The sequence below is a fragment of the Stenotrophomonas sp. ZAC14D2_NAIMI4_6 genome (assembly GCF_003086875.1).
Classification (GTDB): Bacteria; Pseudomonadota; Gammaproteobacteria; order Xanthomonadales; family Xanthomonadaceae; genus Stenotrophomonas.
On record NZ_CP025996.1, the window covers coordinates 1975895 to 2033565 of the forward strand.

Below are 57671 nucleotides of genomic sequence, written 5' to 3' on the forward strand. Positions count from 1 at the left end.
GGTGATCGATTTCCTGGTCAAGCCGATCCGCCCGCGTGAACTGCGCGCGCGCTGCTACAACCTGCTGCAGCTGCGCCAGCAGAGCGAGAACGTGAAGCAACGTGCCCTGTCGCTGGAGCAGCGCCTGCTGGCCAGCATGCACGAGGTGGAAGAGCGCGAGCGGGAAACCCTTTCCCGGCTGGCGCGGGCGATCGAGTTCCGTGATGCCGGCACCAGTGCCTATCTTGAGCGCATGGCGCGCGTGGCCGGGCTGATTGCCGAGCAGCTGGGCCTGCCCGAAGACGAAGTGAAGCTGATCGAGATGGCCGCGCCCCTGCACGACATGGGCAAGATCGCCATTCCCGATGCGGTGCTGCTCAAGCAGGGCAAGCTGACCGATGACGAGCTGGCGATCATGCGCCGGCACCCGCGTATCGGCCACGAACTGCTGAGCGGCAGCCAGAACCGCTTCATCCAGGTGGGTGCGCTGATCGCGCTGCGCCACCACGAGCGCTACGACGGCAGCGGCTATCCCGACGGCCTGGTGGGCGACGCGATTCCGCTGGAGGCGCGCATCGTGGCCGTGGCCGATGTGTTCGACGCGCTGATTTCGCCGCGCCCGTACAAAGAGGCGTGGACCTTCGAAGCGACCCTGGCCTATCTGTACGCCCAGCGCGGGCGCCTGTTCGACCCGCGCTGCGTGGACGCGCTGCTGCGCGGGCGCAATCAGCTGGAACAGATCTGCGCCGAGCACTCCACCGCCTCGGCGCGGCCGGGGATGGGCACGTGAAGCGGCTGCTGTCGCGGCTGCGCCAGCGCCTGTCGAACCGGCAGGACAGCGAGCATGGGCAGCAGATCGTCCGCATCGTGCTGATCAGCTTGATCCTGGGCTACGTGCTGCTGCCCAGCGTGCGTTTCGACCTGCCGCATGACCAGTACGTGGGCGTGCTGGCCATCGTGCTGACCGGTCTGAGCCTGTCGCTGCTGGCGTTCGGCTGGTTGCTGTGGCGGCCTGGCCGCTCCGACCCGCGCCGCGTGCTGGGCATGTTGGCCGACTATGGGTTGATCGCCGCTGGCATGATCCAGATGGGCGAGCCGCTGTCGTGGGTCTACATCGTGGTGATGTGGGTAACCGTCGGTAACGGCATGCGCTTTGGCAATACCTATCTTTACGTGGCCGTGGCGATGGCCATGGTCAGCTTCGGCGCCACCGCGCTGCTGACCCCGTACTGGCAGCAGAACCTGCGCCTGGCCATTGGCCTGTGGCTGGGCCTGGCGGCGGTACCGCTGTATTTTTCGACGCTGCTGCGTCAGTTGACCCATGCGATGGCCGAAGCGCGCCGGGCCAGTGAGGCCAAGAGCCGCTTCCTGGCCAACATGAGTCACGAATTCCGCACCCCACTCAATGGATTGAATGGCATGACCGAAGTGTTGGCGACCACGCGCCTGGATGAAGAACAGCGCGAGTGCCTGAATACCATCCAGGCCTCTTCCCGCAGCCTGCTGGCGCTGGTGGAGGAAGTGCTGGACATCTCGGCCATCGAGGCCGGCAAGCTGCGCGTGGTGGCCGAGGATTTCGTGCTGTCCGACGTGATCCAGGCGATCGGGCTGATCCTGTTGCCGCAGGCCAAGGCCAAGCGGTTGGATTACCGGGTGAAGGTGGCCGCGACCGTGCCGCAGACCCTGCGGGGCGACGTGGGCCACCTGCGGCAGATCCTGCTGAACCTGGCCGGCAACGCGGTGAAGTTCACCGACCAGGGCCGGGTGGAGATCCGGGTGAACGTGGTGCACGCCGACACCCACGGTGCGGTGCGCCTGCGCTTTGACATCATCGATACCGGCATTGGCGTGCCGGTGGCCATGCGCCCGCGCCTGTTCGAGGCCTTCGAGCAGGCCGACGTGAGCATGGCCCGCCGCCACGAAGGTACCGGCCTGGGCACCACCATCGCCAAGGGTCTGGTCGAGGCCATGGACGGGCAGATCGGCTACCTGGACAACCCGCCGCAGGGCAGTCACTTCTGGGTGGAACTGCCGTTCGCGCCGCCGCAGCCGGTCGAGCCGGGCCTGGTGCCCAGCGTGGCCGCCGGCGAGGACATCGGCCCGGGCGGCAACGTGATCGCCTTCGCCGATCCGTTCCTGCGCCACCGTGCGCGCGTGCGCAGCATGCAGATCCTGGTGGCCGACGACCACGAAGCCAATCGCATGGTGCTGCAGCGCCTGCTGCAGAAGGCCGGCCACCGGGTGATGTGCGTGGACGGCGGCGAAGCGGTGCTCGATGCGCTGGCCGAGAGCGAATTCGATGCGGCCATCGTCGACCTGCACATGCCCGGCATGAGTGGCCTGGACATGCTGAAGGAACTGCGGGTGATGCAATCCGGTGGCGGCCCGCGCACGCCGGTGATGGTGCTCAGTGCCGATGTCACCCCCGAAGCGATCCAGCGCTGCACACAGGCCGGCGCACATGCCTTCCTGGCCAAGCCCGTGGTGGCCGCGCGCCTGCTGGATACGCTGGCGGAGATCGCCAACAACGCGAACCTGAAGAATGCCGCGCCGCTGGTGGTGCGTGCGCCGGTACAGCTCGATGGCGTGCTCGATACCGGTGTGCTGGACGAACTGGCATCACTGGGCATGGGCGATGGCTTCGAGCGTGAGTTCATCCGCCAATGCCTGGAAGATGCCGAGGCCTGCCTGCGCAAGGCAGAGGCCGATGGCGAAGCCGGCCGCTGGGGCCAGTTCCGCGAGCAGTCGCATGCGATCAAGGGTGTGTCCGGCAACCTGGGGCTGGTGCGCGCGGCCAACCGTGCCGGTGAGCTGATGCGCATGGCCGATTGGCAGTTGAAGGCCGAATGGCAGGCGCGACTGTCGGTGCTGCAGGGGGCGATCAAGGAAGGCCGGCAGGCGCTGGACGCACGCGCCGAACGCAAGGCGCGCGGCGCGGCCGACGACGCGCCGTAGCGTCGAGCCTCAGCTCCGTAGAGTCGAGCTTGCTCGACTGCCGTCGATAGTCGAGCAAGCTCGACTCTACGGGGTAGCGATCGCGCGAAAAAAAGCCCGGTGGCCAGCCGGGCTCCAAGCCAGCAGGGGGAGGGCTGGAATCAGGCTGCATCCATCGACGCACGACGCGTCTGCGCCTTGATCAAGCGATCCATCGTGCGCAGCGAGCGATCACCCAGTGCCAGCGCTGAATCCACCCAGACCTTGGTGATTTCCAGCAGCTCGTCGTAGCTCACCGCCTGGGCCAGGTTGCGTGCGGCGTTCATGGCCAGGTACGACTGCGGCAGGCGCTGCTGGTGGCGGATCATCTCCTGCACGGCGGCACGGCCTTCGCCCTTCTTCACCAGCACGTCCACCACCCCCAGCGCATGCATTTCCTCGGCACTGTAGATGCGGCCGTCCAGGATGATCTTCTCGGCCAGCTGCGGGGCCACGCGGCGGCACAGGAACGAGTACGCGCCCATGCCCGGGAACAGCCCGAACAGCACTTCGGGCAGGCCCATGCCGCTGCCTTCCTCGGCCACGATGGTGTGGCAGGCCAGGGCCATTTCCAGGCCGCCGCCCAGGGCATCACCCTGGATCAGCGCGATCGAGCGCACATCGCCGCCAAAGCCGGTGTGCAGGTGGTGCACGCCTTCCACGCAGCGTTGGGCGTAGGTCAGCAGCAGGTCGCGGTTGCCTTCGCGGATCAGGCGGGTGAACAGGTCCAGATCACCGCCCAGGTTGTAGGCGATGGCGTCGGAGGCCAGCACGAAGTGCCGCAGTTGGCCGCTGTGACGCTGCGCCGGGCTGCGGGTGATGGCGTTCATGTAGCTCCACATTTCGTCCAGCATGTCCTTACGGCAGCACGGGCGGATGCCCGTGGACGCATCGGCATGCATGAACAGCCAGTGGGCAGCGCCGTCGTCGCTGTCTTCGGTACGGATGGTGGCAAACGGTGAACCGCTGGTCGGCAGTTTTTCGATGGTGCTCATGGAAGGGTCCTCGGCAGGCGGCCCGCGTGAAAACGTGGTGGCCGGCGGGCCGAACGGTCCACACACGACGCGATGCTACAACGGGTGCAGCCTTTCACATGCGAAAAGGCCCGGGGCGTTTCCGACCCGGGCCTTGCGGCGTTGAAACCTGTGGAAAGCCTTACGTGGCGGGCGTATCGCGCAGCTCGCGGCGCAGGATCTTGCCGACGTTGGTCTTCGGCAGCTCTTTTCGGAATTCTACGATTCTGGGGTGCTTGTAGCCGGTCAGGTTGGCCCGGGCGTGTTCCTTGACCATTTCGGCGGTCAGGTTCGGGTCCTTCTTCACGATCACGACCTTCACCACTTCGCCGGACTTTTCGTCCGGAACGCCCACGGCGGCCACTTCCAGCACGCCTGGCATCATCGCGATCACGTCTTCCACTTCGTTGGGGTACACGTTGAAGCCGGACACCAGGATCATGTCTTTCTTGCGGTCGACGATGTAGAAGAAGCCCTGCTCATCCATGCGCGCCATGTCACCGGTGTGCAGCCAGCCGTCGGCGTCGATGGCCTGGCGGGTTTCGTCCGGGCGCTGCCAGTAGCCCTTCATCACCTGCGGGCCCTTGATGCACAGCTCGCCCACTTCGCCCAGCGGCAGGGTGTTGCTGTTGTCGTCCTTGATGCAGGCATCGGTGGACGGAATCGGCAGGCCGATGGCGCCGTTGTATTCCTTCAGGTCCAGCGGGTTGATGCACGCGGCCGGCGAGGTTTCGGTCAGGCCATAGGCCTCCACCAGGGTCACCCCGGTCACCTTCTTCCAGCGCTCGGCCACCGCACGCTGCACGGCCATGCCGCCGCCCAGGGTGACCTTCAGCGATGAGAAGTCCACGGTGTCGAAGCCGGGGGTGTTCAGCAGACCGTTGAACAGCGTGTTGACGCCGGTGATGGCGGTGAAGCGCACCGACTTGAGCTCCTTGACGAAGCCCTTCATGTCGCGCGGGTTGGTGATCAGGTGGTTGCAGCCACCGAACTTCATGAAGACCAGGCCGTTCGCGGTCAATGCGAAGATGTGGTACAGCGGCAGGGCGGTGATGATCCATTCCTTGCCCGGCTCGATGCCCGATGCGCCGATCCAGGCCGAGGCCTGCTGCATGTTGGCGATCAGGTTGCGGTTGGTCAGCATGGCGCCCTTGGCCACGCCGGTGGTGCCGCCGGTGTACTGCAGGAATGCCACATCGTCGTGGCCGATCTCGACCTTGGGCAGGGTGTGGCGGCTGCCCAGCTTGAGCGCCTGCTTGAAGCGGATGGCGCCCTTCAGATGGTAGTTGGGCACCATCTTCTTGACGTACTTCAGCACGAAATTGACGATCGCACCCTTGGCGCCGAGCAGGTCGCCCAGGCCGGTGGTGATGACCTGCTTGACCTGGGTTTCGGCGATGACCTGCTGCACGGTGTCGCCGAAGTTGTCCACGACCACCAGCGCGGTGACACCGGCATCGACCAGCTGATGCTTCAGCTCGCGGGCGGTGTACAGCGGGTTGACGTTGACCACGGTGAGGCCGGCGCGCAGCACGCCGAAGGTCGCGATGGGGTACTGCAGGCAGTTGGGCATCATCAGGGCAACGCGGTCGCCCTTTTTCAGCTTCAGTTCGCCCAGCAGGTAGGCCGCGAACTGCTCGACCAGGGCATCGGTTTCACCGTAGGTGAGCACCTTGCCAAAACTGGAGTAGGCGGGGCGGTCGCGGAACTTCGCCACGGAGGCGTCGAAGACCGAAGCTACCGAATGGAACTCGTTGACGTCGATTTCGGCGGGAACGCCTTTCGGATAGCTCTGCAGCCAGGGACGATCCAGACTCATATTCCCCCTCCAGGAATCGTTGTGATGGGTGCGGCGCGGACAGTATCCGCCAGAACCGCTCGCAGCAGCATACCGTTCCGTAGGGAAAACGCGAAGAGGGCGTGACGGTTAGTGCGCCGGTGGCTGGGAGATGCCGACCTTGGTCGGCACGATGGTGTGGCGCGTGCCCACCAAGGTGGGCACCTACCGGGCGTTGGTATGGGTTGGCGCGTGCCCACCAAGGTGGGCACCTACCGGGCGTTGGGTGGGATGGCGCGTGCCCACCAAGGTGGGCACCTACCGGGCGCACGGGCGTGGCATTCGCGTCAGCGCTGGCGGCGTACCGGGGCGCCGTTGGCCTGGTAGTACGGGGCCGTGCTGCGGGCCAGCGCGGGGCGGCCGCGGATCACGTCGGCCAGCTTCTCGGCCATCATGATGGTCGGGGCGTTGAGGTTGCCGGTCACCACCTGCGGCATGATCGAGGCATCGACGATGCGCAGGCCGTCCAGGCCATGCACGCGGCCCTGGCCATCGACCACCGCCATCGGGTCGTCGGCGTGGCCCATCTTGTTGGTGCACGAGGGGTGGTAGGCGGTCTCGGCATGCTCGCGCACGAAGCCATCGATCTGCGCATCGGTCTGCAGCTCGCGCCCGGGCGAAATCTCGCGGCCGCTGTAGGGGGCCAGCGCCGGCTGCGCGAAGATCTCGCGGGTGATGCGGATGGCAGCGCGGAATTCGCGCCAGTCCTGCTCGTGCGACATGTAGTTGAACAGGATGCTGGGATGTTCGCGCGGGTCCTTGGAACGCACGTGGATGCGGCCGCGGCTGGGCGAACGCATCGAGCCCACGTGCATCTGGAAGCTGTGCGCCTTGATCGGGTTGGAGCCGTTGTAATTGATGGCCACTGGCAGGAAGTGGTACTGCAGGTTCGGCCAGTCGAATTCGGCATCGCTGCGGATGAAGCCGCCGGCCTCGAACTGGTTGCTGGCACCGATGCCGGTGCCGAGGAACAACCACTCCGCGCCGATGGCCGGCTGGTTGTACAGCTTCAGCGCCGGCGCCAGCGATACCGGCTTCTTGCATTCGTACTGCAGGTACATTTCCAGATGGTCCTGCAGGTTGGCGCCGACGCCGGGCAGGTGGTGCACCAGGTCGATGTCCAGGCTGCGCAGCAGGTCGGCCGGGCCCACGCCCGAGCGCTGCAGGATCTGCGGCGAAGCAATGGCGCCGCCGCAGAGCAGCACCTCGCGGCGGGCGGTGGCGCGCTGCGGCTGGTCGTTGTACAGCCACTGCACGCCCACCGCGCGCTTGCCCGAGAACAGGATGCGGTCGGTCAGCGCGTGGGTGACGATGGTCAGGTTCGGGCGCGGCTTGGCCAGGTCCAGGTAGCCACGCGCAGTGCTGGAGCGGCGGCCCTTCGCGGTGACCGTGCGGTCCATCGGGCCGAAGCCTTCCTGCTGGTAGCCGTTCAGATCATCGGTGCGCGGGTAGCCGGCCTGCACGCCGGCTTCGATCATGGCGGCGAACAGTTCGTTGTTGCCGGCCTTGGGCGTGGTGACCTGCAGCGGGCCCTGGTCGCCGTGGTAGTCGTTGGCCCCGATGTCGCGGGTTTCGGCCTTGCGGAAGTAGGGCAGGCAGTCCAGGTAGGTCCAGTCTTCCAGGCCCGGCATGCTGGCCCAGTTGTCATAGTCCATCGCGTTGCCGCGGATGTAGCACATGCCGTTGATCAGCGAGGAACCGCCCAGGCCCTTGCCGCGGCCGCAGTCCATGCGCCGGTTGTTCATGAAGGGCTCCGGGTCGGTCTTGTAGGCCCAGTTGTAGCGCTTGCCCTGCAGCGGGTAGGCCAGTGCGGCCGGCATCTGCGTGCGGAAATCGAGCCGGTAGTCGGGGCCGCCGGCTTCCAGCAGCAGAACGCGCACATCGGCGTCTTCGGTCAGGCGGGTGGCCAGCACGTTGCCGGCCGAACCGGCGCCGATGATGATGTAGTCGTACTCGTGGGTGGTGCTCATGGTTGTCTCCTGCGGTCGGGGCGCGCTGCTCAGAACACGCTGGCGAAGTCGCCCAGTTCCACCTGGACCGATTTGATGCGGGTGTAGTGGCCCAGCGTGGACAGGCCGTTCTCGCGGCCCACGCCGGATTCCTTGTAGCCGCCCACCGGCATTTCGGCCGGCGATTCGCCCCAGGTGTTGATCCAGCAGATGCCGGCCTGCAGGCGGTGGATGATGCGGTGGGCGCGGCTGATATCGCCGCTGACCACGCCGGCGGCCAGGCCGAACGGGGTGTCGTTGGCGCGCCGCACCGCTTCGTCTTCATCGTCGTAGGCCAGGATGCTCATCACTGGCCCGAAGATTTCCTCGCGCACGATCTTCATGTCGTCGCGGCAGTCGGAAAACACGGTGGGCTGCACGTACGCGCCCTCGGCCAGCGCACCCTCGGTGGCGCGGCCGCCACCGGTCAGCAGGCGGGCGCCTTCGGCCTTGCCGCTGTCGATGTAGCGCAGCACGTTGTCCATGTGCGGGAAGCTGACCATCGGCCCGAAGTTGGTGTCCTGGGCGGTCGGGTCGCCCATGCGGATGCGCTGCACGCGCTGCACCACCGCCGCCTCGAAGGCTGCCAGCATGGCGCGCGGCACGAACACGCGGGTGCCGTTGGTGCAGACCTGGCCGGAGCTGAAGAAGTTGGCCATCACCGCGATATCGGCGGCACGGTCCAGGTTGGCGTCCTGACAGATCAGCAGCGGCGACTTGCCGCCCAGTTCCATGGTCACTTCTTTCAGTGACGAGGACGCAGCGGCCGCCATCACCTTCTTGCCGGTGGTCACGCCGCCGGTGAAGGAGATCTTCTCGATCACCGGGTGTTCGGTCAGCCAGTTGCCGATCTCGCCACCGGGGCCCTGCAGCACGTTGAACACACCGTCGGGCACGCCGGCTTCGGTGTAAATCTCGGCCAGCTTCAGCGCGGTCAGCGGGGTCACTTCGGAGGGCTTGAACACCATCGCGTTGCCCGCGGCCAATGCCGGGGCCGATTTCCACAGCGCGATCTGGATCGGGTAGTTCCAGGCGCCGATGCCGGCCACCACGCCCAGCGGTTCGCGGCGGGTGTAGAAGAAGCTCGATTCGCGCAACGGCAGCTGGATGCCTTCGATGGCCGTGGCCAGGCCGGCGTAGTACTCCAGCACGTCGGCGCCGGTGACGATGTCCACGGTGGTGGTTTCGGCCAGCGCCTTGCCGGTATCCAGGGTTTCCAGATGGGCAAGCTCGTCATTGCGTTCGCGCAGGATCTCGACCGCGCGGCGCAGGATGCGCGAGCGTTCCATGGCGGTCATCGCGGCCCACGCCTGCTGGCCTTCGCTGGCGCTGCGTACGGCGCGCTCCACATCGGCCTGGCTGGCAATCTGCACCTCGGCCAGCACCTGGCCGTTGGCCGGGTTCACGGTCTGGAAGGTCTTGCCGCTGGTGGCGTCGACCCGGCGGCCATGGATGTAGAGCTGTTGAACGGGCAGGGTGGGCATGGGGGTACTCCTTGGAAGGGGCAGGGTCCTGCAGCGCTTATAGCGCGTTGGCCTGCAACTGGAAGTCGATGTAGGCGTAGGCGATGTGACGGGCGTTGTCGCCGTCGATCTGGCCGCCGACCAGGCTGCCGCGCAGCCACAGGCCGTCGATGAGTGCGGCAAGGCCGCGGGCGGCCTGGCGCGCGGGTTCGGCCGGCAGGCTGCGGTGGAACTGGTAGGCCAGGTTGGAATACAGGCGCTGGTCGTTGATGCGCTGCAGTCGGGCCAGTTCGGGCTGGTGCATGCTGGCTGCCCAGAAGGTCAGCCAGACGCGCATGGCCGGCCCGCTGGTCTGGCTGGGGTCGAAGTTCGCATCCACCAGTGCGCGCAGTTGTGAGCGCGGATCTGTGGCGGCCTGCCCGCGGTGCTGGGCGAAGGCATCCTTGAGCTGGCTCAGGATCTGCCGCATGGCGGCGTTGAGCAGGCCGGCCTTGTCGCCGAAGTAGTGGGCGACGATGCCGGTGGACAGGCCTGCCTTGCGCGCGATGGTGGCTACGGTGGCGTCGGCCAGGCCGATCTCGTGGATGACCTGGAAGGTGGCGTCGATCAGCTGTTGGCGGCGCAGGGGTTCGATGCCTTTCTTGGGCATGGGCCGGGTGGCGTAGGGGGAAAGGCGACCAGTATGCGGGTTATTGATTGAACGTCCAATCAATAAAAAGTGAAGGCCGCGTCATCGCGCGGTCTGGTGGCGTCGAGCTTGCTCGACGAGCCTTTGGGATCGGGGTCTGAGCCCTTTCCCCTGTAAAGGGATCCGACCCCTGGCGAGGGCTTTGGTAGCGTCGAGCTTGCTCGACGAGCTTTTGGGGTCGGGGTCAGAGCCCTTTCCCCTGGAAAGGGATCCGACCCCTGGCGAGGGCTTTGGTAGCGTCGAGCTTGCTCGACGAGCTTTTGGGGTCGGGGTCAGAGCCCTTTCCTTCGGAAAGGGATCCGACCCCTTGGCGGGGGCTTTGGAAGCGTCGAGCTTGCTCGACGAGCCGTTGGGATGGGAGTCAGAGCCCTTTCCTTCGGAAAGGGATCCGACCCCTTGGGTCACAGGCGCAATGCGGCTTCCAGCAGGGGCGTGGCCCAGGCCGGGGTGGCGGCAAGCTGTGCCAGATCGTCCGGCTGCGGGAAATGCACCTGGCCATCTTCCATCTGCAGTAGCAGCCGGGGGTCGGGCACGGCTTCGCCGGGGGCGGCTTCGGCGCTGTTGTCGTAGACCTGCAGCTGGGCCAGCACCGGCATCAGCCGGATCAGGTTCTGCTGCGCCAGTGGCCAGCGGCGTCGGATGTCGGCTTCGTTGATCGGGTGCCCGCCCGAGCGCACGCGGGCCTGGACCCGGGCGATGTGCTGTTCCGGGCTGGACAGGCCGCAGAACCACATCAGCACATCGTGGCTGTGGCTGGCTTCATGCAGCAGGGCGGCGATTGAATTGCCGCCCAGGGTGGTTTCAAAGGCGTGGTTGCGGCGCCGGTCCAGCGCATCGCGGATGCGGTTGACGCCTTCCTGCCAGGCCTGGGCATTGGCCTCGGCCTGCGACAGCCCGGTGATGCCGCGCAGATCGCGGGCGAAGGTGTCGGGGTTGAACCAGTTCAGCCCGGCCTCGCGCAGCACATGGCCGCCCACCGAACTCTTGCCGGCGCCATTGACGCCGGCAAGGACGTACAGGAATGGCCGCGCCATCAGTGGCCGGTGCCGGCCTTGACCTGCCCGCCAAGGCGGGCGGGGCGGCGCAGCAGGTCGCGTGCGCTGCTGCCGGCCTGGGCCTGCTGCAGTACCGCCAGGCGCTGGTCGAAGCCGGCACGCAGTTCAGCCAGGCCCGGGGCCTGGTCGCGCAGCTCCTCAAGCGAGGCTTCCAGCGCCTCCACGCGCGCCTGCAGGGCGCGGTACTGCTCGATGGAGACGATGACCGCCTGCGGTTCGTTATGGTTGGTGACCACCACCATGCGCTGGTCGCGGACCTCCTGCATGACCTTGCGCCAGTGTTCCTTCACCGACGAGGCGGTGGTGTGGGTCAGCTCGTTGATGGGGTCGAAGCGGACGGGCAGGTGAAGCATGGCGGGCTCCAGAAGGGGTGACCTGTGGCGCCAGCCTACACCGGATGTGGACGAATTTCATGAATGATGAAAAACATCATAAATATGAAAATTAGAGGCAGCTATTTCATCCCATTCCTAAAGACGCCATACGCCGCCGTACTGCACCATCACAGGCCGTTCCGTGAGGGAGAGTGCGATGCGCATTGTCGTGAGTTGCCTGCTGTTCTGTAGTTCCGCCGTGGCCATGGCGCAGACGCCGCCACCGATGCAGCAATTGGATTATCCGGTGCTGGCGATCGGCGACACCGGCCAATTCCGGGTACAGGTGCCGGCCTACGCCGGCGGCCAGGGCCGGGTGTCGTACGCGGCCCGCGCGCTGATGCCGGGCAGCAGCGAGGACCGGGGCTACCGGTTCGTGGCCGTGCACTGCGAAGATCCCGGGTTCACCCCGGTCGTGCACTACGAGAATCGTGGGGTGGTGTGTTCGCGCATTGGCCAGGCGCCGCACCCGGCGTTCGAGATGGTGGTGACGGTGGTCAATACCGGCGCCGCTGAGGGCGAGACCGTGATGGAAGAGGGGCTGCGCGGGCTGGTGTACGACGTGGGGCCGACGGCGGCCCCGTGGCGGATCTATGGCGTGCGGCCGTAGCGGCTGACGCCCTGGTGGGTGCCAACCTTGGTTGGCACTCCATGCCCCGGTAGGTGCCAACCTTGGTTGGCACGCCATGCCTTGGTAGGTGCCAACCTTGGTTGGCACGTTGGGATCAGTCGAGCATGGCTCGACTCTACAGAGGGCGGCCCGTTGCCTTGGTAGGTGCCAACCTTGGTTGGCACGTTGGGATCAGTCGAGCATGGCTCGACTCTACAGAGGGCGGCCCGTTGCCTTGGTAGGTGCCAACCTTGGTTGGCACGTTGGGATCAGTCGAGCAAGCTCGACTCTACAGAAGTGCGGACATTACCGGCTGGCGAGCTGGCGCAGCACGTACTGCAGCAGGCCGCCGTGGCGGAAGTACTCAACCTCCTTCGGGGTCAGCAGCATCACCGACACTTCGAAGGTCTTCTGGGTGCCGTCTGCCTTGGTTGCGGTAACGGTGGCGCGCTTGCTTGCGCCATCCTGCAGGCCGGTGATGTCGATCACTTCCGAACCGTCCAGGCCCAGCGATTGTGCGTTCTCGCCGTTGCGGAACTGCAGCGGCAGCACGCCCATGCCCACCAGGTTGGAACGGTGGATACGTTCGAAGCTTTCGGCAACCACGGCCTTCACCCCCAGCAGCAGGGTGCCCTTGGCCGCCCAGTCGCGCGACGAGCCGGTGCCGTATTCCTTGCCGGCCAGCACCACCAGCGGCACCTTGTCGGCCTTGTACTTCATCGCCGCATCGTAGATGGCCAGCTTTTCCGGCTGGCCGCCAGCGGCGGGATAGTACAGGGTGTTGCCACCTTCTTCGCCACCGAACATCAGGTTCTTGATGCGGATGTTGGCGAAGGTGCCGCGCACCATCACATCGTCGTTGCCGCGGCGGCTGCCGTAGCTGTTGAAGTCGGCCGGCTGTACACCGCGTTCCTGCAGGAAGCGGCCGGCAGGCGAATCCTTCTTGATGTTGCCGGCCGGGGAGATGTGGTCGGTGGTGATCGAATCGCCGAACAGGCCCATCACGCGTGCGCCGTGCACGTCGTCGATGCTGCCGGTCTGCATGGTCATGCCATCGAAGTAGGGCGGGTTCTTGATGTAGGTGGAAGCATCGCTCCACTCGTACAGATTGCCGTCCGGCGAGGCGATGGTGTTCCAGCGGCTGTCGCCCTTGAACACGTCGGCGTAGTTCTGCTTGAACATGTCCGGGCCCAGGGTGGCGGCGATGACATCGCCGATTTCCTTGTTGCTGGGCCAGATGTCGCGCAGGTACACCGGCTGGCCATCGCTGCCGGTGCCCAGCGGTTCGGTGGTCAGGTCGATGTCGGTGGTGCCGGCGATTGCATAGGCCACCACCAGCGGCGGGCTGGCCAGGTAGTTCATCTTTACTTCGGGGTGCACGCGGCCTTCGAAGTTGCGGTTGCCCGACAGCACCGAGGTGACCGCCAGGTCGCCCGCGGCGATACCGGCGCTGACTTCGGTCGGCAGCGGGCCGGAATTGCCGATGCAGGTGGTGCAGCCATAGCCGACCACGTAGAAGCCGATCTTCTCCAGCTCCTTCAGCACGCCGGCCTTTTCCAGGTAATCGGTAACCACGCGCGAGCCCGGGCCGAGCGAGGTCTTCACCCACGGCTGGCGGTTCAGGCCCTTGGCCGCCGCGTTGCGCGCCAGCAGGCCGGCACCGATCATCACCGCCGGGTTGGACGTGTTGGTGCAGGAGGTGATGGCGGCGATGACCACCGCGCCATCCTTCAGCCGCACCTTGCGGCCTTCGATCTCGATGTCGGCCTGGCCCTTGGCCAGTTGCTCGTTGCCCACCGCCGTACCGCCGCCTTCATTGGTGAAGTTGGCGATGGCCGCGTCCTTGCGGTCGCGGTTGGCGGTCAGGCCGACCAGGGCTTCGCGGTAGTTCTTCTGCACGTCTTCCAGCAGCACGCGGTCCTGCGGGCGCTTGGGGCCGGCCAGCGACGGCTTCACCGTGCCCATGTCCAGTTCCAGCGTGGTGCTGTACTGCGCCGGCGCGCTGCCCGGTTCGTGCCACAGGCCCTGCGCCTTGGCATAGGCTTCGACCAGGTTGATCTGTTCTTCGCTGCGGCCGGACAGGCGCAGGTAGTTCAGCGATTCGTGATCGATCGGGAAGATGCCGCAGGTGGCGCCGTATTCGGGGGCCATGTTGCCGATGGTGGCACGGTCGGCCAGCGGCAGGTGCTGCAGGCCGTCACCGAAGAATTCGACGAACTTGCCGACCACGCCCAGCTTGCGCAGCATCTGGGTGACGGTCAGCACCAGGTCGGTGGCGGTAGCGCCTTCGGGCAGCTTGCCGGTCAGCTTGAAGCCGACCACCTGCGGAATCAGCATGGACGAGGGCTGGCCGAGCATGGCCGCCTCGGCTTCGATGCCGCCCACGCCCCAGCCGAGCACGCCGATGCCATTGATCATGGTGGTGTGGCTGTCGGTACCGAACACGGTATCGGGGTAGGCCACGTCCTTACCGTCCTTCTGCGCGGTCATCACCACGCGGGCCAGGTTTTCCAGGTTCACCTGGTGGACGATGCCGGTGTTGGGCGGCACCACCTTGAAGTTGTCGAACGCCTTCTGGCCCCAGCGCAGGAAGCCGTAGCGTTCCTGGTTGCGCTGGAATTCGATCTTGCCGTTCAAGTCCAGCGCGTCGGGCTTGCCGAACACATCCACCTGCACCGAGTGGTCGATGACCAGTTCGGAGGGGATCTGCGGGTTGATCTGTTCCGGCTTGCCGCCCAGCTTGACCACCGCGTCGCGCATGGCGGCCAGGTCGACCACGCAGGGCACGCCGGTGAAGTCCTGCAGCACCACGCGTGCGGGCATGAAGGCGATTTCGGTGTCCGGCTCGGCGCTGGGCTGCCAGCGGGCGACCGCTTCGATGTGCTCAGGCCCAACGGTGGCGCCACCATCCTCGTGCCGGAGCAGGTTCTCCAGCAGGATCTTCATCGAATAGGGCAGGTGGGAGATGTCGAAGCGCTGGCCCAGCTTGGGCAGGCTGAAGTAATCGTAGGCCTTGCCGCCAACATCGAGCTGGCTGCGGGTGGAGAACGAATCGCTCATGCGGATGACTCCTCTTGCGGATGGCTTGCTCTGGCCCGTGCGTATACGGGCCTGCTTGCGGTCGCCGCGGGCCTGCTGGCCCCGGTGCACTCCAGTATGAACGCATTCACCTGGGCGCGGGCCGGCCTGCGGCATCGGGTCCAGACTACAGCGGCAGGTGTATGGCGTATGTCATGAATGTGGCGGATCCTTTGCGGCTGTAGGGGCCGGGGCGGGCCCGGCCGGGTTCGGGGTGGAAGTATGCCCGGCAAAGTATGTATAATTTGTGCATACCGAAGAGGGCCTACCGATGGAAGCCACTGTTGCAGAGCGCGGACAGATCACCCTGCCCAAGGCGGTGCGTGATGCCCTGGGCCTGACCAAGGGCACCCAGTTGAAGGTGGAGCTGGACGGCAGCCGTATCATCCTGCGCAAGAGCGTGGACGATGCGATCTCCCGCGCCCGCGGCAAGTTCGCGCTGGACGGCTTCGAGTCGGCCGAATCGGCGGTACGCGCGGTGCGCGACGAGGAATAAGGCGTGATGATTGCCGTCGATTCACCGGTGCTGGTGGAACTGCTGAGCAACGGCCCGCAGGCCGATGCGGTGGAAGCGATCCTGCGGCAGAGCCTGGTCGGTGGCCGCGTGGTGGTCTGCGGTGCCACCCTGGCCGAAGTCTGCGCATCGCTGCGCGGCGGCGCCGAAGTGCTTGAAGCGCTGGAAGAAATGGGCGTGCACTTCAACCCGATGGAAGCCAAGTCGGCCCTGCGCGCCGGCGAGATGCACCGCCGCCACCGCCAGCGCAGCGGCAGCCGCCGCAGCCTGGACGAATTCATGGTCGGCGCCCACGCATTGCTGCAATGCGACGGCCTGATCACCTGGAACGACACGTTTTACCGCGACTACTTCAAGGGCCTGAAGCTGATCGTGCCGCAAGCCTGAGCCCACTTTGTTTTTTCAACCTACGCATTACCCGGGAGTTGTCATGTTGGAAGCCTACCGCCACCACGTCGCCGAGCGCGCTGCGCTTGGCATCCCGCCGCTGCCGCTGAGCGCGCAGCAGACGGCCGATGTCATCGAACTGCTGAAGAACCCGCCGCAGGGCGAGGCCGAGTTCCTGCTCGACCTGCTGACCCACCGCGTGCCGGCCGGCGTGGATGACGCTGCCAAGGTCAAGGCCTCGTACCTGGCCGCCATCGCGCTGGGCAGCGAGCAGAACCCGCTGATCAGCCGCGAGCGTGCCACCGAACTGCTGGGCACCATGCTGGGCGGTTACAACGTGGCCCCGCTGGTGCAGCTGCTGGACGACGCCAGCGTTGGCACCATCGCCGCTGACGGCCTGAAGAAGACCCTGCTGGTCTTCGATGCCTTCCACGATGTGCAGGAAAAGGCCAAGGCTGGCAATGCCAACGCGCAGTCCGTGCTGCAGAGCTGGGCCGATGCCGAGTGGTTCACCAACAACCCGGAAGTGCCGCAGAGCCTGACCGTCACCGTGTTCAAGGTGCCGGGCGAAACCAACACCGACGACCTGTCGCCGGCGCCGGATGCAACCACCCGCCCGGACATTCCGATGCACGCCCTGGCGATGCTGAAGAACAAGCGCGACGACGCGCCGTTCACCCCGGAAGAAGACGGCAAGCGCGGTCCGATCCAGCAGATCCTGGACCTGAAGGACAAGGGCCACCTGGTTGCCTACGTGGGCGACGTGGTCGGTACCGGTTCTTCGCGCAAGTCGGCCACCAACAGCGTGCTGTGGTGGACCGGCGATGACATTCCGTTCATCCCGAACAAGCGCGCCGGTGGCGTCTGCCTGGGTTCGAAGATCGCCCCGATCTTCTACAACACCATGGAAGATGCCGGCGCACTGCCGATCGAGCTGGACGTGTCGAAGATGGAGCACGGCGATGTGGTCGAGCTGCGTCCGTACGAAGGCAAGGCGCTGAAGAACGGCGAAGTGATCGCCGAATTCCAGGTCAAGTCCGAAGTACTGTTCGACGAAGTGCGCGCCGGTGGCCGCATTCCGCTGATCATCGGCCGCGGCCTGACCGGCAAGGCGCGTGAAGCGCTGGGCCTGGCCCCGACCGATCTGTTCCGCCTGCCGGTGCAGCCGGCCGACACCGGCAAGGGCTTCTCGCTGGCACAGAAGATGGTCGGCCGCGCCTGTGGCCTGCCGGAAGGCCAGGGCATGCGCCCGGGCACCTACTGCGAACCGAAGATGACCTCGGTCGGCTCGCAGGACACCACCGGCCCGATGACCCGCGACGAGCTGAAGGACCTGGCCTGCCTGGGCTTCTCGGCCGACCTGGTGATGCAGTCGTTCTGCCACACCGCCGCTTACCCGAAGCCGGTGGACGTGAAGACCCACCACACCCTGCCGGAGTTCATCTCCACCCGTGGCGGCATCTCGCTGCGCCCGGGCGACGGCGTGATCCACAGCTGGCTGAACCGCATGCTGCTGCCGGACACCGTCGGTACCGGTGGTGACTCGCACACCCGTTTCCCGGTGGGCATTTCGTTCCCGGCCGGTTCGGGCCTGGTCGCCTTCGCCGCCGCCACCGGCGTGATGCCGCTGGACATGCCGGAGTCGGTGCTGGTGCGCTTCAAGGGCCAGATGCAGCCGGGCGTGACCCTGCGTGACCTGGTCAATGCCATTCCGCTCTACGCCATCAAGTCGGGCCTGCTGACCGTGGCCAAGGCCGGCAAGAAGAACATCTTCTCCGGTCGCATCCTGGAAATCGAAGGTTTGCCGGAACTGAAGGTCGAACAGGCCTTCGAACTGTCCGATGCGTCGGCCGAACGTTCGGCTGCCGGTTGCTCGGTGCGCCTGAACAAGGAACCGATCATCGAGTACCTGACCAGCAACATCACCCTGCTGAAGTGGATGATTGCCGAGGGTTACCAGGATCCGCGTTCGCTGCAGCGCCGTATCGAAAAGATGGAAGCGTGGCTGGCCAACCCGGAGCTGCTGGAGCCGGATGCCGACGCCGAATACGCTGCCGTCATCGAGATCGACCTGGCCGACATCCACGAGCCGATCGTGGCCTGCCCGAACGACCCGGACGACGTGAAGACCCTGTCCGAAGTGGCCGGCGCCAAGATCGACGAAGTGTTCATCGGTTCGTGCATGACCAACATCGGTCACTTCCGCGCCGCGGCCAAGCTGCTGGACGGCAAGCGTGATCTGCCGACCCGCCTGTGGGTGGCCCCGCCGACCAAGATGGATGCTTCGGAGCTGACCAAGGAAGGCGTGTACGGCACCTTCGGCGCCACCGGCGCACGCATGGAGATGCCGGGCTGCTCGCTGTGCATGGGCAACCAGGCGCAGATCCGCGAAGGTTCCACCGCGATGTCGACCTCGACCCGCAACTTCCCGAACCGTCTGGGCCGCAACACCAACGTGTACCTGGGTTCGGCCGAACTGGCCGCGATCTGCTCGCGTCTGGGTCGCATCCCGACCAAGGAAGAGTACATGGCCGATATTGGCGTGATCGCCAAGAGCGGTGCGGAAATCTACCGCTACATGAACTTCGACCAGATCGAGGAGTACCAGGACGTGGCCAAGACGGTCGCTGCCTGATCCTGCTGATCGGTTGATGCGGTAAACGAAGAACCCCCGGTGCGAGCCGGGGGTTTTTTGTGCGCGGAGCCCGTTACTGCCTGGTCCAGTCTGCGTTGCCTTGCAGCCGACGGCCGCCGATCAGCACGTTGCCGCGCTTTCCAGATACGTCCATTTCAAACCATGGCAGTCCGTCGCGGCGGAGCGGACGCACATAGGCCTGGCGGCGGGCGCGGTCGAATTCGATGTAATAGCGGCGCTGCACGTTGGGAGGCTGCGGAATCGACAGGCCTTTCCAGCTGACCTCGACCGCGCCGGGATCCTCACGGCCGATCAGCATCAGCGTAAAGACCACGTCCCCCTGACCGGCCTCGAAGTAGAACAGATCGCCGCTGGCGTTGGCCGGTACCAGGGGCAGTGACAATAGTGCGGCGGCCAGCGCGGCCTTCCAGTTCCTTCTGATCATGCGCGGCATTCCTTGTGCAGTGCTGACATCAAAGCACACTGTGGAGCCTGGTCGATGCTTGGCGACTTGTTGGCTCGATGGGGCAGCCGAGCGTGGGCAAGGGCGCCCCACGCGGCTTCAGCGATAGCGGAATGGCCAGGCGTCAGGGCCATCGCTGCTGCGTTCGGCGCACACCTCGCGGAAGACCTGCAGGAAGGCCTGCTGCGGCCGCGTCGGGTGCCAGTCGGCTCGGGTGGTCAGGCCGATGCGGCGGCGCAGGGCCTGACCGGCCAGGCCCAGGTCGGCCAGCAGGCCAGTCTGGCGTTCGATCAGGAACTGGTCGCGTGACATCAGGGTCAGCCAGTCGTCTTCCAGCAGCAGCCCGCGGGTGATCACCAGCGAGCCACATTCAATGCGCAGCACTGGCGGTTCGTGGCCGTTGTCGCGGAACATCCGTTCCCAGCGTGCGCGCACCGGTGCGCCGGTGGCCGGGATCACCCAGGGGTAGTCGAGCAGCTGCGCAAAGCGCCACGGCTGCTGTGCCGCCAGCGGATGACCGGCGCGGCCCACGATCACCGGATCATCGTCGAACAGGCCTTCCTGCACCACGTCGGGCACCGCGCTGAGATCGCGCATGGCGCCCACCAGCAGGTCCAGGCTGCCTTGGCGCAGGTCGGACAGCAGTTCCGAGAACGGGCCTTCCACCACGTTCACGGTGGCGTCCGGCCAGGCCCGGGCGAAGCGTGCCAGTGCCTGTGGCAGCAGCAGTGCGCGGGCCAGCGGCATCACCCCGATGGCCAGGCGCCCGCCATGCTGGTCGCGCAGGGCGGCCAGCTCGTCCACGCCGGTGGCCAGTTCGGACAGCGCCAGCCGCACCCAGCGCAGCAGGCGTGTGGCGGCCGGCGTGGCCAGCAATGCCTTGCCGCGCCGCTGCAGCAGTGGCACCTCGATCACCGCTTCCAGATCGCGCACGGCGCGATGCATGGCCGGTTGCGAGACACCGGCGCGCGCTGCAGCCAGGGTGAAGCTGCCGGCGCTGTCGACCGCAGTGAGTGCGCGCAGCTGGCTGAGGGTCAGCCGGCGCTCTACCGCGGCCAGTGCCGGAAGCCGTGCGGCGCGACGGGCGGCGCGCACGCCGCGGGCCAGGTAGGCCAGGGCACGCTCGATGCGTGGCACCAGCAGCACCGTGGCCTCGGTGGCGACCATGCCGCCGGGCTGCCGGTCGAACAGCGCTGCATCCAGTTGCCGCTCCAGCCGTGCGATGGCCTGGGTGAGCGCCGGCTGGGACAGATTGATGTGCGGCGCCGCCGCGCTGATGCCGCCGTGGGTGTGCACCGCCAGCAGCGCGTGCAGATGCTTCAGGTTCAGCTCGGGCAGCGCGTTCATGGCACAACTATAACCAGATTGAATGACATGGACGAAAAACGATCTTGAGGGGCTGTGGGCCGCGGAACAGACTGCGCCATCGCCAACGAAGGATGGATGGATGTCCCGCGTCATCACCCGCATCGAGCGCGCCGCACCGGCGCTGATCCAGTCACTGGCCGAGGCCGGCGTGGCCACCGTGCACGAGGCGCAGGGCCGCAGCGGCCTGCTGCACCCGCGGCTGCGCCCGATCTACAGCGGCGCGCGCATTGCGGGCAGCGCAGTGACCGTGTCGGTGCCGCCGGGCGACAACTGGATGATGCATGTGGCCATCGAGCAGCTTGGCGAGGGCGACATCCTGGTGGTGGCGCCGACCAGCGACTGCAGTGATGGCTACTTCGGCGATCTGCTGGCCACCTCGGCACAGGCGCGCGGTTGCCGCGGCCTGGTGATCGATGCCGGGGTGCGCGATGTGCGTGAGCTGACCGCGATGGGCTTCCCGGTCTGGAGCCGCGCGATCCATGCGCAGGGCACGGTGAAGGAAACGCTGGGTTCGGTGAACGTGCCGCTGGTCTGTGGTGGCGCCCTGGTGAATGCGGGTGACGTGGTGATCGCCGACGACGATGGGGTCTGCATCGTGCCGCGTGCCGAGGCGGCACGGGTGGCTGCCGAGGCGCAGGCCCGCGAAGCACGCGAGGCCGACAAGCGCGAGCGCCTGGCCCGTGGCGAACTGGGCCTGGACATCTACGCGATGCGTGAGCGCCTGGCAGCCAAGGGCCTGCGCTATGAGTAAGGGCGTGCGCGCGATGTGGATGCGCGGTGGCACGTCCAAGGGCGGGTTCTTCCTGGCCCAGGACCTGCCGGCCGACGGCGCCGCGCGCGATGCCTTCCTGCTGCGCGCCTATGGTTCGCCTGACGTGCGGCAGATCGATGGCATGGGCGGCGGCGACCCGCTCACCTCGAAGGTGGCGGTCGTATCGCCCTCGCAGCGCGAGGATGCCGATGTTGATTACCTGTTCCTGCAGGTCTTCGTGGACCAGGCGCTGGTAAGCGACGCGCAGAACTGCGGCAACATGCTGGCCGGCGTGGGCCCGTTCGCGATTGAACGCGGGCTGGTGCCGGCACGCGATGGCGTGACCGGGGTGCGCATCTTCATGGCCAACACCGGCACCCTGGCCACCGCCAGCGTGCAGACACCCGCCGGCCGGGTGAGCTATGCCGGTGACGCGCGCATCGACGGCGTGCCGGGTACTGCCGCGCCGGTGCCGCTGGCGTTCGAGGACACGGCCGGTTCCAGCTGCGGCGCGCTGCTGCCGACCGGCAACCCGGTGGATGTGATTGACGGCGTGCAGGTGACCCTGATCGACAACGGCATGCCCTGCGTGGTGCTGCGGGCCTCCGATCTGGGCATCAGCGGGCATGAGGACCGCGCCACGCTGGATGCCGACGACGCACTGAAAGCGCGGCTGGAGGCGATCCGTCTGCAGGCCGGGCCGAAGATGAATCTGGGCGAGGTGGCCGAAAAATCGGTGCCGAAGATGATGCTGGTGGCCGCGCCGGCCGACGGCGGCGCAATCTGCGTGCGCTCGTTCATTCCGCACCGCTGCCACGCCTCCATCGGCGTGCTGGGGGCGGTGACCGTGGCCACGGCCTGCCTGTTGCCGGAATCACCGGCCCAAGCCCTGGCCCGCCTGCCGGGTGGGCAGGTGCAGACGCTGGCGGTGGAGCACCCCAGCGGGGCCACCACCTGCGTGATTGAACTGGACGAGGACGGCCAGGTGGCCCGCGCGGCCATGCTGCGCACCGCACGGAAGCTGTTCGACGGCGAACTGTTCGACTGAACAGGCACCGCCTTTCTATTCTCTGCGACCTGGGAGGGTTGTTATGACCGTGGTAGGGAAGCGGCCGGGCCGCTTTGGAATATTGGGCCAGTTGTGGTTCCAGGTGTTGGCTGGCACCGTGATCGGCGTTCTGCTGGGCTGGCTGCAGCCGGACCTGGGCTCGGCGATGAAGCCGCTGGGTGATGGCTTCATCAAGCTGATCCGGATGATGATCGGACCGATCATCTTCGTCACCGTGGTGCACGGCATTGCCGGCATGCGCGACATGCGCAGCGTGGGCCGCCTGGCGCTGAAGTCGCTGATCTACTTCGAGGTGATCACCATCCTGGCGCTGATCGTCGGTCTGGTGGCGGTGGATCTGTGGCAGCCCGGCACCGGCATGAACATCGATGCGGCGACCATCGACATGGCCAGCATCCAGGGCTACGTGCACACTGCCCACGACCAGTCGATCGTGGCCTACATCATGGCCATCATTCCCAACACGCTGGTCAGTGCCTTCACTGAAGCGCATGTGCTGCAGGTGCTGTTCGTGGCGGTGCTGTTCGGCGTGGCACTGGCCGCCGTCGGTGAACGCGGCAAGCCGGTGATGGACGTGATCGAGAGTGCCTCCGGCGCGCTGTTCAAGATCATCGGCTACATCATGTATGTGGCGCCCATCGGTGCGTTCGGCGCCATCGCTTTCACCGTGGGCCAGTTCGGTGCCGCCTCGCTGCTGTCGCTGGGCGAGCTGATCATCGAGTTCTTCGTGGTCTGCGGGCTGTTCACCGTACTCGTGCTGGGCACGGTGTGCTGGTGGACCGGGGCCAGCCTGTGGCGCCTGCTGGGCTACCTGCGCGACGAGATCATCATCGTGGCGGCCACCACCAGCACCGAGACCGTGCTGCCGCGCCTGATCGAGAAGATGAAAAAGCTGGGCTGCGAGGAGGGGGTGGTCGGTTTCGTGATTCCCGCCGGCTACTCGTTCAACCTGGATGGCACCTGCCTGTACCTGACCACGGTGGCGATCTTCCTGGCCCAGGCCACCAACACCGAACTGACCGTGTGGCACCAGCTGGGGCTGATCGCCGTGCTGCTGCTGACGTCCAAGGGCGCGGCCGGCGTGGCCGGCGCGGCATTCGTGGTGCTGGCCGCCACCCTGGGCACCACCGGCACCATTCCGGTGGCCAGCATTGCCCTGATCCTGGGCATCCACCGCATCCTGGCCGAAGGGCTGACCTTCGTGAACCTGATCGGCAACGCGATTGCGGTGCTGGTGATCGCCAAGTGGGAAGGCAAGCTGGATGAAAAGACCATGGCGGGGCAGATCGGCACCCGCCGCACGCGCCAGCGTCTGCTGGGCGCACAGCCTGCCTGAGGCCATGGCCTGAGCCCTGACGGCCACCGCGCGTGGCCTCCATCGAATGCAACAACCTGGCGCCGGCGGCGCCGGGAAGGGAGAGAACATGTCGCAGTTCCTGCGCACCCCGCTGTACCTGCTGCTGGCCAGTGTGCTGGCCGCGCCGGCCTTCGCCGCTGAACGCAGCGTGCCCGAGGGCATCGACCTGACCCTGGACCTGGTCGGCAACGTGGCCCACAACCCGGTGGGCGGTGTTGAACAGGGCACCGAAGGCTCGTACTGGGTGATGGCCCAGTCGAAGTTCGACCTGGACACACTCTTCGGCGTGCACGGTACCGAGGTTGACGCCCAATGGGCGTGGTTCGCCGGGCGCAACCTGGCACGCGAGAAGATCGGCAACTCGATCAGCGCGCAGCAGACCTGGCGGCCCGTGGCCGGCGGCCGCCTGACCCGCCTGACCGTCCGCCACCGCTTCGACAACGGCCTGAGCATCACCGCCGGGCGCGCGCCGGTGAACAGCTACTTCAACAACTCGCCGCTCAACTGTGTGTTCATGAGCAATGCGATGTGCCTCACCCCGTACGGTGCGATCACCGACCTGGGCATCACCGCCTATCCGAATTCTTCGTGGGCGGGCATCGTGCGCTACGACGTGGATGATCGCTGGTACGCCCAGGCCGGCGTGTTCGATTACAACAATACGCTGAACGAGGCCGGCAAGAACGGCCTGGATTTCTCGGTAGGCGAGGGCACCGGCACGATCAGTGCCTACGAAGTGGGCTACCAGACCAGCTTCGCCAACGATCGCCTGCCGCGCACGTACCGGCTGGGCATGTACCGCAACAGCGATGGTGGCAAGAGCCCGTACTTCGATGCCAACGGCAACTCGGCGGCGCTGACCGGCAAGCCCACCGCGGCGCAGGAGGGCGCGCGCATGGGGTGGTACGCGATGGGTGACCAGACCGTCTGGCGCGGCGCGGGCAAGCGCAACCTGGCCGTGTTCGGGCGGGTGTACGTGAACACCGGAAACGAGGCGCCGGTGGATCATTTCGTGTCGGCCGGCTTCGTCAAGACCGGCACGTTTGCCGGGCGCGACCAGGACACCCTGGCCCTGTTCGTTTCCAACACGCATTTCAGCGACGAGCAGATCGGCTTCTTGCGCGACCGCCGCAGCCGCCATGGTGGGACCGGCGCTCCGCATGCCGACGAGATCATCACCGAGCTCAGCTACGGCTGGGCGGTGAAGAAAGGCATCCGGCTGATGCCGAACCTGCAGTACGTCATCAACCCTGACCCGATCTACGCGCCCACGCGCACCACCAACATCCCCGATGCGCTGATTGTCGGCCTGCGCGTGGATGTGCACTTCGCCCAGCTGTTCGGCTGGTGATCCATCGCCCCAGGAGATCCCCCATGATCATCGACTGCCACGGCCACTACACCACGGCCCCGGCCGGCCACGACGCGTTCCGCAAGGCACAGGTGGCCCACTTCAATGACCGCTCGCTGCCCGCGGCGGTCTATCCCGCGATCAGCGACGACGAGCTGCGCGACAGCGTGGAGGCCAACCAGCTTCGGCTGCTGCGCGAGCGCGGTGCGGACATGACCATCTTCTCGCCGCGCGCCAGCACCATGGCCCACCACATCGGCGACGAACAGGTGAGCGCCGAATGGACGCGCCGCTGCAACGACCTGATCGCGCGGGTGGTGCAGCTGTACCCCGAGCAGTTCATCGGTGTGTGCCAGCTGCCGCAGTCGCCGGGGGTGCCGATCGCCCGTTCGATCGCCGAGCTGGAGCGCTGCGTGAACGAACTCGGCTTCGTCGGCTGCAACCTCAACCCCGATCCCTCCGGCGGCCATTGGGATGGCCTGCCGCTGACCGATCGCAGCTGGTACCCGTTCTTCGAAAAGATGGTGGAACTGGACGTGCCAGCGATGGTGCACGTATCGGGCAGCTGCAATGCCAACTTCCACGCCACCGGCGCGCACTACCTGAACGCGGATACCACCGCCTTCATGCAGTTCCTGCAGGGTGATCTGTTCCGTGACTTCCCGACACTGCGCTTCATCATCCCGCATGGCGGCGGTGCCGTGCCGTACCATTGGGGGCGTTTCCGTGGCCTGGCGGACATGCTGGGCAAGCCGCCGCTGGCCGAGCATGTGATGAAGAACGTGTACTTCGATACCTGCGTGTACCACCAGCCGGGCATCGACCTGCTGTTCGAGGTGATCGACATCGACAACATCCTGTTCGGTTCGGAAATGGTCGGCGCGGTGCGCGGCATCGACCCGCAGACCGGCCACTTCTTCGATGACACCCGCCGCTACGTCGATGCCCTGGCGATTTCGGCGCAGGACCGTTACAAGGTGTTCGAAGGCAATGCGCGCCGTGTCTACCCGCGGCTGGATGCCCAGCTGAAGGCCAGGGGGCTGTGATGGCCGCATTCCAGAAAGATGCCGACTGGCTGGATTACTGTGCCCACCCGAGCCGGCCGCAGTTCGTGCCGCCGCCCGGTGCGGTGGATGCACACTGTCATGTGTTCGGGCCGGGCGATGTGTTTCCGTATGCGCCCGAACGCAAGTACACCCCTTGCGACGCCGGCAAGGCGCAGCTGTTCGCGCTGCGCGATTTCCTGGGCTTCAGCCGCAACGTGATCGTGCAGGCCACCTGCCATGGCGCCGACAACCGTGCCCTGGTGGACGCGCTGCAGGCCAGCGACGGCCTGGCCCGGGGCGTGGCCACGGTGCGCGACAGCGTGAGCGATGAGGAGCTGCAGCAGCTGCATGCGGCTGGGGTGCGGGGCGTGCGCTTCAACTTCGTGCGCCGGCTGGTCGATCCGAAGCCGGATGCCTATTACCACGCGATCATCGATCGCATCGCGCCGCTGGGCTGGCATGTGGTGGTGTACTTTGAGGCGGCCGATCTGGCCGAGCGCTGGAGTTTCTTCACCACGTTGCCGACCACCGTGGTGGTGGACCACATGGGCCGCCCCGACGTGAGCCAGCCGGTGGATGGGCCGGAGTTCCAGCGCTTCGTGCGACTGATGGCCGAGCACGGCAACGTGTGGAGCAAGGTCAGCTGCCCCGAGCGGCTGTCACGTGTGGGGCCGCCCGGGTACGCCGATGTGGTGCCGTTCGCCCGGCACCTGGTGCAGCAGTTCCCGGACCGGGTGCTATGGGGGACCGACTGGCCGCACCCGAACATGAAGGACCACATGCCCGACGACGGCCATCTGGTGGACGTGATTCCGCATATCGCGCCGACGCCTGGGTTGCAGCGCAGGCTGCTGGTGGACAACCCGATGCGGCTGTACTGGGGCGAGTAGATCCACGCCATGCGTGGATGGCGGCGCGCGCGATGCACCCGGGGTCAGAGCCCTTGCCTGCGGCAAGGGGTCCGACCCTGGGCTGGGGTCAGGCCTGGGTGACGGCGGTCGCGTCTTCGGCTACCGCCGGCGCGTCTGCCGGCGGCTCCGGTTCGGCGGCGGTCTCCGGCAACACGCCATGGTCGGGGAACAGGCGCGGCAGTTCGGCCACGAAGCGGGCGATGCAGGCCTCGGCGAAGTCGCGCGAGGCGGCCTTGGCCTTGGCATAGTCGTCGGCCTGCCATTCCTGCAGCGGGGCGACCTGTGCCTCGTCCTGGCAGTGCACGCCCTGGCCGCCGCTTGCGCTGCGGAACATCCTGCGCACCACCGGGAAGCCGATGGTGGCGTCGTGGCGCAGCTCGTACGGCGTGTCCGCATCACCGAGCTTCTGGTAAACCAGCGACCACTGGCCGGCGCTGGCTTCGACGGTGCGCTCGTCGCTGGGGATGGCGCCGGGATGGGCGGCGAAGTAGATCGCCAGCTGTTCGCGGATCATCGCCGGCAACAGCCCGAACGCGGGGCTGGGCACGGCACCGATGCTGTCGCCGCGCACGTTGTTCTTGCTGAAGGTGCTGGTCTGGCCACCGATGCCGGCCAACGTGCCCAGCGCAAACAGACCGACCTTGGCGGCGGTAGCGCCGGCGGTGTCACCGCGCATCACCAGGCGCAGGGTCGGATCGCCGTAGCGATTGCCGTCGGGCCCGGTGCCCAGCCCGGAGGTGATCTTGATGCGCTGCAGGCTGCTGTAGTCCTGCACGGCGGCCGCAACCGGCGCAGCAACAGTCTCGGCGGCCGGTTCCGGCATGGCCTCGGTTGCCGGTTCGGCCGCGGGTTCGGGCGTCGCCACGAGGGTGGTTGCCGCGGTGGTGTCGGACGCGGGTGCTGGGTCGCTGGCATGGGCCGATGCGGATAGCAGCAGGCTGGCGGCGATCGCGGCGGTGAGACAAGCGGGGCGTACTGCCATGGTGATACTCCTTGGAAAAGCGGAACGGGCGCGCTGCGGCTTACTGCCCAGCGAACTCCTTGATCGGGAAGGCCTTGCAGCGCTCGACGGCGGCGGTGATATCAACCGGCGCATCGGCGGCGGCACCACGGCGCTGGTTCACCGACGCGGTCTCTTCCCACAGGCTGGGCAGCACCCGCGGCGCGTCCAGCACCCGGTCGCGCACGGCATCGTGCAGCACGCTGCTGTAGTCCGATGACGGCGCCACCACGCACAGGCGGGTGCCGGGCGTGCTGCTGGCCTGCTGCAGCATCTGCTGCAGTGCTTCGCTGCTGCCTGCTTCGTCACGCAGCTGCTGTGCGGCACTGCCCTGGCTCGCGTCCTGGATCTGCAGCTGGCCGGGGTTGAACAGCAGGACCTGCATCTCCTGGCGTGGCTCGATGCGCACCGGCGCACGCGTGCGCTCGCAGATGGTGGGGGTGGGTCGGGCCTGCTGCGGCGTCACGCTGCCATCGGCGTGAACCTGGCGGACATGCAGCCGGCACATCTTGTCGGCCACTTCAAACTCCACTTCATAGTCCTGGCCCGGCTTGGGCACGAACTGGCCGGACAGCGTGCCCGTGCAGTACAGGCCGCTCTTGGGATCAAAGGCCGCCTCGAAGATCAGCGGCTTGCCACCTGGGACTTCGTATTCCTGGTAACTGAGCGTGGAGAACCGTTGGCTCTGCTTGCTGCGCAGCGCTTCGGTGCTGGGAATGCCGAGCAGGCCCTTGTCACCGGCATTGTTGTACTTGACGTCGATGCGGTCGCGGTAGTCGTCGCGGCACGACGCATCGGTAAGCAGGGTGGTGGTCCGGCCGAAATCGGCGTACACGCGCACCCGTGCCGGCGGCACGACACCACCGGCGTAGGCGCTGAGATCTTCAGCCGCCAGCGGGCGCGGATACATGGCCGGAATGCGCTTGATCAGCTTTTCGATGCACTTCATGGTGATCATCTGCGCGGCGCTCTTCAGCCGGGCGTAGTCGTTGGCCTGCCAGGTGCCCAACGTCGCGCGTTCGTCGCTGTCGCTGCAGCGGATGATCTCGGCCAGGCTGCCATCGGCGCGGCGCTGCTGGATGGTGCTGGTGTGGTTGAGCCGGTACAGCGGATCCTTGCGGGTGTTGCCCTGGTGTACCAGCGCCCAGGTTTCGGCATTGAAGCGCAGGGTGCTGGTCTGGGTCGGTAGTGCGTCGGGCGCATAACGGAAATAGCCGCCCACCAGCGCCTTGGCCACGTTCGGCATCAGCGTGATGGCCGGGCTGGCCTGGCCTTCGATGATGGTGCCGGGCAGCTGGTTGCGGCGGCCGTAGTCGGGCTCGTTGCCACTGAACAGCAGGGACAGTCCCTTCGGCGTCAGTGCCTCGCTGTCATCGGGGGTGACGATGCGCAGCGCCACGTCCGGTGCGTGCAGCGGCTTGGCGGCGGTGTCCGGACCGCTGAGGATCTGCACGCGTTCGCTCCACGCATCGGCAGCGTCGGTGGCGGGCGAGGGCGCCTGCGGAGATGCCGGCTGGGTGGCCGCGGTGGCCAGCAGCGGTGCAAGCAGGGCCGCTGCCAGCAGCGTGGTTCGGGAGGGGAGGCGGCGCAGGGCCATGGTCAAGCTCCTTGAGAAACAGAAACAGCCATGCCGGCCCTTCCGGTGCCGGCATTCGAACGAGGTGTTGTCGAGCGGTTGCTGCGGTCCGGTCAGTTCTGGGCCAGCGCTACCGTCGCAGGCGATGGGTTATTGCACGCGGAAGTCCAGACGGGGCAGGGTCTGGCAGTGCTGCACGGCGGCCTGCAGATCCAGCGGTGCTGCCGGGGCTGCGTGGCGCGCCTGATTGACCGTCTCGGCGGCCTCCCACAGGCCAGGCAATGCCGCCCCACGCTCGAGCACGTAGTCGCGCAGCAGCGTGTTCAATGGGCTGGCGTGATCCTGCGCAGGCACGATCACGCAGGCGCGGGTTCCCGGCGTGGCCACCATCTGCTGCAACAGCGTCTGCAGTCGCGCAGCATCGGCAGGACCGTCGGCCAGCTGCAGCGGGGGGCTGTCCCTGTCCGCAGGCTGCACCTGCAACGTGTTGTCGGCGAACAGAAAGACGCCCATGGCGTCCAGCGGTTCGCGCGGGGTCTCCGCTGTGAGGGTGGTGTAGTCCACGTCAGGACGCGTGCACGTCTCCGGCGCACGCCGGGTCGGCACCGCGAGCCGGACACCCTCGGCATCGACGCTATGGACGTTCAACCTGCAGACCTGGCCGACGATATCCATCTTCACTTCGTAATCCACACCGGTAACCGGCACGATCTGTACCGCCAACGTGCCGCTGCAGAACGCGCCGCGGTGGCGCACGTCCGCGTCGAAGATCAACGGCTGCCCGGCCTGCACCGCATATTCGCGGTACTTCGGCGACTTCAGGCTGCGCAGGGTTTCGGTTTCTGCGATACCGAGGCTGAGGTTGCCCGCCTCGGTGTCCAGCGCATTGGCGTTGCTGGAGGCGGGCCAACGCGGGTCATCGAAGCGTCGGCTGCCGTCGGCCAGGCAGTAGGCATCGCCGAGCATGGTGACCCGTTCTGTTGCCGAGTTGAAAACCCGCACGCGTGCCGTGCCGTCACCGCTGCCTGCAGTGGGGAGCGGCTGCGGGAAGAACTGTGGCAGCTTGCTGACAAAGCGCTGCACGCAGGCGGCGGCCAGTTCGCGGGCACTGGCGCGCAGTCGCGCGTAGTCGTTGGCCTGCCATTGTTCGAGCGTGGCCTCGCGCCCGGGGTCGTTGCAGTACGCAGCGTCCACCGTGCTGCCGTCCGGTTGCTGCAGGCGCAGGCGGGTGAAGTGGCTGAGCTGATAGAGCTGTTGCCCTGCCTTGGGCTTCTGGTAGACCAGGGCCCACTCATTCGCCTCTACCTTCAACAGCGTGCGGCCCTGGGGAATCGCACCGGGGAACAGGGTGAAGTACTGCTGCAGCCAGTCATTGAACAAGCTGGGCATGAGGTCCATGGCTGGGCTGGGTACTGCCTGGACATCGGTCCCGCGCAGGTGCTTGGGATCCAGCCGGGTAGTGGAGCTGGCGCCGAAGACCTGGCGTACAAACTGCCCGGTCTTGGCCGCGCCGGTGATGCGCTCGCCATCTTCGGGGGTGACGATGCGCAGTACGACATCCGGGTGGTGATCGTGGATGTGCTGGCCGGCGCCGGCGCTGATCGCCACGTGCTCTGTCCAGCCTGCGGGGGAAGGTGTGGGTGCCGCTGGCGGGGCGTCGGTTCGACCGGTGCCGCTGGCGAGTGTCGGCAGCAGGCACGCGGCGGCAAGCGCGCCGCGCAGTGGAATCAGGCGTAATGCCATGGTGAAACTCCTTGAAAGTGGAACAGCACGGGCGGCCCTGAGCGGGCCGCCTGTGGATGACGTTGAATTGTGAGGCGGAAGACGCCTGCGCGGTCAGCCGCGGGCCAGCGCCAGCAGGCGCTCGGCGATGCGCTCCAGCGGCACCTGCTCTTCGGCGGCGCCCAGCTTGAACGCCGCGCCGGGCATGCCCCAGACCACACTGGTGGCCTCGTCCTGCACCAGCGTGGGCGCGCCGGCCTGGCGCATTTCCAGCAGGCCGCGCGCGCCATCGTCACCCATGCCGGTGAGGATGGCACCGATGGCATTGCCACCGGCACTCTGCGCGACCGAGCGGAACAGCACGTCAACGGCCGGCTTGTGCCGGTTCACCGCCGGGCCGTCGTCGATGCGGCAGCGCCAGCGGGCACCGTCGCGGATGATGCGCAGGTGCTTGCCGCCGGGCGGCAGGTAGGCATGGCCCGGCAGCACGGCTTCGCCATCGCTGGCTTCGCGCACGGCCATGGCCGAATGGCGGTCCAGGCGTTCGGCGAAGGCGGTGCTGAAGCTGGCCGGCAGGTGCTGGGTCATCACCACCGCCGGGGCGTCGGCGGGCATGCCTTCCAGCACCACGCGCAGCGCTTCGGTGCCGCCGGCCGAGGAGCCGATGGCAATCAGCCGGTCGGTGGTGCGGAACTGCGGTGCGGCCGGGCGCAGCGACGGTGCCGCGTCCAGCAGCACCTTCGGCGCCGCCGCACGCACCAGCGGTCGCACCCGCGAACGGGCGGCCATCTTGACCTTGCCGATGATCTCCTCGGCGTAGCCCTGCAGCCCACGCGCCACGTCAAGCTTGGGTTTGGAAACGAAATCCACCGCGCCCAGTGCAAGCGCCTGCAGCGTGGTGTCCGCGCCGCGCTCGGTCAGCGAGGAAATCATCACCACCGGCAACGGATGCAGGCGCATCAGGTTTTCCAGGAACGCCAGGCCGTCCATGCGTGGCATTTCCACGTCCAGGGTGATCACATCCGGGGCCAGGCGCTTGATCTTCTCGCGCGCCAGCAGCGGGTCGGCGGCGGTGCCGACCACGTCGATGCCCGGATCGCTGGACAGGATTTCGGTGAGCATCTGCCGGACCACGGCAGAGTCGTCGACGATCAGTACCCGGCAGGGGGCGTTGCCGGGCGCGTTCATTCGAACAGCTCCACGCCGCCGGTGACCGGGGCCTTGGACAGGCGGGCACGCACGGCCGATTCGGTGGCGGCCACTTCGGCCTCGTGCGCGTGCGGCAGGCGTTGCACCACCACGCGGCCGGTATCGGCGAAGAACCAGATCTTGCGCGGATGGATGCCGCACAGGTCTTCGGCAATGATCGGAATGTGTTCGGCCTGCAGGTACTGGCGCACGAACTCGGCGTTGCGGGTGCCAACCGGATTGCTGGTGAAGCCCTTCAGCACGTTTGCGCCGCCGAACACCTTCGCTTCGATGCGCTTGCGGTGGGCGCCGCGCTTGAGCATGTCGTTGATCAGCAGTTCCATGGCGTAGCTGCCATAGCGCGCGGGGGCGCCATCGCCGGCGTTGCCTTCGGGCAGCAGGAAGTGGTTCATGCCGCCGATCTTCAGCACCGGATCGCGCAGGCAGGCGGCCACGCAGGAACCCAGCGTGGTGGTCAGTGCGGTGGTGTCGTCCACCACCAGGTACTGGGTGGGCAGCAGCTTGGCTGCCACGGTCTTGAAGCGTGCGTCCTGGTAGCGCATCACATCGTCGGTGCGCAGTGATGCATTCATGCGCCGGCTCCCTGTGCGCGTCGGTACAGCGTGCGGCCACACGGCTGGATCAGGTCGGCCGCGTGCAGATAGTTTTCCGAATGCCCGGTGTAGAGCAGGCCATCGTCGGCCAGATGGTTCACCAGCCGGCCCAGGATGGCGCGCTGGGTCGGCTTGTCGAAGTAGATCATCACGTTGCGGCAGAACAATGCGTCGAACGGACCGCCCACGTCGTAGCGCGGTGCCAGCAGGTTGAGCGGGCGATATTCGATCAGCTCGCGCAGGGCCGGCAGCACGCGGCACTGGCCTTCGTTGGGGCCGCTGCCGCGCTGGAAGTACCGGCGGCGCAGGTCCGGGTCCAGGCTGGCCACGCGGTCGATGTTGTAGACGCCGCGGCCGGCGGTGGCCAGCACCTGGGTGTCCACGTCGGTGGCGATGATGCGCACCGGCGGCTTCAGCGTACCGAAGGCCTCGCACGCGGTGATGGCCATGGAGTAGGGCTCTTCACCGGTGGACGCCGCGCACGACCACAGCAGGAGCGGACCGCGGCCGGTGCGCTTCTGCAGTTCTTCGCGCAGCTTGTCGAAGTGGTGCGGCTCGCGGAAGAACGAGGTGAGGTTGGTGGTGAGCGCGTTGGTGAACGCCTGCCATTCCTCGCCTTCGCCCTGTTCCAGATGGTCCAGGTACTGCTGGAAGCTGCGCATGCCCAGTGCGCGCAGGCGCCGCGACAGGCGCCCGTAGACCATGTCCCGCTTGGCGGGGGCCAGGGCGATGCCTACGCGCTGGTAGATCAGGTCGCAGACGCGGCGGAAATCACGGTCGGCGAATTCGAATTCGCGGGGGCCGGTCACGATGGGGGTTGGGCTCTGCACGGGGGAGGTGTCCATCGGGTGGGCGGCGGCCGAAGCCGCCGCGGGGGATCAGAATTCCTGCCAGTCACCGTCGCTGGAAGCGACCGGGCTGGAAGGCGTGCGCGGTGCCGCGGTGCGCACGGCCTGCGGGCGGGCAGGGGCGCGCACGATGGCGTGCGCGGGCGGGGCGACGCGGGCGGCCACGGCCTTCACCGCCGCCGACACCTGGTTGTCCAGGCGGAAGATGGCCACTGCATCGGCCAGCTGCGCGGCCTGGTCTTCCATGGCGCGTGCGGCAGCGGTGGCTTCTTCCACCAGCGCGGCATTCTGCTGGGTGGTTTCGTCCATCTGCACCACGGTCTGGTTGACCTGCTCGATGCCGGCGCTCTGCTCCTGCGACGCCGCGGAGATCTCGGCCATGATGTCGGTCACGCGCTGCACCGAGGCGACGATCTCGCCCATGGTGGCGCCGGCCTGGTGGACCAGTGCCGAACCTTCGTTGACCTTGCCGACCGAGTCGTCGATCAGGCCCTTGATCTCCTTGGCCGCTGCAGCCGAGCGCTGCGCCAGGGTACGCACTTCGCTGGCGACCACGGCAAAGCCACGGCCCTGCTCGCCGGCACGCGCGGCTTCCACCGCAGCGTTCAGGGCCAGGATGTTGGTCTGGAAGGCGATGCCATCGATCACGCTGATGATCTCGGCGATCTTCTTCGAAGACGCTTCGATGGCCGACATGGTGGTGACCACCTGGCCGACCACTTCGCCGCCCTGCGAGGCCACGCCGTGCGCGCCGATGGCCAGCTGGTTGGCCTGGCGGGCGTGTTCGGCGTTCTGGCGCACGGTGGAGGTCAGTTCCTCCATCGACGCAGCGGTTTCTTCCAGGTTGGCAGCCTGCTGTTCGGTGCGGCGCGAGAGATCGCTGTTGCCCGAGGCGATTTCGCCGGCGGCCAGGGTGATGCTGGAGGTGCTGGCCTGGATCTGGCCGACGATCTGGGTCAGCTGCGCGACGGTGCTGTTTGCATCGTCGCGCATGCGGGCGAACACGCCCTGGTAGTCACCGTGCATGCGGGTGGTCAGGTCGCCTTCGGCGATGGCCGACAGCAGCTGCGAGAGCTTGCCCAGGTTGTCATCGCTGACCGCCATCATGGCGTTGAGGTTTTCCAGCATCACGCGGAAATCGTGATTGAAGCGCTGGGCATCGCCACGCTGGCTGAAATCACCGGCGGCGGCGGCGGCGGCCAACTGCTTGATTTCGGCGTTGATGCGACCCAGGTTGGCCTTGACCGTATCGACGGTGATGGTCATGGCGGCCTTTTCGCCGGGGTAGCGCGCCACGTCGCGGCTGAGGTCGCCCACGGCGTACTGCTGCACCACGTCCAGCACATCGTGCAGGGTCTGCACGTGGCTGCCGACCAGGGTGTTGGTTTCCTGCACCATCAGGCCGTATTCGCCGGGGAAGGCGGCGGCGTCGATGCGGTAGCTGAGTTCACCGCCATCGTGGCGGCGGGCCATTTCGCGCTGGGCGGTGATGACCGCGTGCAGCTGCTGCTGCATGCGCGACATCGATTCGAGCAGGCGGCCCGGTTCGTCGTGCGGCTGCGGGCCGATATGGCTGTCCAGCTTGCCGCGCGCAATGCCTTCGGCCACCGCGGTGGCCTGCTTCAGCGGTACGGCGATGCGGTTGCCGATGATCCAGCTCAGGCCCAGCACGATCAGCACCATCAGGCCACCGGACAGCGCCATGATGCCGGTGAAGGCCCAGGCGTCGCTCTGCACGTCGTCCATGTAGACGCCGGTGGTGACCACCCACTTCCAGGGTTCGTACATGCCGGCGTAGGTGATCTTGTCGATCAGGCCTTCCTTGCCGGGCTTGGTGGTCTGGTAGTAGGTGTAGCCGCCGCCGAGGCGGGCCATGCCGACCTGCAGGTAGTAGATCGGCACGCCGTCATCGGAGGTGTAATCCTTCTGCACGGTGCCTACGCGCTTGGGCGCGAACGGGTGCATCAGCACGCGGTACTGGGTGTCCAGCACGTTGTAGTAGTCGGCATCGTTGTTGGCGCGCATGACTTCCAGCGCCTGCAGCGCGGCGGCCTTGGCGGCCTCTTCGGTCAGTTCGCCGGTGCCGGCCAGGCGCTTGTAGTGGTCCAGCACGCCGTAGGTCAGTTCGACCTGGGTGCGCAGGGTGTCCTTGCGCGTTTCGGTCAGGTCCAGGTACTGCATGCGGGCGGCGATCACCGACAGCGCGATCACGCCGATCGCGATCATCAGCGTGAGCAGGTTGAGCTTGCGCCGGACGGAAAGGTTGCTGAAGTAGTGTTGCCAGCGATGCAGGAGGTTCATGAAGCGGGACCAGGTCGAGACGGGCGGGCGGCGCCAGTACCGGTGACGGCGCGGCCGGCCGTGACAGAACGGTTATCGGCCGGGGGCGGGGAGATTTGAGGGTGGCGCTATGAGCGCATTCAGGTTCCCTTGCACCGGCGGCTGCTTCGCTGCCTGCGGCAGGCGTTTGAAGCAACAGCAGAAGCAACAGCAACAGCAACAGCAACAGCAACAGCAACAGCAATGGCGGTTGGTCGGCTGTTCTGTTGCGTGGAGGGAGGCGGACGGCAAGAGCGTTCGTTGTTATCGGGTGGGGAAATGGGGTCAGAGCCCTTTTCCGTTGGAAAAGGGATCCGACCCCTGGGGTGGGATGCAGGGTGAGTGGGGTCAGATCCCTTTTCCAGCGGAAAAGGGCTCTGACCCCGCAGCGTGCAAACACATCCATGTAGCTCGAAGGCGCCGTCCTTGGCGCCTGCGGTTCCGCCTGCCCACCCGGACCCGTCTCTTCACGCATCGCGGCGGCGGACGGCAAGCGCGTTGTTTCTATCGGGCGGGGAACTGGGGTCAGAGCCCTTTTCCGTTGGAAAAGGGATCCGACCCCGGGGCGGGATGCAGGGTGAGTGGGGTCAGATCCCTTTTCCCGCGGAAAAGGGCTCTGACCCCCCCAGAGGGCCCGCAGCGTGCAGCTGTTGCTCTTGCTCTTCTTTCTTCAATCCGGGGTGGACGCGCGGGGAACTGTCCGGGGCCCGGTGGGTGGGGTGCGCAGGGGCGCAGGCGCCATGGATGGCGCCTACGAGCTTACAAGGACGTACTTGCAGCGTCCCCTGCGCGGCCCACCCACCCGGCCACCCCACGAAACCCAGCACGAGAGCGTTCACCCCGAGGGGCTTCGCCGTTGGCTGGATCTACGGATACCCCGGAAACGAAAACGCCCCGGCACGGGCCAGGGCGTCTTCGGAAAGCGGGGGTCAGAGCCCTTCTCCTTTGGAAAAGGGACCCGACCCCGGGCAGGGATCAGAACTCCTGCCAGTCGCCGTCGGCCAGTTCGGTGGCCATTGGGCGACCGCCGGTGCTGCGACGGGCCGGTGCAGCGGCTGCAACCGGTGCGGCCGGCGCTGCTGCACGCGGTGCCGGGGCGCGCGGGGCGGCCACGGCTTCGGCTTCGTCCAGCACGAAGATCGACACGGCTTCGCTCAGGTGGCCGGCCTGTTCTTCCATGGCACGCGCGGCAGCGGTGGCTTCTTCCACCAGCGCAGCATTCTGCTGGGTGGTTTCGTCCATCTGCACCACGGTCTGGTTGACCTGTTCGATGCCGGCGCTCTGTTCCTGCGAAGCGGCGGAAATCTCGGCCATGATGTCGGTCACGCGCTGCACCGAGGCGACGATCTCGCCCATGGTGGCGCCGGCCTTGTGGACCAGGGCCGAGCCGTCGTTGACCTTGCCGACCGAATCATCGATCAGGCCCTTGATCTCCTTGGCGGCAGCGGCCGAGCGCTGGGCCAGGGTGCGCACTTCGCTGGCGACCACGGCAAAGCCACGGCCCTGTTCGCCGGCGCGGGCGGCTTCCACCGCAGCGTTCAGCGCCAGGATGTTGGTCTGGAAGGCAATGCCATCGATGACGCTGATGATTTCGGCAATCTTCTTCGACGAGGCTTCGATGGCCGACATGGTGGTGACCACCTGGCCGACCACTTCGCCGCCCTGCGAGGCAACGCCGTGTGCACCGATGGCCAGCTGGTTGGCCTGGCGTGCGTGTTCGGCGTTCTGGCGCACGGTGGAGGTCAGTTCCTCCATCGATGCAGCGGTTTCTTCCAGGTTGGCGGCCTGCTGTTCGGTACGGCGCGACAGGTCGCTGTTGCCCGAGGCGATTTCGCCGGCGGCCGAGCTGATCGCACGGCTGGACTGCTTGATGCGGGTGACGATCTCGCTCAGCTGCGCGGCGGTGGCGTTGGCGTCGTCACGCATGCGGGCGAACACGCCCTGGTAGTCGCCGTGCATGCGCACGGTCAGGTCACCCTGCGACAGAGCAGCCAGCAGGCCGGAAATCTGCTCGATGCTGCCGGCGTTGGCGTCCAGCAGGCCGTTGATCTGCTGGGCCAGCTGCAGGAAGAAGCCTTCCTTGCCGTCGGCGTCGATGCGGCCGGACAGGTCACCGGCGGCGGCCTGGGCGATCACGCGCGCCACTTCGGCTTCCACCTGCGATTCCTGGGTGCGGTCACGCCATTCCACCACGTAGCCGACGGTATCGCCGTCTTCGTTGCGGATGGTCGACACCACCTGGGCGAACTGCGCATCGCCGTACTGCATCGGGCGACGGGCCACGCCGTGCTGCTTCAGGTTGGCCAGCAGGGTGTGGTCCATTTCGCCGCGGTGTTCCAGCACGGTCACCGGCTTGCCGATCAGCGAGGCCTGGGCATCGAAGTCGGGCAGGTCGCGGCGCAGCTCGTCCTGGTACTGCGACAGGGTCTGCTGCAGGGCGCGGTTGCTGTAAACGATGGTGTTGTTCGGGTCGGTCAGGTACACGCCGGTGGAGCTGTAATCCAGGGCGGTACGGATACGCAGGTTCTCGCGGGCCACGGCGGCATCGGTCTCGATGCGCTCGCGCAGGTCGCGCTGCATGCGCTGCATGGCCTGCATCAGCTCGCCCACTTCGTCCTGGCGGCTGACATCGATATGGCCGTCCAGCTTGCCGCCGGCCACGTCGTTGGCGACCGAGACGGCACCGCGCACGCTGCCCACCAGGGCGCGGGCGAACAGCCAGACCAGGACCAGGCCCAGTGCGGCGCCACCCAGCAGGGCGACGACGATCAGCACGGCCGAGGCCGAGTAGGTGCTCGATGCCTCTTCGCGGGCGGCGCGGGCCAGACGGTTGTCTTCGGCAATCAGCGCTTCCAGCGAGGCGGTGGCCTTGCGGTGCTTGGTGCGGGTTTCGCCGACGAAGGTATCGATGGCGTCGTCCGGCAGGTCCAGTTCGAGCATTTCAGACACGCTGTCGTAGGACGTCAGGGCGTCCTTCCAGTCGTTGGCGAACGTTTCGAACAGCTTCTTCTGCTGCGGGTTGTCGATCAGCCCCGGATAGGTCTTGATCGCCTTGTCCAGGTTGGTGCGCAGCTCGGCCACGCGCGCATGGGCATCGGCCTTCACTTCGGCGCTGGCGCGTACCAGCTGCTGGTATTCGGAGTTGCGGATTTCGCCGATCATGCCGCGCATCTCGCCGGCCAGGCGGATGCTCTCCATGCGCGAGCCGGCCAGCTCGGTGGTGACATTGTTGAGCGAGTGCAGGCCGCGATAGGCGACGATGCCCTGCAGCAGCATCACCAGCAGGAGGACACCGAAGGTCAGCATCAGCTTCGGCATCAGTTTCAGATTGTTGATCCACGGCATGGGCGTTGCGATCTCCATAGGCAGACGCGCGCGGGCATCGGGCCCGCTTGCAGCAACCACGCCGACCGGCGGCCGGCGTGGCAGGACGGACAGCGGATTACTTGATGTTGGCCAGCTTCAGGCTGGACGGCGAGCTGACTTCGATTTCAGCGCGCGAGGCGTCGCGCTGGATCTTGCCGATCACGCAGACGGTCTTGCCTTCCAGCGATTCCAGCGGGAAGTTGAACTTGCCGCGGTTCTCGCCGGCGATGCGCGCCGAGAAGGTGTGGCGCGGGAAGGCGCCGCCCATGTACAGGAAGGTCGGCTGGCCTTCGGAACCTTCGGCGAAGCGGGCCTTTTCCACCTTGCCGCAGACCATGCCGTCCTTGCCGACCTGGCGCGGGGCCAGTTCGGGCGGAATCATATCGGCCGACTGGGCGAAGGCAGAAGCAGCAGTGGTGGCCAGCAGGGCAGCCGAAACGAACACAAGCAGGGACTTCATCGAGGTGATTCTCCGGGGATGGTGTGGACAGTCGATCCGGGCTGATGCGCTCCTGCGCACCCGGCTTCTGTCCCCCTATCGGCAAGCTGACGGGGAACTGAAGGGGACCTTTGTCGAAGTGTGAAAAAAGTCCGCCTGCTCAGGCGGCAGCGTCTTCCGGCAGGGCCGCCTGGCCCATGTCGGCGCTGTCGAGCAGGGTTTCGATGTCCAGCAGGATGAGCATGCGGTCGTCCTGGGTGCCGATGCCGGAAATGAAGCGGGTGTCCACGGCGGCTCCGAATTCCGGGGTCGGGCGGATCTGCTCGGCGGCCAGCGGAATGACGTCGGAGACGCTGTCCACCACGATGCCGACCACGCGGTCTTCCACGTTCAGCACGATCATCACGGTGAAGGCGTCGTAGCGCGCGTTTTCCAGGCGCAGCTTCAGGCGCAGGTCGATGACCGGCACGATGGTGCCGCGCAGGTTGATCACGCCCTTGATGTAATCCGGCGCGTCGGGCACGCGGGTGACCGCGTCGTAGCCGCGGATTTCCTGCACCTTGAGGATGTCAACGCCGTAGTGCTCGGCGCCGAGGGTGAAGCTGAGGAATTCGCCACCGGCGCTGGCGGTGGAGCTGGTCTTGTCGTTCATCGAGGGTCCTGGTTCGGCCGGTAGTCCCGGTGTCAGCCTCGATATCGGCCCCGCGGCGGGGGACTTTAGGTGGGGTTCGCGGCATCCACGCATGGCGTGGATCTGCCGGCGGGGTCGGATCCCTTTCCGCAGGAAAGGGATCCGACCCCGGGGCGGGCGCCTTAGAGCTCGCCGTTCTGGCGCGCCTTGCGCTGGCGGTCGATGCGGAAGATGTAGCGCTGGATGGCGCTGTCGCCGCCGCGCGGCAGGTCGTCGAAGCGCATGCCGATCCGCTTCACTTCGATGCCGTTGGGCTGGCGCTGCGGCAGCATGTTGCAGACCACCAGGCTGATCGGCAGGTCCGGGCCGTCGGGCATGGACAGGGTGGCGGCGTAGCGTTTCTGCAGGGTGAACAGCGCACAGTCGCTGGGCACGGTGATGGCCAGGCCGCCGCCGCTGATATCCACCACGCGCATCGACAGTGCGTCGGCACCGGCTTCACCGGCGGCCAGGCTCAGCTGCGGCGAGTCGGTGATGGGGGTTTCCAGGCGGTACAGCTCGCGGCGCTGCAGATGCACCAGCTCCTCGGGCAGGTGGGCGCGGAAGGCAACGTGGCCATCGTTGTCCACGCGCTCCAGGGCCTGCAGCCGGAACCGCACCAGCACCCGTTCCAGCTGGGCGAAGCACAGCAGGTGGTCGGCCTGTTCGGCGGCGCGGTTGGACGCCTCCTGCGGACTGCCGTCCAGCAGCAGGGTGTCCTCGTCCTCGTCGAGGTCGAGCAGGGCCGTGGGGAAGGAGCGATCGCGCCCGTCGATATGGGCGTTGATAAGGGAACGCTGGTCGATCAGCGAGCGCAGCAACTGGCGTAGCTGGCGGGGGTTGCGAACCAGGAACCGCTCGTCGGCGGCGTCGGCCGCGTGGGTGTCACTCAATGCAATGTCGTGGCCGTCGGACATGGAATCTTGGGTCTGGGGCGGGCGCCAGCGCGTGTTGGCGCGCGGCTTACTGGGGGTATCGGCCGCGCGCCGGAAATATGTAGCCCGACAAACCCGTTGCCGTGGTCAGCCGGGCAGGCGGGACACCGGCCGCGTTACCCGCTCGACGCTGCGCAGGTGGCGGCTGTTGTCCAGATGGAAGCGTGCCACCGCCTGCGCCAGCACCGTGGCCTGCTCACCCATGCCCTGGGTGGCATGCGCCGAGGCTTCCACCAGCGTGGCGTTCTGGCGGGTGTTGGCATCCATCTGCGCGATGCTCTGGTTGACCTGTTCGATGCCGGCGCTCTGTTCCTGCGAGGCGGCCGAGATCTCGCCCATGATGTCGGTCACCCGCTGCACCGAGGCGACGATCTCGCCCATGGTGTCGCCGGCGCGCCGCACCAGGGTGGAGCCTTCGTCGACTTTTCCAACCGAATCGTCGATCAGGCCCTTGATCTCCTTGGCGGCCGCGGCCGAGCGCTGGGCCAGGGTGCGTACCTCGCTGGCCACCACGGCAAAGCCACGGCCCTGTTCGCCGGCACGCGCCGCTTCCACGGCGGCATTCAGGGCCAGGATGTTGGTCTGGAAGGCGATGCCATCGATGACCGAGATGATGTCGCCGATCTTTCGTGATGCAGCCTGGATCGCGCCCATGGTGCTGATCACCTGGCCCACCACGTCGCCGCCCTGGTGGGCGACGGCGGCGGCGCCGCTGGCCAGCTGGTTGGCCTGGCGTGCGTGCTCGGCATTCTGGCGCACGGTGGCAGTCAGCTCCTCCATCGTGGCGGCGGTCTCTTCCAGGCTGGCCGCCTGCTGTTCGGTGCGGTCGGCCAGGTGGTCGTTGCCGCGGGCCAGGTCGGCGGCCGCACCGGTCAGGCTGCCCGAGGCGGTCTGGATGCTGCCGACGATGGCGGTGAGCTGGGCGATGGTGGTGTTGGCATCATCGCGGATGCGGGCGTACACACCGTGGAAATCGCCCTGCATGTGCGCGGTCAGATCGCCGCGCGACAGCGCCGCCAGCAGCTGCGAGATCTGCTCGATGCTGTACGCGCTGGCGTCCAGCAGGCTGTTCAGGCGCTGCGCCAGCTGCAGGAAGAAGCCGTCCTTGTCCGCAGTGCCCACGCGCTGGCTGAAGTCGCCCTGGGCGGCCGCTTCAACGATACGCCCCAGCTCTTCTTCCACCTGCAGTTCGCTGGTGCGGTCGGCCCATTCCACCACGAAGCCCTGGCGCTGGCCGTCGTCGCCGATGATCGGATTGATGATCAGGCGCATGCTGCGGCCGCCGACGCGGATCTGCGCGCGCCAGGTGCCGGTCAGCGTGTCCAGCAGCCGGGCCTGGTGGGCAGGATTGCGATGGAAGATGTCGATGCTGCGGCCAATCAGGTCGGCGGCGTTGAACTGCGGCAGGTCGCGGCGCAGGTCCGCTTCGGCCGCGGCCAGCATGTGCTGCAGCGGGCGGTTCACGAACACGATGTTGCGGTCGCGGTCGGCGATCATCACGTGGGTGGTGACATCGTCCAGCGCGGTGCGGATGCGCAGCGATTCGCGCGTGGTCTGCTGCTCGCTGTCGCGCCGCTGCAGCAGGCGGTCACCGGTCTGCACCAGTGCCGCCGCCAGAGAATCCGGCGGGAAACGGGCGTTCTGCAGGGGCTCGGGCACCGGCTGGTCTTCGGCCAGGCCGCGCGCCAGCTGTGCCAGCTGCTGCGGGTCGTGGCCCAGCAGCAGCAACTGACGGCGCATCTGCACGGCCATCAGGCTGAGCAGGCCGGCTTCAACCACTACGTACAGGGCGTGCAGGGCGAGGGTGCCCAGCCCGCTGCCGGCCGCAAACACCGGGTAGGGCAGGCCTTGCACCTGCAGTGCGTAGAACAGCACGTGATGGACGGCAATGGCGCCGGCGGCCACCACGATCGGCAGCCAGTCGCGGTAGTACAGCAGCAGCGCGATCAGCACGATCACCGTGAAGTGCGTTTCCAGCTGCCCGTGGGTCTGGTGGATGAGCGTGGCCGACAGCACCATCCAGGCCAGGGCCACGGTGCAGCGGCTGAGACGGGTGCCGGGCAGCCAGTGGACCTGCAGCGTGGTGACCAGCAGTGCCGGCAGTGCGACCCCCAGCCATGGCGCCCAGGCACCACTGCGTAGGGCCAGCACCACCGAGGCCAGCACCAGGCCGGCGGTGACGACCAGGAACAGGCGGTCGGCGGTGGTGGACAGTGCGCGCAGGAAGGGCAGCGATCCGGCGCGGACGGGCGTTGCCTGGGGGGCAGGGGATGCGTGCATGCACTATTCCTTGAGGCATGGGCATGGGGTGGCGAGGATCACGGCTGCCTGCGGCTGTGCCAGCAGATGGTTCACCAGGCGCGCGGCCGCAGGGCCGACGCCGCCGCAGCCGGGGTCGAGCCGGGCGGGGCCGGCATAGACCAGTTGCTGCTGGTGCAGGACCAGCCAATCGAACGGCAGGGCCAGGGCGCTGGTCTGCACCGCGCTGCCGCTGGGCAGTACATCGTGCCCATCGCAGGGGCAGCGGTCGGGCAGGCGCAACAACAGGGGGTGCTGGGCGCTGGCGGCCACCAGATCATGCGGCAGCTGCGCCAGCAGATCGGTGGCACGCCAGCGGGCGGGTTCAGGGGCCGCGGCGCGCGATTGCGTCCACAGCAGGGGCAGGGTCCAGCCCAGCCACAGCGAAAGCAGCAGCACCCCGGCCAGCGGGCGCCAGTCTCGAACCGGTTTCGCAGGGGCGGTGGGGCGGGCGGACATGGGCGTGCACGCGTTGGGCCGTAGTTCGTTAGCGGCCGGTATGGCGTGAAGCTGAAGGGTGATCGCATCGCGGCGCCGGGGATTGCCCGGCGCCTTTTCCACGGGGAAGCCGAGCATGGCTCGGCTCTACAACACCGGCGCCGGGCAAACCCCGGCGCCAGCCCTCAGAACTCCTGCCAATCACCTTCACCGGCCAGGGCCGGCTGCGGTGCCGCCTTGCGCGCACGCGGCGCGGCCACGACCGGTGCGCTGACCGCCTTGCGCGGCGCAGACACCGCCGGCGCCGTGACACGGACCGGTGCGCTGGACAGGCCCGGGGTGGCAAGGCGGAAGCGTGCCACCGCTTCACCCAGCTGCGCGGCCTGGTCTTCCATGGCGCGTGCGGCAGCGGTGGCTTCTTCCACCAGCGCGGCGTTCTGCTGGGTGGTTTCGTCCATCTGCACCACGGTCTGGTTGACCTGCTCGATGCCGGCGCTTTGTTCCTGCGAAGCGGCGGAAATCTCGGCCATGATGTCGGTCACGCGCTGCACCGAGGCGACGATCTCGCCCATGGTCGCACCCGCCTGGTGCACCAGCGCTGAGCCTTCGTTGACCTTGCCGACCGAATCGTCGATCAGGCCCTTGATCTCCTTGGCGGCGGCAGCCGAGCGCTGGGCGAGGGTGCGCACTTCGCTGGCGACCACGGCGAAACCACGGCCTTGTTCGCCGGCACGTGCCGCTTCCACCGCAGCGTTCAGCGCCAGGATGTTGGTCTGGAAGGCGATGCCATCGATGACGCTGATGATCTCGGCGATCTTCTTCGACGAGGCTTCGATGGCCGACATGGTGGTGACCACCTGGCCCACCACTTCGCCGCCCTGCGAAGCCACGCCGTGCGCGCCGATGGCGAGCTGGTTGGCCTGGCGGGCGTGTTCGGCGTTCTGGCGAACGGTGGAGGTCAGTTCCTCCATCGAGGCGGCGGTTTCTTCCAGGTTGGCGGCCTGCTGTTCGGTACGGCGCGACAGGTCGCTGTTACCCGAGGCGATCTCGCCGGCGGCCAGGGTGATGCTGGAAGTGCTGGCCTGGATCTGGCCGACGATCTGGGTCAGCTGGGCGACGGTGGTGTTGGCATCGTCACGCATGCGGGCGAACACGCCGTTGAACTGGCCGTCCATGCGTGCGGTCAGGTCGCCTTCGGCGATGGCCTGCAGCAGGGTGGACAATTGGCCCAGGTTGCCGTCGGCCACCTGCATCATGGTGTTCAGGTTGTCGATCATGGCGCGGAAGTCATGCGCGAAGCGATCGGCGTCGCCACGCTGGCTGAAATCGCCCGCAGCGGCGGCGCTGGCCAGCTGCTGGATCTGCGTGTTGATGGCCAGCAGGCTGGACTTGGCCGCATCCATGGCTTCGTGCAGGAAGGCACGGGTGCCCGGCAGGCGGCGCGCATCTTCGGTCAGGTTGCCGGCGGCGTACTGGTTCAGCACGTCGATGGCATCGCGGATGGCATCCAGGTGTTCGAAGATGACGGTGTTGATGCCGCCGGCCAGCTGGCCGTACACGCCGGGGAAATCTTCCGGAATGCGATGGCTGATATCCGGGCCGGCGTGCATCTGTGCCATCAGCTGGGTCTGTTCCGAGAAGCGCCGCAGCATGGCCGTCATCTCGCTTGTGGCGGCCAGCATGCGCCCGGCTTCGTCCTTGCTGGTGGCCTGGGTGGTCACGCTCAGGTCGCCGCGCGAGACGGCCTGGATGGCCTGCACGGCCTTGCCCAGCGGGCCGGTGACGGCGCGCGAGATGACCACGGCCAAGGCTGCGGCGACCAGCGACAGCAGCACGATGCAGCTGATGATGGCGATCAGGCTGTTGCGGTGGGTGGCGTTGGCGGCGTCGATCTTGCCCTGCATCTGCGAGCTGAGATACGCGCTGAGCGCCTTCATGTCTTCGAAGGCCTTGCGGCGCAGCGGGCGCGACTGCTCGTCGGACACCTGCTGGGCCAGCGCGGCGTCACCGGCGGTGGCGGCGTCACGCAGTTTTGTGTTGGCGGCGAAGTAGGCATCCACGTCGGCCTGCACCGGCTGGTACAGCGCGCGCTCCTTGTCGCCCGACGGCAGGGCGGCATAGGCGGCCAACTGCTCGCGCACGATCTTGGCGGTGTCGGCCATGCGCGTGTTGTACTCGGCCACCTTTTCCGGCTTGTCCAGCATGCTCAGCTGGGCCAGCTCGTAGGTGCGGAATTCGCCCAGCTGCGAGCGCACTTCGCCCAGGTACTGCACGGACGGAATATCGTTGGTGGCCATGGCGCGCAGCTGCGCGTTGGCTTCGGACAGGCGCACCAGGGCGAACACGCCCAGGATGACGGTCATCAGGGTGGTCAGGGTGAACCCCACCGCCAGCTTGCGGGCGATGGGCAGATCGTGGAACCACTTCATGCAGGGTGCTCCGGATGGGCAGGTGCCGGCGCGGGTGCGGCGGCGTAGGGGGTGGTTGCAGGAGGGAACGGTCGTGCCGGTGGGGGTTCGGTGAAAGCCGTCAAAGCGAGATAGCGGCGCTGCGCGCGGGGACTTTATGGACGGATGTCACATTCGCTGGCGTAGGGATGGGCGCCTGCAGGCCTTGTGGCGTGGGGGCTTTGGGGTAATTGGATGGTTGCGGGGGAAACCAGGCGTTCGACCGGTGTCACAGTGCGGGGGTCAGAGCCCTTTCTGCGAAGGGATCTGACCCCGGGGGTCTGGCCCCGTAAACAGAACCGCCGCCCAGATGGGCGGCGGTTGGGTGACGCACGGCGATGTGGGGGCGGTCAGGCGGCCTGCGGCATGCGCAGCGAGCGCACCAGGCCACCGATGTCCACGATCAGGGCGACGCGGCCATCGCCGAGGATGGTGGCGCCCGATACGCCACCGATGCGGCGGTAGTTGTTCTCGATGTTCTTGACCACCACCTGCTGCTGGCCGACCAGTTCGTCCACTTCCAGCGCGATTTTCTGGCCATCGCCTTCCACCACCACCACCAGCGATTCGCTGTTGGCGCGACGGTTGCCGTAGCCGTAGTACTCGGTGAGCGACAGGATGGGCAGGTATTCGCCGCGCACGCGCAGCACGCGGCCTTCGCCGGCCATGCTGCGGATGTCTTCGGGCTGCGGCTGCAGCGCTTCCAGCACGTAGGCCAGCGGCAGGATCAGCGTTTCGCCGGCCACCGCCACGGTCATGCCGTCCAGGATCGCCAGGGTCAACGGCAGGCGGATCAACGTGCGGGTGCCGCTGCCCAGGCTGCTTTCGATCTGCACTTCACCACCCAGCGCCTGGATGTTGCGGCGGACCACGTCCATGCCCACGCCGCGGCCGGACAGGTCGGTCACTGCATCGGCGGTGGAGAAGCCGGGCTGGAAGATCAGGTCCCAGACCTGCGAATCGGTGGGGTTGTCCGGCACGCTCAGGCCGCGCTCGTGGGCCTTGGCCAGGATCTTGTCGCGATTCAGGCCGCGGCCGTCGTCGCTGACTTCGATGACGATGTGGCCACCCTGGTGCGAAGCGGCCAGGGTGATGGTGCCGGTCTCGTCCTTGCCGGCGCCGCGACGCACGTCGGGCATTTCCAGACCGTGGTCGATGGAGTTGCGCACCAGGTGGACCAGCGGGTCGGCGATCTTTTCGATCAGGCCCTTGTCCAGCTCGGTACCTTCGCCGATGGTGCGCAGGCGCACCTGCTTGCCCAGGCGGCTGGACAGATCGCGCACCAGGCGCGGGAAGCGGCGGAACACCGCGTCCACCGGCAGCATGCGCACGCCGATCACCGCTTCCTGCAGGTCGCGGGTATTGCGTTCAAGCTGGTCCAGGCCGGCGAAAAGACGTTCGGCATGCACCGGGTCGATGGCATGCGACACTTGCTTGAGCATGGCCTGGGTGATGACCAGTTCGCCCACCAGGTTGATCAGGGCATCGACCTTGTCCACGCTCACGCGGATCGAGGTCTCTGCTTCGGCAGCGGCCGGCGTGGCTGCAGCGGCAGCAGCAGGTGCGGCTGCAGGTGCAGGTGAAGCGGCCGCCGTGGCGGCGGGTGCCGGCGGTGCCTGGGTGGCCAGGCTGGGCGGTGCGGCCGGTCGGATATCCAGTTCGCAGTCGTCCAGTACCCAGGCGAAGGTGTCTTCGATCTTGCTGCGCGGCACCTTGCCGACCAGGCCCAGGTCCCAGGCCAGGTGGGCTTCCAGCGGGTCCAGCTGGGCAAAGCCCGGCAGGCGGTCCATGCGTGCGGCCACCTGCAGCGAGCCCAGGTGTTCCAGCTCGCGGATGATGCGCAGCGGATCGTTGCCGCTCATGAACAGCGACGGCGCCGGGGTGAAGCCGATCTGCCAGGCCTCGGGGGTGTCATCGACCGGGGCGGCCGCTGCTACCGGGGCGCTGGCCGCAGCCTGCCCGGACAGCACCGCTTCCAGGCGGGCCTTCACTGCGGCCACCGACGCCGGGTCGGCGGCCTGGCCATGTTCGGCTTCACGCAGCAGTGCACGCAGCACGTCCACCGAGGACAGCATGGCGTCCACGGCCGTGGCTTCCAGGGCTCGCTTGCCGGCACGCAGCTCGTCGAGCAGCGTTTCCAGCACGTGGGTCAGGCCGGCAATGGTGTCGAAGCCGAAGGTGCCGGCGCCGCCCTTGATGGAATGGGCGGCACGGAACACCGAATTGATGATTTCCGGATCCTGCTGCCCCGATTCCAGGGCAAGCAGCCCGGCCTCCATGGCGTCGAGGCCTTCGCGGCTCTCCTCGAAGAAGGTGGCGTGGAAGCGTTGCAGGTCCATGCTCATGGCAGCGGTAATCCGGAAACGTGGGGAAGGGGCGGTTCAGCAGTGCCGGGCGATCAGCCCAGCACCTTCTGTACGGTGGCGACCAGCTGTTCGGGGTTGAACGGCTTGACCAGCCAGCCGGTGGCGCCGGCGGCCTTGCCTTCGGACTTCTTGTCCGCAGCCGATTCGGTGGTCAGCATCAGCATCGGGGTGAACTTGTAGTCCGGCAGCTGGCGCAGTTCACGGATCAGGCTGATGCCATCCATGTTCGGCATGTTGACGTCGGTGACCACCGCGTTGAAGCGCTGGCCCTTGGCGCGGCCCAGGGCCACGGCGCCGTCTTCGGCTTCTTCGACGGAAAAACCGGCCGAGGTAAGGGCGAAGGAAACCATCTGGCGCATCGACGCCGAATCGTCCACCACCAAGATACGTGCGCTCATGCAGCGTTCTCCACAGATTTCAGGTTGTCATGGGGTACGTCCAGGCCCAGGGCCTGGGTGACGCCCAACAGGCGTGCGGCGTCACGGAAGGTTGCGGTGCAACCGTGGAAGCCGGTGTCCAGCCCGGCCTCGCGGCGGGCCTGCACGAAGGCGCACAGCACCTGCACGCTGGCGGTGTGGATGCGGCCGACCTGGCTTGCGTCCAGGGTCAGCTCGCCTGCTTCCGCCACCAGGGGCGAAAGGCGGTTCTTGAGCTCGGTGCTGCTCTCGATGCCGAGATCATCACCCAGTTCGACAGTGCTCATGATTGCTCCGGACAAACGGTTCCGAGATCCATAACGGCACACCGGCGGGGTTCTTTAGGATTGTTTCGGGGGGAGGGGTATCCACGCGTGGCGTGGATCTACCGGGGGATCAGGGTGTTGATCGCCCCGGGCGATGCCGGCGTGTAGATCCACGCCATGCGTGGATGAGGTTCGGTAGATCCACGCCATGCGTGGATGGGCTTCACCCCAACAGACGGGTCGCGTCCAGCAGGATCATCGGCCGTTGGCCAATGCGGGCTACGCCGCGGAACAGGTCGTTGGAAATCTGGCAGATGCGCGCGGTGTCGGGCGGTTCAATCTGAGAATCGGTGAGGTTGGCCACGTCTTCCACGGCCGACACGCGCAGGCCCAGGATCTCGCCGTTCTCTTCCAGCACCACGATGCGCGTCTGCGCGTCGTCTTCGGCGGTGGTGGTGCCCAGGTGCAGGCCCAGGTCCATCACCGGCACCACCTGGCCGCGCAGGTTCATGATGCCCAGCATGGCGGCGGCGGTGCCGCGCAGGGGCAGCAGGGGCACGGGAAGCACCACTTCCTGCACCTTCAGCAGTTCCAGTGCGTAGGCCTGCACGCCGCAGCGCAGGCGCAGCCAGCGCGAGGTGCGTTCGCCGGCGCGGCGGGCCTGCGGGTGCGGGCTGCTGGCCGGCTGGTGGGCCTGCGATTGCAGTTCCTGCCAGCTGGACGGGCGGGCGCCGGCCGGGGCGTTCACTGCCACGCGCGGCGGCGGCGCCACAGCGGCGCGGGCGACCGGGGCTGCGACGGGCGCGGCGGCGGCCGGGAGCGCCGGTGCCACCGTGGCGGGGGCAGGCACGGCCACCGTTTCACCTTCTGCCGCAGCTTCGAACGCGGCCTGCAGGGCAGGGCTGTCGATGTGGGCCAGGGCGTGGCTGTCAGCGCTGTCGGTTTCGTAGATCACTTCGTCCGGCAGGTCGTCCCAGGTGGGCTCAGGGCCGGCCGGCGCCGCAGCGAGTTCGGCTGCCACTGCGCTCGCCGCGCGTGGCCCGGCGCCACCGTCGGTGTCTCCGGTTTCGTAGATCACTTCGTCCGGCAGGTCGTCCCAGGTCGGTTCGCGTTCGGTCGCGGCGACGGCCACGGCGTCGAAGGCGGCCTCCAGCGCTGCGCTGTCGCTCTGGGCGACAGCCGCAACGTCTTCGGTTTCGTAGATCACTTCGTCCGGCAGGTCGTCCCAGGTCGGCTCGCGTTCGGGAGCGGCGACGGCGGGTTCGGGCACCGCTGCGCTCGCCGGGCGTGGCCCGGCGCTACCGTCGGTGTCTTCGGTTTCGTAGACGACTTCGGCCGGTAGGTCGCCCCAGGTCGGTTCGCCTTCGGGAGCGGCGACGGCCACAGCATCAAAGGCGGCCTCCAACGCTGCGCTGTCGGTCTGGGCGACAGCGGGAACGTCTTCGGTTTCGTAGATTACTTCGGCCGGCAGGTCGTCCCAGGTCGGTTCGCGTTCGGAAGCGGCGACGGCGGGTTCGGGCACCGCTGCGCTCGCCGGGCGTGGCCCGGCGCTACCGTCGGTGTCTTCGGTTTCGTAGATCACTTCGGCCGGCAGATCGTCCCGGGTGGGCTCGCGTTCGGCGGCCACGGCGAAGGCAACCGGCGGCGACACGATGGCTTCGCCCAGCAGTTCGTCCAGATAGTCGTCCAGCACGCCGGTGGTGCTCATGCCGCCTGCTCCAGTGCGCGCTCGTCTTCGCCCAGGATCCAGTTCAGGGCGCGGCGGTACGCGGCCAGGCCGCGGCCCGGGTAGTCCTCGCCCACGCTGGGCAGGGTCAGCCCGGCGGCGTTGCTGATGCGGGTGTCCAGCGGGATGGCGTCTTCCCACACGCGGCCGACGTGACGGTCCTGCATGCTGCGCAGCGATTCGTTGCCCGCGCGGGTGCGGCGGTCGAACAGGGTCGGCAGGATCGAGATCGGCAGCGGGCGGCGGCGCGAGCGCTCGACCATTTCACCGGTGCGCACCATGCCGTCCAGGCCGTGCAGCGCCAGCGGTTCGGCCTGGGTGGGAATGATCAGGCGATCGGCCGCGGCCAGTGCGTTGATCATCAGCAGGCCCAGGGTGGGCGCGCAGTCCAGCAGGATGTAATCGTGCTGGCCCTGGTGGCGGGCCAGCGCGTTCTGCAGGGCCAGGCCCAGGCCGGGCTGGTTGGCGCTGCGGCGTTCCAGCGTGGCCAGCGAGGCCTGCGCGCAGACGTAGTCCAGGCCGGTGATCGGGCTGGGGTGGCTGAGCGTTGCCAGATCGGCCGGCGGTGCGCCGAACAGTTCCAGTACACCGGCAGGCGCCGGCTCGACCGGCACGCCGAAGGCGCGGGTGAGCGAGGCGTGCGGATCCAGATCGATCAGCAGGACCCGGTGGCCGAGCGCGGCCAGGCCGCGACCGAGGGCGAGGGTGGTGGTGGTCTTGCCGACACCGCCCTTCTGGTTGGCGACTGCCCAGATGCGCATCGGATTACTCCTTCATTGCAGGGGGAACGGCGGCGCCGACATGGCTGCCTGCCGACACCGGCGGCAACTGCACCGGTGCAAGGGGGGAAGGGGGGCGTGCCGTCGCCGCAGCGGCGGTGCTGGCCGCAGGTGCGGCGGCATCGTTCTGGCCAGTGGCGGCGTTCAGGCGTTCACCCAGCGGGTCCACCGCGTGGCTGGTGTCAGCCAGGATGATGACCATCACCCGGCGGTTGCGGTTGCGGCCCTGGGCGCTGTCGTTGGCATCGCGCGGGCGGAACTGGCCGTAGCCGACCATGGCCAGGCGAGAAGGCTGCACGCCCTGGTCGGCGAACAGGTGGACCACGCTGGCGGCGCGACCGGCCGACAGTTCCCAGTTGGACGGGAAGGTGGCGGTGGCAATCGGAATATTGTCGGTGTGGCCTTCCACGCGCACGCTGTTGGGCACATCGCGCAGCACCTCGGCCAGGCTGGCCAGGGTCTGCCGCGCATGCACGTCCAGTGCCGCCGAACCGGTGGGGAACAGGATGTCACTGTTGATCTCGACCTCGATCCACAGTTCGGTGCGGCGCACGCTGATCATGCCGCGGTCGATCAGCGGCGACAGTGCGGCGGTCAGGCGGTCGGCGATGCTATTGAGCTGGCGCTCGGCACGGGCGATCTGTTCCTGGTTGTGCACCGACACCGGCATGCGCATCTGCGAGGCCATCGACGGCAGCAGGGTGGGGTCGTGCGAGGGGGCCGGCGCGGACGGACCGATCTTGGTGCCGGACTTGATGACCGAGGGGCTGTCCCAGCCGCCGCCCTGCACCTGCTTGTTGCCCACCTGCACCGGATTGATGGTGCGCGGGGCGCCGCCGAACGCATCGGTAAGCGCATCGGCCATGATGCGGTACTTGCCCTCGTTCACCGAGGAAATGGCGTACATCACGACGAAGAACGCCAGCAGCAACGTCATCAGATCGGCATAGGGGATCGCCCATGCTTCATGGTTGGCGTGCTCTTCGTGGTGCTTGCGGCGGGCCATGTCAGTGCAGGAAGCCGGAAAGGTTGGTTTCGATGTTGCGCGGGTTCTCGCCCTGGGCAATCGAGATCAGGCCTTCGATCACCATTTCGCGGTCGCGCGAGTTGTGGGCGATCACGCCCTTCAGCTTGGCCGCGATAGGCAGGAACAGCAGGTTGGCCGAAGCGATGCCGTAGATGGTGGCGGTGAACGCGGCGGCGATGCCGTGGCCCAGCTTGCTGGGGTCGGCCAGGTTCTTCATGACCGCGATCAGGCCCAGCACGGCACCGATGATGCCCAGCGTGGGCGCATAGATGCCCATGGCTTCGAACACCTTGGCGCCGGCCTGGTCCTGGTGCTCCTGGCTGCCCAGTTCGATTTCCAGCATGTGCCGGATCGATTCGGGCTCTACGCCGTCCACCAGCAGCTGCAGGCCCTTGCGCAGGAACGGATCGCGCTGTGCTTCCACCTGCGATTCCAGGCCCAGCAGGCCCTGGCGGCGGGCGATGTTGCTCCATTCCACGATCTGCTGGATCAGTTCGCGACGGTCGCTGTGCGGCGGGCGCACGACCCAGCGCACGATCTTGAAGGCGTGCTTGAACACGGCCGGGGCGGTGTGCAGCAGGATGGCCGCCACGGTACCGACGATCACGATCACGAAGGCGGCCGGCGACCACAGCGAGGCCAGGCCGGCGCCCTTCAGGATGCTGCCGCCGACCAGTGAGGCCAGGGCAAGGAAAAGTCCAATGAGGCTGAGTCTATCCATGGGTCCGGTATCGGCGTGTGTGAATGGGACTTGAGACACCGGTGGCGCGTGTACAGACGGTAGTCACAGTTTTCGGGGTGCCGGGCAGCGCCCGGCCGGGTTCATCTCAGCCCGTCCACGTCCAGGATCAGGGCCATGCGGCCATCGCCGATCAGCGTTGCACCGGCGTAGCCACGCAGGCCGCGCAGCGCCTTGGGCAGCGGCTTGATGACCACTTCTTCGCGGCCACGCACCTGGTCCACCACCAGCCCGAAACGGGCCTCGCCGGCCTGCAGCACCACGATGGTCAGCAGGCTGGAGGCGGCGGGGGTGACATCCAGCCACTGCCGCAGGTCGATCAGCGGCAGGGTGTGCGAGCGGCGGTCGAGCACGGCGCGGCCATCGAACCAGCCCAGCGAGGTGCGCGGTGCATGCAGCACTTCCATCACGCGGGCCAGCGGCAGGGCGTAGACATCTTCGCCGGCCTGCACCAGCAGGGTCGGCAGGATGGCCAGGGTGAGCGGCACGCGGATCAGGAAGCGGCTGCCACGACCCAGTTCGGACTGGATCTGGATCTGCCCGCTCAGTTCGCGGATGCGCGACTGCACCACGTCCATGCCCACGCCGCGGCCGGAAATGTCGGTGACCTGCTGCTTGGTGGAGAACCCAGGCAGGAACACCAGGTGCAGGCATTCCTCGCTGCTCAGGCGGGCGGCGGCTTCTGGATCGATCAGGCCCTTCTCGCGTGCCTTGGCGCGCAGCTTTTCCGGGTCGATGCCGGCGCCGTCGTCCTGCACTTCAATGCTGACGTAGTCGCCTTCCTGCTGTGCCGACAGGCGCACATGGCCCATGCGCGGCTTGCCCTGTGCTTCGCGCAGGTCCGGCATTTCCACACCATGGTCGATGGCGTTGCGCACCAGGTGCACCAGCGGATCGGCCAGCGCTTCCACCAGGTTGCGGTCCAGTTCGGTTTCGGCGCCGATCAGTTCCAGATCGACTTCCTTCTTCAGCGAACGGGCCACATCGCGGGCCACCTTCGGGAAGCGCGAGAACACCTTGCCGACCGGCTGCATGCGGGTGCGCATGACCGCCGACTGCAGGCGCGCGGTGGCGATATCCAGGGTGGACACGGCACGGTCCAGCTCTTCATCGCGCAGGCGGGTGCGCAGCGTCTTCAGGCGGTTTCGTGACAGCACCAGTTCGCCGATCAGGTTGACGATGGCGTCCAGGCGCTTGGTGTCCACGCGCACGGTGTGCTCGGCTTCGGCCAGCGGCTTGGCCGCGGCGGGCTTGGCCGGCGCAGCGGCAGGTGCCGCCGCCGGCCGCGGCGCCGGGGCCGGAACCGGCGCTGCAGCCACCGGCTTGCTGCCGGGTGCGGCGCCGCCATGCAGCTGGTCCAGCAACGCTTCAAATTCGTCTTCGCTGATCAGGCCGTCGTCGGCCTTCTTCGCCGGCGCCACGGCCGTGGGCGCGCCGCCGCCGTGCAACTGGTCCAGCAGCGCTTCGAACTCATCGTCGGTGATCAGGTCGCTGCCGCCGGCAGCCGGTGCGGCTGCCGCCGTGGTGCTGGCAGCAGGTGCGGCGCCGCCATGCACGTCGAACTGGGCGATCAGTTCCGGCGGGGCGTAACCCGGCTCGGTGCCCGATGAAACGGCGTCGAGCATGGACTGCAGGTAATCCAGCGACTGCTGCGCCGCGTCGAAGTGGTGCGACTGCAGCACGGCCTGGCCGGCACGGGCCGAACCCAGTGCTTCTTCGGCGGCGTGGCACAGCTCGACCATGGCGGTGATGCCGAGGAAGCCGGCGCCGCCCTTCAGCGTGTGGTAGCCGCGGAACACGGCATTGAGCTGTTCGCTGTCCTGCGGTGCCTGTTCCAGCGACACCAGCTGTTCGCCCAGGCGATCGAGGATCTCCTGTGCTTCGATGATGAAATCGGCAGTGATGTCGTCGGCAACCGCGCTCATGCTTACAGCCCCAGGTCCGACAACAGGTCGTCGGCGTCGTTCTGCGAGACCGCGTGGCGGTCCAGTCCCTTCAGTGCCGGCCCGGCCAGTTCCGGGTCGGTGCGATGCTGTTCCGGCGGCAGGCCGAGCGCGCCGAAGCCTTCGTGCACGCGGCGGACGATGCCGACCACGCGACGGATGATCTGCCCGGTCAGGTCCTGGTAGCTCTGGGTCAGGGCGATCTCGGTCAGGTTGTGGCGGATGCGCTCCAGCTGCACGTCCTGGCCGGGCTGCAGGCCATCGGCGCGCAGCTGTTCGGTCAGGGCGCGGCATTCTTCGGCCAGGTCCAGGGTGCGGTGGGTGGCCTGTTCGGTCATGGCCACCACGTGGTCCAGGCGCGCGCAGGCGTCATCCAGTTCGCCGGCTTCGTCGGGCACGGTCGGCAGCTCGCCCAGGGCCTGGCCCAGTTCACGGGCCAGCCGCGAAAGGCCGCTCATCATCGGCTGGGTGCGTGCGGCTACCAGGCTGTCGATGCGCTGGCGCCAGGCGCTCTCATCGCCTGCATCCAGTGCATCCAGTGCTTCCTGCAGGCGCAGGGCCAGGGCGCTCTTGTCGACCGTGGTATCCATCAGGCGCTGGCCGCCAGGCGTTCGAAGATCTTGCCCAGCTTTTCTTCCAGCGTCTGCGCGGTGAACGGCTTGATGATGTAGCCGTTCACCCCGTTCTGTGCCGCTTCGATGATCTGCTCGCGCTTGGCTTCGGCGGTGACCATCAGCACCGGCAGGGTCTTCAGCTTGGCGTCGGCGCGGATGGCCTTGAGCAGTTCGATGCCGGTCATGACCGGCATGTTCCAGTCGGTCACCACGAAATCGAAGGGCTGGCTCTGCAGCAGTGACAACGCAGCATGCCCGTCCTCGGCTTCGGCGGTATTGGTGAAGCCCAGATCGCCCAGCAGGTTCTTGACGATGCGACGCATGGTCGAAAAGTCGTCAACGATCAGGATGCGCATGTTCTTGTTCAAAGCAGAGTTCCTTTGTTGTTCAATTCTCGAGGCCGGCGTCGGCCGCCTCGAAGACTTTCAGTCGGCCACGCAGGCGCAGCACTGCCTGGCCATGGATCTGGCAGACCCGCGATTCGCTCACGCCGAGCACCGCGCCGATCTCTTTCAGGTTCAGTTCCTGCTCGTAGTAGAGCGAGAGCACCAGCTGTTCGCGTTCGGGCAGGTGGCCGATGGCCTTGCCCAGCTCGCGCCCGAATTCGCCGCGCTCCAGCACCTGCTGCGGGGTGGGCCCGCCCTGGGCGATGGTGTCCAGCTCGCCCTGGTCTTCGATGCGCGATTCCAGGCTCAGCACCTGGCCGCGCGAGGCGTCTTCCATCAGGCGCAGGTAGTCCGGCAGCGGCATCTCCATGGCGGCGGCCACTTCGGTAGCGCTGGCGGCGCGGCCGCTGCTCTGTTCCAGGCGGCGGATGGTGGCGGCGGCATCGCGGGCGCGGCGGTGTACCGAACGCGGTACCCAGTCGCCGCGGCGGATCTCGTCGATCATCGAGCCGCGGATGCGGATCGAGGCATAGGTTTCAAACGAAGCGCCCTGGTCGGCGTCGTAGCTGCGCGAGGCCTCGATCAGACCCATCATGCCGGCCTGGATCAGGTCGTCCACTTCCACGCTGGCCGGCAGGC

47 protein-coding genes (2 of these 47 running past the window's edge) are annotated in these 57671 nt (G+C 67.3%); 12 read left to right on the top strand and 35 right to left on the bottom strand.

The genetic code is table 11. The annotated features are described in order from the left end of the window. A protein-coding gene (locus C1933_RS09090; RefSeq protein WP_108752990.1) for a two-component system response regulator crosses the window boundary here: on the top strand, nt 1-769 show its 3' portion. It extends 377 nt beyond the left edge of the window; 769 of the gene's 1146 nt are visible here — the last part of the coding sequence; the start codon falls outside the window, past its left edge; its stop codon occupies nt 767-769. Continuing rightward, nucleotides 766-2934 carry a response regulator gene (locus C1933_RS09095; protein ID WP_108752991.1) on the top strand — a complete coding sequence of 723 codons (2169 nt, stop codon included), beginning with the start codon at nt 766-768 and terminating at the stop codon, nt 2932-2934. The genes C1933_RS09090 and C1933_RS09095 overlap by 4 nt, the downstream gene beginning before the upstream one ends. A 140-nt stretch (nt 2935-3074) precedes the next feature. Here C1933_RS09095 and C1933_RS09100 read toward each other — a convergent pair whose 3' ends face one another. From C1933_RS09100 to C1933_RS09130, 7 genes are all read right to left on the bottom strand, one after another. Next, entirely contained in the window at nt 3075-3947 is an 873-nt protein-coding gene (locus C1933_RS09100) for a crotonase/enoyl-CoA hydratase family protein (RefSeq protein ID WP_108752992.1), read from the bottom strand. A gap of 160 nt (nt 3948-4107) precedes the next feature. Continuing rightward, complete coding sequence (locus C1933_RS09105; RefSeq protein WP_108752993.1) at nt 4108-5784, bottom strand: long-chain fatty acid--CoA ligase; 1677 nt, start codon at nt 5782-5784, stop codon at nt 4108-4110. A gap of 305 nt (nt 5785-6089) precedes the next feature. Beyond that, complete coding sequence (gene betA / locus C1933_RS09110) at nt 6090-7772, bottom strand: choline dehydrogenase (protein ID WP_108752994.1); 1683 nt, start codon at nt 7770-7772, stop codon at nt 6090-6092. A gap of 29 nt (nt 7773-7801) precedes the next feature. After that, complete coding sequence (betB, locus tag C1933_RS09115; protein ID WP_108752995.1) at nt 7802-9274, bottom strand: betaine-aldehyde dehydrogenase; 1473 nt, start codon at nt 9272-9274, stop codon at nt 7802-7804. 37 nt (nt 9275-9311) lie between these two features. Further along, nucleotides 9312-9902 (bottom strand): transcriptional regulator BetI, encoded by a 591-nt coding sequence (gene betI, locus C1933_RS09120; protein ID WP_108752996.1) that lies wholly within the window; start codon nt 9900-9902, stop codon nt 9312-9314. Between the two features lie 440 nt (nt 9903-10342). Next, complete coding sequence (locus C1933_RS09125) at nt 10343-10975, bottom strand: AAA family ATPase (RefSeq protein ID WP_108752997.1); 633 nt, start codon at nt 10973-10975, stop codon at nt 10343-10345. After that, nucleotides 10975-11349: a type II toxin-antitoxin system Phd/YefM family antitoxin gene (locus C1933_RS09130; RefSeq protein WP_108752998.1), complete on the bottom strand. Its 375-nt coding sequence runs from the start codon at nt 11347-11349 to the stop codon at nt 10975-10977. The genes C1933_RS09125 and C1933_RS09130 overlap by 1 nt, the downstream gene beginning before the upstream one ends. Nucleotides 11350-11527: 178 nt before the next feature. On the opposite strand from C1933_RS09130, the gene C1933_RS09135 reads away from it, so the two are divergent. Next, nucleotides 11528-11980 carry a hypothetical protein gene (locus C1933_RS09135; RefSeq protein WP_108752999.1) on the top strand — a complete coding sequence of 151 codons (453 nt, stop codon included), beginning with the start codon at nt 11528-11530 and terminating at the stop codon, nt 11978-11980. Nucleotides 11981-12286: 306 nt separating this feature from the next. Here C1933_RS09135 and acnA read toward each other — a convergent pair whose 3' ends face one another. After that, nucleotides 12287-15040, bottom strand: a complete 2754-nt coding sequence (acnA, locus tag C1933_RS09140) for an aconitate hydratase AcnA (RefSeq protein ID WP_108753000.1) — start codon at nt 15038-15040, stop codon at nt 12287-12289. 289 nt (nt 15041-15329) lie between these two features. Between acnA and C1933_RS09145 the strand changes: the two genes are divergently transcribed. The 3 genes from C1933_RS09145 to acnB are packed head-to-tail and all read left to right on the top strand — an operon-like array spanning nt 15330 to nt 18594. Continuing rightward, nucleotides 15330-15554 (top strand): AbrB/MazE/SpoVT family DNA-binding domain-containing protein, encoded by a 225-nt coding sequence (locus C1933_RS09145; protein ID WP_108749517.1) that lies wholly within the window; start codon nt 15330-15332, stop codon nt 15552-15554. Between the two features lie 6 nt (nt 15555-15560). After that, on the top strand, nt 15561-15959 hold the full coding sequence (locus C1933_RS09150; protein WP_008267153.1) for a type II toxin-antitoxin system VapC family toxin: 399 nt from the start codon (nt 15561-15563) through the stop codon (nt 15957-15959). 43 nt (nt 15960-16002) lie between these two features. Further along, complete coding sequence (gene acnB, locus C1933_RS09155; protein WP_108749519.1) at nt 16003-18594, top strand: bifunctional aconitate hydratase 2/2-methylisocitrate dehydratase; 2592 nt, start codon at nt 16003-16005, stop codon at nt 18592-18594. Nucleotides 18595-18667: 73 nt separating this feature from the next. On the opposite strand, the gene C1933_RS09160 is transcribed toward acnB, so the two are convergent. After that, complete coding sequence (locus C1933_RS09160; RefSeq protein ID WP_159093956.1) at nt 18668-19048, bottom strand: hypothetical protein; 381 nt, start codon at nt 19046-19048, stop codon at nt 18668-18670. Nucleotides 19049-19156: 108 nt separating this feature from the next. Further along, nucleotides 19157-20404, bottom strand: a complete 1248-nt coding sequence (locus tag C1933_RS09165) for a LysR substrate-binding domain-containing protein (protein ID WP_108753002.1) — start codon at nt 20402-20404, stop codon at nt 19157-19159. Between the two features lie 100 nt (nt 20405-20504). Here C1933_RS09165 and C1933_RS09170 point away from each other — a divergent pair, with 100 nt between their 5' ends. The 6 genes from C1933_RS09170 to C1933_RS09195 all read left to right on the top strand — a co-directional run bounded on the left by C1933_RS09170 (nt 20505) and on the right by C1933_RS09195 (nt 26889). Continuing rightward, entirely contained in the window at nt 20505-21176 is a 672-nt protein-coding gene (locus C1933_RS09170; RefSeq protein WP_108749521.1) for a 4-carboxy-4-hydroxy-2-oxoadipate aldolase/oxaloacetate decarboxylase, read from the top strand. Continuing rightward, entirely contained in the window at nt 21169-22224 is a 1056-nt protein-coding gene (locus C1933_RS09175; protein WP_108753003.1) for a 4-oxalomesaconate tautomerase, read from the top strand. The genes C1933_RS09170 and C1933_RS09175 overlap by 8 nt, the downstream gene beginning before the upstream one ends. 43 nt (nt 22225-22267) lie before the next feature. Continuing rightward, complete coding sequence (dctA, locus tag C1933_RS09180) at nt 22268-23581, top strand: C4-dicarboxylate transporter DctA (protein ID WP_108753004.1); 1314 nt, start codon at nt 22268-22270, stop codon at nt 23579-23581. Between the two features lie 88 nt (nt 23582-23669). Then, entirely contained in the window at nt 23670-24953 is a 1284-nt protein-coding gene (locus C1933_RS09185) for a carbohydrate porin (RefSeq protein WP_159093957.1), read from the top strand. 23 nt (nt 24954-24976) lie between these two features. Beyond that, the gene (locus C1933_RS09190; RefSeq protein WP_108753006.1) at nt 24977-25999 is read left to right on the top strand and encodes an amidohydrolase family protein; all 1023 of its coding nucleotides are present in this window, start codon (nt 24977-24979) and stop codon (nt 25997-25999) included. Continuing rightward, nucleotides 25999-26889, top strand: coding sequence for an amidohydrolase family protein (locus tag C1933_RS09195; RefSeq protein ID WP_108753007.1), 891 nt, complete (start codon nt 25999-26001; stop codon nt 26887-26889). The genes C1933_RS09190 and C1933_RS09195 overlap by 1 nt, the downstream gene beginning before the upstream one ends. 88 nt (nt 26890-26977) lie before the next feature. Here C1933_RS09195 and C1933_RS09200 read toward each other — a convergent pair whose 3' ends face one another. The 25 genes from C1933_RS09200 to C1933_RS09320 all read right to left on the bottom strand — a co-directional run. Continuing rightward, nucleotides 26978-27892 carry a hypothetical protein gene (locus C1933_RS09200; RefSeq protein ID WP_108753008.1) on the bottom strand — a complete coding sequence of 305 codons (915 nt, stop codon included), beginning with the start codon at nt 27890-27892 and terminating at the stop codon, nt 26978-26980. 40 nt (nt 27893-27932) lie between these two features. Beyond that, complete coding sequence (locus C1933_RS09205) at nt 27933-29507, bottom strand: hypothetical protein (protein ID WP_108753009.1); 1575 nt, start codon at nt 29505-29507, stop codon at nt 27933-27935. A gap of 129 nt (nt 29508-29636) precedes the next feature. After that, nucleotides 29637-31229 (bottom strand): hypothetical protein, encoded by a 1593-nt coding sequence (locus C1933_RS09210; protein WP_159093958.1) that lies wholly within the window; start codon nt 31227-31229, stop codon nt 29637-29639. A 93-nt stretch (nt 31230-31322) separates the two neighbouring features. Then, nucleotides 31323-32396: a chemotaxis response regulator protein-glutamate methylesterase gene (locus tag C1933_RS09215; RefSeq protein WP_108753011.1), complete on the bottom strand. Its 1074-nt coding sequence runs from the start codon at nt 32394-32396 to the stop codon at nt 31323-31325. Beyond that, nucleotides 32393-32989: a chemoreceptor glutamine deamidase CheD gene (cheD, locus tag C1933_RS09220; protein ID WP_079221788.1), complete on the bottom strand. Its 597-nt coding sequence runs from the start codon at nt 32987-32989 to the stop codon at nt 32393-32395. The genes C1933_RS09215 and cheD overlap by 4 nt, the downstream gene beginning before the upstream one ends. Further along, nucleotides 32986-33855, bottom strand: a complete 870-nt coding sequence (locus C1933_RS09225) for a CheR family methyltransferase (RefSeq protein ID WP_108749530.1) — start codon at nt 33853-33855, stop codon at nt 32986-32988. Before C1933_RS09225 ends, cheD begins: the two co-directional genes overlap by 4 nt. Before the next feature lie 33 nt (nt 33856-33888). After that, complete coding sequence (locus C1933_RS09230) at nt 33889-36159, bottom strand: methyl-accepting chemotaxis protein (protein WP_108753012.1); 2271 nt, start codon at nt 36157-36159, stop codon at nt 33889-33891. Nucleotides 36160-37152: 993 nt separating this feature from the next. After that, complete coding sequence (locus tag C1933_RS09235) at nt 37153-39522, bottom strand: methyl-accepting chemotaxis protein (protein WP_108754794.1); 2370 nt, start codon at nt 39520-39522, stop codon at nt 37153-37155. 97 nt (nt 39523-39619) lie between these two features. Further along, on the bottom strand, nt 39620-39925 hold the full coding sequence (locus C1933_RS09240) for a hypothetical protein (RefSeq protein ID WP_234412378.1): 306 nt from the start codon (nt 39923-39925) through the stop codon (nt 39620-39622). Nucleotides 39926-40142: 217 nt separating this feature from the next. Further along, a complete protein-coding gene (locus C1933_RS09245) occupies nt 40143-40634 on the bottom strand; it encodes a chemotaxis protein CheW (protein ID WP_108753013.1) in 492 nt (163 codons plus the stop codon). A gap of 161 nt (nt 40635-40795) precedes the next feature. Continuing rightward, nucleotides 40796-41569, bottom strand: coding sequence for a flagellar brake protein (locus C1933_RS09250; RefSeq protein WP_108753014.1), 774 nt, complete (start codon nt 41567-41569; stop codon nt 40796-40798). Nucleotides 41570-41674: 105 nt separating this feature from the next. Continuing rightward, on the bottom strand, nt 41675-43867 hold the full coding sequence (locus tag C1933_RS09255) for a methyl-accepting chemotaxis protein (RefSeq protein ID WP_108753015.1): 2193 nt from the start codon (nt 43865-43867) through the stop codon (nt 41675-41677). 3 nt (nt 43868-43870) lie between these two features. After that, nucleotides 43871-44344 (bottom strand): hypothetical protein, encoded by a 474-nt coding sequence (locus C1933_RS09260; protein WP_159093959.1) that lies wholly within the window; start codon nt 44342-44344, stop codon nt 43871-43873. Nucleotides 44345-44508: 164 nt separating this feature from the next. Beyond that, complete coding sequence (locus tag C1933_RS09265; protein WP_108753017.1) at nt 44509-46752, bottom strand: methyl-accepting chemotaxis protein; 2244 nt, start codon at nt 46750-46752, stop codon at nt 44509-44511. A 368-nt stretch (nt 46753-47120) separates the two neighbouring features. Next, nucleotides 47121-49115: a chemotaxis protein CheA gene (locus C1933_RS09270; RefSeq protein WP_108753018.1), complete on the bottom strand. Its 1995-nt coding sequence runs from the start codon at nt 49113-49115 to the stop codon at nt 47121-47123. A gap of 53 nt (nt 49116-49168) precedes the next feature. Then, nucleotides 49169-49534, bottom strand: coding sequence for a response regulator (locus C1933_RS09275; RefSeq protein WP_038688521.1), 366 nt, complete (start codon nt 49532-49534; stop codon nt 49169-49171). Beyond that, the gene (locus C1933_RS09280) at nt 49531-49839 is read right to left on the bottom strand and encodes an STAS domain-containing protein (protein WP_108749540.1); all 309 of its coding nucleotides are present in this window, start codon (nt 49837-49839) and stop codon (nt 49531-49533) included. The genes C1933_RS09275 and C1933_RS09280 overlap by 4 nt, the downstream gene beginning before the upstream one ends. A 202-nt stretch (nt 49840-50041) precedes the next feature. Beyond that, nucleotides 50042-51526, bottom strand: a complete 1485-nt coding sequence (locus C1933_RS09285) for a chemotaxis protein CheW (RefSeq protein WP_234414691.1) — start codon at nt 51524-51526, stop codon at nt 50042-50044. Further along, nucleotides 51523-52305, bottom strand: coding sequence for a ParA family protein (locus C1933_RS09290; RefSeq protein WP_108753019.1), 783 nt, complete (start codon nt 52303-52305; stop codon nt 51523-51525). Before C1933_RS09290 ends, C1933_RS09285 begins: the two co-directional genes overlap by 4 nt. 4 nt (nt 52306-52309) lie before the next feature. Next, on the bottom strand, nt 52310-53329 hold the full coding sequence (gene motD / locus C1933_RS09295; RefSeq protein ID WP_108753020.1) for a flagellar motor protein MotD: 1020 nt from the start codon (nt 53327-53329) through the stop codon (nt 52310-52312). Between the two features lies 1 nt (nt 53330). Beyond that, nucleotides 53331-54071 carry a flagellar motor protein gene (locus C1933_RS09300; protein WP_108749544.1) on the bottom strand — a complete coding sequence of 247 codons (741 nt, stop codon included), beginning with the start codon at nt 54069-54071 and terminating at the stop codon, nt 53331-53333. 101 nt (nt 54072-54172) lie between these two features. After that, on the bottom strand, nt 54173-56014 hold the full coding sequence (locus C1933_RS09305; protein WP_108753021.1) for a chemotaxis protein CheA: 1842 nt from the start codon (nt 56012-56014) through the stop codon (nt 54173-54175). Nucleotides 56015-56016: 2 nt separating this feature from the next. After that, nucleotides 56017-56622 carry a protein phosphatase CheZ gene (locus tag C1933_RS09310; RefSeq protein ID WP_108753022.1) on the bottom strand — a complete coding sequence of 202 codons (606 nt, stop codon included), beginning with the start codon at nt 56620-56622 and terminating at the stop codon, nt 56017-56019. Next, nucleotides 56622-57014, bottom strand: a complete 393-nt coding sequence (gene cheY, locus C1933_RS09315) for a chemotaxis response regulator CheY (protein WP_005413247.1) — start codon at nt 57012-57014, stop codon at nt 56622-56624. The genes C1933_RS09310 and cheY overlap by 1 nt, the downstream gene beginning before the upstream one ends. Before the next feature lie 19 nt (nt 57015-57033). Continuing rightward, on the bottom strand, nt 57034-57671 hold the 3' portion of the coding sequence (locus C1933_RS09320; protein WP_108749547.1) for an RNA polymerase sigma factor FliA. The gene runs 106 nt beyond the window's last position; only the last 638 of its 744 coding nucleotides appear in the window; the start codon falls outside the window, past its right edge — the gene reads right to left on this strand; it ends in the stop codon at nt 57034-57036.

What these genes read in the sequence shown, in the direction of transcription:
- C1933_RS09290 (WP_108753019.1), bottom strand. Translation starts at nt 52,305, where the DNA reads ATGCGCATCTGGGCAGTCGCCAACCAGAAGGGCGGTGTCGGCAAGACC.
- C1933_RS09240 (WP_234412378.1), bottom strand. Translation starts at nt 39,925, where the DNA reads ATGATTCCGCCCGAACTGGCCCCGCGCCAGGTCGGCAAGGACGGCATG.
- dctA (WP_108753004.1), top strand. Translation starts at nt 22,268, where the DNA reads ATGACCGTGGTAGGGAAGCGGCCGGGCCGCTTTGGAATATTGGGCCAG.
- cheD (WP_079221788.1), bottom strand. Translation starts at nt 32,989, where the DNA reads ATGAATGCATCACTGCGCACCGACGATGTGATGCGCTACCAGGACGCA.
- C1933_RS09150 (WP_008267153.1), top strand. Translation starts at nt 15,561, where the DNA reads ATGATTGCCGTCGATTCACCGGTGCTGGTGGAACTGCTGAGCAACGGC.
- C1933_RS09100 (WP_108752992.1), bottom strand. Translation starts at nt 3,947, where the DNA reads ATGAGCACCATCGAAAAACTGCCGACCAGCGGTTCACCGTTTGCCACC.
- C1933_RS09305 (WP_108753021.1), bottom strand. Translation starts at nt 56,014, where the DNA reads ATGAGCGCGGTTGCCGACGACATCACTGCCGATTTCATCATCGAAGCA.
- C1933_RS09285 (WP_234414691.1), bottom strand. Translation starts at nt 51,526, where the DNA reads ATGAGCACCACCGGCGTGCTGGACGACTATCTGGACGAACTGCTGGGC.
- C1933_RS09130 (WP_108752998.1), bottom strand. Translation starts at nt 11,349, where the DNA reads ATGCTTCACCTGCCCGTCCGCTTCGACCCCATCAACGAGCTGACCCAC.
- C1933_RS09170 (WP_108749521.1), top strand. Translation starts at nt 20,505, where the DNA reads ATGTCCCGCGTCATCACCCGCATCGAGCGCGCCGCACCGGCGCTGATC.
- C1933_RS09190 (WP_108753006.1), top strand. Translation starts at nt 24,977, where the DNA reads ATGATCATCGACTGCCACGGCCACTACACCACGGCCCCGGCCGGCCAC.
- C1933_RS09280 (WP_108749540.1), bottom strand. Translation starts at nt 49,839, where the DNA reads ATGAGCACTGTCGAACTGGGTGATGATCTCGGCATCGAGAGCAGCACC.
- C1933_RS09175 (WP_108753003.1), top strand. Translation starts at nt 21,169, where the DNA reads ATGAGTAAGGGCGTGCGCGCGATGTGGATGCGCGGTGGCACGTCCAAG.
- betB (WP_108752995.1), bottom strand. Translation starts at nt 9,274, where the DNA reads ATGCCCACCCTGCCCGTTCAACAGCTCTACATCCATGGCCGCCGGGTC.
- C1933_RS09265 (WP_108753017.1), bottom strand. Translation starts at nt 46,752, where the DNA reads ATGAAGTGGTTCCACGATCTGCCCATCGCCCGCAAGCTGGCGGTGGGG.
- C1933_RS09200 (WP_108753008.1), bottom strand. Translation starts at nt 27,892, where the DNA reads ATGGCAGTACGCCCCGCTTGTCTCACCGCCGCGATCGCCGCCAGCCTG.
- C1933_RS09310 (WP_108753022.1), bottom strand. Translation starts at nt 56,622, where the DNA reads ATGGATACCACGGTCGACAAGAGCGCCCTGGCCCTGCGCCTGCAGGAA.
- betA (WP_108752994.1), bottom strand. Translation starts at nt 7,772, where the DNA reads ATGAGCACCACCCACGAGTACGACTACATCATCATCGGCGCCGGTTCG.
- C1933_RS09260 (WP_159093959.1), bottom strand. Translation starts at nt 44,344, where the DNA reads ATGTCCGCCCGCCCCACCGCCCCTGCGAAACCGGTTCGAGACTGGCGC.
- C1933_RS09230 (WP_108753012.1), bottom strand. Translation starts at nt 36,159, where the DNA reads ATGAACCTCCTGCATCGCTGGCAACACTACTTCAGCAACCTTTCCGTC.
- C1933_RS09165 (WP_108753002.1), bottom strand. Translation starts at nt 20,404, where the DNA reads ATGAACGCGCTGCCCGAGCTGAACCTGAAGCATCTGCACGCGCTGCTG.
- C1933_RS09235 (WP_108754794.1), bottom strand. Translation starts at nt 39,522, where the DNA reads ATGCCGTGGATCAACAATCTGAAACTGATGCCGAAGCTGATGCTGACC.
- C1933_RS09105 (WP_108752993.1), bottom strand. Translation starts at nt 5,784, where the DNA reads ATGAGTCTGGATCGTCCCTGGCTGCAGAGCTATCCGAAAGGCGTTCCC.
- C1933_RS09245 (WP_108753013.1), bottom strand. Translation starts at nt 40,634, where the DNA reads ATGAACGACAAGACCAGCTCCACCGCCAGCGCCGGTGGCGAATTCCTC.
- C1933_RS09275 (WP_038688521.1), bottom strand. Translation starts at nt 49,534, where the DNA reads ATGAGCGCACGTATCTTGGTGGTGGACGATTCGGCGTCGATGCGCCAG.
- C1933_RS09145 (WP_108749517.1), top strand. Translation starts at nt 15,330, where the DNA reads ATGGAAGCCACTGTTGCAGAGCGCGGACAGATCACCCTGCCCAAGGCG.
- C1933_RS09205 (WP_108753009.1), bottom strand. Translation starts at nt 29,507, where the DNA reads ATGGCCCTGCGCCGCCTCCCCTCCCGAACCACGCTGCTGGCAGCGGCC.
- C1933_RS09270 (WP_108753018.1), bottom strand. Translation starts at nt 49,115, where the DNA reads ATGAGCATGGACCTGCAACGCTTCCACGCCACCTTCTTCGAGGAGAGC.
- C1933_RS09125 (WP_108752997.1), bottom strand. Translation starts at nt 10,975, where the DNA reads ATGGCGCGGCCATTCCTGTACGTCCTTGCCGGCGTCAATGGCGCCGGC.
- acnA (WP_108753000.1), bottom strand. Translation starts at nt 15,040, where the DNA reads ATGAGCGATTCGTTCTCCACCCGCAGCCAGCTCGATGTTGGCGGCAAG.
- C1933_RS09250 (WP_108753014.1), bottom strand. Translation starts at nt 41,569, where the DNA reads ATGTCCGACGGCCACGACATTGCATTGAGTGACACCCACGCGGCCGAC.
- C1933_RS09185 (WP_159093957.1), top strand. Translation starts at nt 23,670, where the DNA reads ATGTCGCAGTTCCTGCGCACCCCGCTGTACCTGCTGCTGGCCAGTGTG.
- acnB (WP_108749519.1), top strand. Translation starts at nt 16,003, where the DNA reads ATGTTGGAAGCCTACCGCCACCACGTCGCCGAGCGCGCTGCGCTTGGC.
- betI (WP_108752996.1), bottom strand. Translation starts at nt 9,902, where the DNA reads ATGCCCAAGAAAGGCATCGAACCCCTGCGCCGCCAACAGCTGATCGAC.
- motD (WP_108753020.1), bottom strand. Translation starts at nt 53,329, where the DNA reads ATGGCCCGCCGCAAGCACCACGAAGAGCACGCCAACCATGAAGCATGG.
- C1933_RS09135 (WP_108752999.1), top strand. Translation starts at nt 11,528, where the DNA reads ATGCGCATTGTCGTGAGTTGCCTGCTGTTCTGTAGTTCCGCCGTGGCC.
- C1933_RS09160 (WP_159093956.1), bottom strand. Translation starts at nt 19,048, where the DNA reads ATGCCGCGCATGATCAGAAGGAACTGGAAGGCCGCGCTGGCCGCCGCA.
- C1933_RS09300 (WP_108749544.1), bottom strand. Translation starts at nt 54,071, where the DNA reads ATGGATAGACTCAGCCTCATTGGACTTTTCCTTGCCCTGGCCTCACTG.
- C1933_RS09195 (WP_108753007.1), top strand. Translation starts at nt 25,999, where the DNA reads ATGGCCGCATTCCAGAAAGATGCCGACTGGCTGGATTACTGTGCCCAC.
- C1933_RS09255 (WP_108753015.1), bottom strand. Translation starts at nt 43,867, where the DNA reads ATGCACGCATCCCCTGCCCCCCAGGCAACGCCCGTCCGCGCCGGATCG.
- C1933_RS09210 (WP_159093958.1), bottom strand. Translation starts at nt 31,229, where the DNA reads ATGGCATTACGCCTGATTCCACTGCGCGGCGCGCTTGCCGCCGCGTGC.
- C1933_RS09215 (WP_108753011.1), bottom strand. Translation starts at nt 32,396, where the DNA reads ATGAACGCGCCCGGCAACGCCCCCTGCCGGGTACTGATCGTCGACGAC.
- C1933_RS09225 (WP_108749530.1), bottom strand. Translation starts at nt 33,855, where the DNA reads ATGGACACCTCCCCCGTGCAGAGCCCAACCCCCATCGTGACCGGCCCC.